This is a genomic window from Corynebacterium auris (assembly GCF_030408575.1).
In the GTDB taxonomy this organism is placed as follows: Bacteria; Actinomycetota; Actinomycetes; order Mycobacteriales; family Mycobacteriaceae; genus Corynebacterium; species Corynebacterium auris.
This window is the reverse complement of the sequence record NZ_CP047047.1, coordinates 1,359,769-1,416,078: the sequence shown is the minus strand read 5'-3', so window position 1 is coordinate 1,416,078 and position 56,310 is coordinate 1,359,769. Positions and strand designations below refer to the sequence as shown.

Genomic DNA, 56,310 nt, shown 5'->3' with positions numbered 1-56,310 from the left:
AGTAGCCGCCGAGGATGGTGGCGTCGGTGGTGACGGCGTCGACGTTGCCGTTACGCAGCGCCTCGACACAGGAAGAGTAGGTGTCGTACTCCTGCAGCTGGACGCCGGGCAGCGCGTCCTTGACCTTCTGGGCGGGGGTGGAGCCGGTCACCGAGCAGAGGATGCGTCCGTCCAGGTCGTCGAGGCCCGCGATGTCTGACTCGTCGGCGCGCACCAGCAGGGCCTGGTGGGTGAGCAGGTAGGGCCCGCCGAAGCCGACGGCTTCGGCGCGGGAGGCGTTGATGGAGTAGGTCGCGCCGATTGCGGCGACCTCCCCGTTCTGGATCAGGGTCTCGCGCTGTGCGGAGGGGGTCTCGCGCCACGTGATCGTGGGGTGCTCCCACCCCCGCTCGTCGGCGATGGAGTTGACCACGTAGGTCAGCACGTCGACGTCGAGGCCGGTCATAGAGCCGTCGTTTTCGCGCAGACCGAGGCCGGGCTGGTCGTACTTGGTGCCGAGCGTGACCTCGCCGGATTCGATCTGGGCGAGCAGGCCTTGCGCCGCGCCGTCTCCTTCTCCGCCGCAGGCGGTCAGGGTGGTGGCGGCGAGCACCGCGGCCGCGGCCGCGAGAGTGCGGAAGGTGTGGTTCATGTCGTCTCCTTAGGGTCTAGTGGGGGAGGATCTTGCCCAGAAAATCGCGGGCGCGGTCCGAGGCGGGGGAGGCGAAGAAGGTTTCCGGGTCGGAATCCTCCACGATCTCGCCGTCCGCCATGAAAAGGATCCGGTCTGCGACTTTGTGGGCAAAGCCCATCTCGTGGGTGACCACGAGCATGGTCATTCCGGAGCGGGCGAGTTCGGTCATGACGTCGAGGACCTCGCCGACCATTTCTGGGTCCAGGGCGGAGGTGGGTTCGTCGAAAAGCATGACCTTGGGGCTCATGGCGAGCGCCCGCGCGATGGCGACGCGCTGCTGCTGCCCGCCGGATAGTTGGGCGGGGTACTTGTCAGCCTGGTTGGCAATGCCGACGCGCTCGAGCAGCTCGCCGGCGCGCGACGTCGCCTCGCTCTTTTTCAGCTTGCGGACCTTGACGGGTCCGAGCGTGATGTTGTCGCGGATGGTCAGGTGCGGAAACAGGTTGAACTGCTGGAACACCATGCCCACGTCAGCGCGCAGCTTTGCCAGTTCCTTGCCCTCCTCGGGCAGGCGTTTGCCGTCTATCTCGATCGTTCCCGTGTCGATGGTTTCGAGCCGGTTGATCGTGCGACACAGGGTAGATTTGCCCGAACCGGAGGGGCCGAGGACGACGACAACCTGGCCGCGGGGGATATCGAGGGTGATGTTTTTCAGCGCGTGGAAGTCCCCGAAGTACTTGTCCACGTCTGTAATGCGAATCATTGGGTCGGACGCCTGTGTCATATCGGTAACTAGTACACGGTCATGTGACTCATGTCATGGGTTTGGATAAACTATTTATCCGGCCAGCCAATCAACCTGCTCACCGCGGATGAACGGTTAGGTCTGCGCCCCGGCCAGCGATAGACTGGCCCACCGTGACGGAGCAATTGACCCAGCAGGAACGCACCCCCCGCAGCACCCAGCCACGCACCTACGAGGTGCGCACCTTTGGCTGCCAGATGAACGTGCATGACTCCGAACGCCTCTCCGGCCTTCTCGAGGAGGCCGGCTACGTCGCGGCCGGGAACGGGGCGGAACCCGACCTGGTGGTCTTCAACACCTGCGCCGTGCGCGACAACGCCGACCAGCGCCTCTACGGCTCCCTCGGCCAGCTCAAGCACGCAAAGGACAACCACCCGGGCATGCAGATCGCCGTCGGCGGCTGCCTGGCGCAGAAAGACCGCAGCGCGGTGGTGGAGAAGGCCCCCTGGGTCGATGCGGTCTTTGGTACCCACAACATCTCCGCCCTGCCCGCCCTGCTGGAACGGGCCCGCGTCAACGACGAAGCCCAGGTGGAGATCGCCGAATCGCTCGAGGTCTTTCCCTCCGTGCTCCCGGCCAAGCGCGAGTCCTCCTACGCCGGCTGGGTGTCCATCTCGGTGGGCTGCAACAACACCTGCACCTTCTGCATTGTGCCCAGCCTGCGCGGCAAGGAACAGGACCGCCGCCCGGGTGACATCCTCGCCGAGGTGAAGGCGCTGGTGGAGCAGGGCGTCTCCGAGGTCACCCTGCTCGGGCAGAACGTCAACGCCTACGGAGTGAACTTCGTCGACGAGGACATGGAGCGCGACCGCTCCGCCTTTTCGAAGCTGCTGCGCGCTTGCGGCGACATTGAGGGCCTGGAGCGCGTCCGCTTTACCTCGCCGCACCCGGCCGAGTTCACCTCCGACGTCATCGACGCCATGGCGGACACGCCAAACGTGTGCCCGCAACTGCACATGCCGCTGCAATCCGGTTCCGACCGGGTGCTCAAGCAGATGCGCCGGTCCTACCGCTCCAAGAAGTTCCTCGCCATCCTGGACGAGGTACGCGAGAAGCTGCCGCACGCGGCGATTACTACCGACATCATCGTGGGCTTCCCCGGCGAAACCGAGGAGGACTTCCAGGCCACCCTTGATGTGGTGGAGAAGGCGCGCTTTAGCTCAGCGTTCACCTTCCAGTACTCGCCGCGCCCCGGAACGCCCGCCGCTGAGATGGCAGAGCAGCTGCCGAAGGCGGTCGTGCAGGAGCGCTTCGAGCGCCTCGTCGCCCTGCAGGAACGCATCAGCGCCGAGGAGAACGCGAAGCTGGTGGGCACGGAGCAGGAGCTGCTCGTCCAGGCGGGCGGGGGCCGCAAGAACGACAAGACCCACCGCATGTCGGGCCGCGCCCGCGACGGGCGACTGGTCCACTTCCGCGTCGACGGTGCGATCGACAGAAAGGTCCGCCCGGGCGATGTGGTTCGCGTGCGCGTCACGGACTCCAAGCCCCACTACCTCATCGCCGATTCCGGGGTGCTCGGCCACCGCCGCACCGTCGCGGGGGACAACTCGGAGGCTGGCACGGTGCCCACGACTGCGCCGATCGGCGTGGGGCTGGGCCTGCCCGGTATCGGCAAGCCGGCCGAGGCGGCTGCCGCGGGATCAGCCTGCTGCTCCACGCGGGGGTAAACCCAAAGTTGGGTCGAGTCCAGTTCGCGTCTGTGATTAAGTGTGTTGCGTGTATCCCCTAGAGAGTCTCTCTGCCGAGCCACTGGGCCCGTTTTTCGGTCGTCATCGTCGGTAACAATGTCGATGGAAAACCCCGCTTCTTCAGCGCATGTACGCCTGTGCGCGCTGTGAAGGACTCCGATTCCTGAACAAAAAGAAGCTAAACGACGACATCGGGGCGCAATTGCTTGGGGGTTTTCGCCCCCGGCTACCTGGCTCCCAAGCAACACGGCCCGCGTACTCCGGGGGCGTCCGCGATCCGCAGCAGCGCGAGAAGCACCTGCCCCGGTGAGTTCAGTCCCCCCGGCGCGCGGGGTATCGTTGGGCCAGAAATAACCGGCACGACCGCGACGAGAGGTACGAGATGAGCGAGGCTGCACACCAACGTTCGGATGCGGCAAGGCAGGAGAAGGAGGCGTCGAAAAGCCTCGAGCTCGGCCCCGCCGGCTGGGTGCTTGTCGGCAGCACTGTCGTGTTCCTGGTCGCCCTGTTTCTGCCCTTTGCGGGCGAGGCGAGCGGCTGGCAGCTCCTCGCTGTCACCGACGCCGCGCGCGATGCCCAGGTCACGCTGACTGAGCTGGTCTTTGCCTGGCTCGGTCTAATCGGCCTCGGTGTGCTGACCCCGCTGACCCTGCTGACGCGCCGTTTCGCCTTCGCCGCGCCGGGCTGGATGGTGACCACGGTGGCGCTGTTCATCTCCCTGCTGGCCATTTGGTTGCGCAGCTCGAGCGCGTCCATCCCCGCGGAGCTGGGCCACGGAACGGGGATTTACCTGGCCATCGCGGCCGTCGCGGTGGCGGTTTTCGCCTACATCCCCGTGGTCGTGGGCCGCAGCGCGCGGCAGGCGGAGGCGGCCGCCAGGCGCGCGGCCGCCGAAGAACTCGACGAGGTGGCCGCGGCCCAGCGCGACGCCGGGGTGTCCCGGGGCGGGGTCAATCCGCTGCTTGTCGACGACCGCCGGGCGCGCGCGGCCGAACGCCACCGCCGGTTGGACGAGTAGGGAAGTTCACTTCGGCGTCGCCTTCCGGCAACGCGCGGGCAGTAGCGTCCTTTCCCGTACACCCCCTTCTGCCGGAAAAGGACCCATGAACGCTGACCAGCCCCGCGACCGACGCCAACGCCCCCTATCCCGCCGCGCTCTCTTACGCGGAGGTGGCGCCGCGGCGGCCACCGCCGCCCTGTCTGGCTTCGGCAGCTCCGCCTCCGCCCAGTCGTCGCTGCCGGGGCTCAGCTCCCACCAGGGCGGGGGAGAGGCCGCGCCCGCCGGCCTGCCGCTGGCCTTCAACAGCGACGGGACCTTCAAAATCGTGCAATTCAACGACACCCAGGACGACCACCTGACGGACCGGCGCACCATCGAGTTTATGGGCGCGGTCCTGGACCAGGAAGAACCCGACTTCGCGCTGATTAACGGGGACGTCATCACCGGGGGGCCGGAAACGCCGGAGCAGGTCTACCAGGCGCTGAACAACGTCGTCATGCCGATGGAGAGCCGGGGCATCGCCTGGGCGATCACCTTCGGCAACCACGACGAGGACTCCGTCGAGGAGGCCGGGACCGGGGTGTACGAGCGCCACATGGCCGACTTCGTGCGCCAGTACAGGCACAACCTCAACCCGCCCGCCGGCGATCGCCACTACGGCCACTCGGACGCGCAGCTGCTGGTGGCGGGGGCGCGGGAGCCTGGCGTCGCCAAGTTCGCGATCTGGCTTCTTGATTCCGGGAATTACCTGCCCAGCTCCGACCCGGTGCGCGGCAACGATGACGTGCCGGATTACGACTACATCCGCCCGGCCCAGATCGAGTGGTACCTCGCGGCGTCGCGGGAGGCCGAGAGGCGCTTCGGGCGGAAGGTCCCCGGCCTGATGTATTTCCACATGCCCACGTACGAGCACCGCGACATGTGGTACGGCGGGCCCGCGAGGAGCGCGGAGATCCACCACCTCGCGGCGAAGCAGGCCTTCGGCATCGAGGGGGTGAAAAACGAGGACGTCTACTACGGCTCCTTCAACTCCGGGATCTACGCGGCCGTGCGCGACCGCGGCGACGTGATCGGAATCTACTGCGGCCACGACCACATCAACAGCTACACCGGCACGTACTTCGGCGTCGAGCTCGGCTACTGCCCGGGGACGGGTTTTGCGCCCTACGGCCTGGCGGACGGCACCTGGCTGCAGCACACCCTCCGCGGCGCGCGTGTCTTTGAACTCAACGAAAACTCCGGGCGCGTCTACGAATCCACCCGCCTGATTTTTGCCAAGGACCTCGGCCTGGACATGCGGCCCGCCAAGCTGCCTCTCGACGCCCCGCTGCCGCTGCCGGGATACGTCCAGCTTCCTCGCACATAGTCCCGCGCGGTGGGGGGCTCGTGGGCCGTTATACTCACCCGGTACATCCGCGCACCGGCGGATCGCAGAATCCGACGCGTGAAGGAAAAACCCGTGACCTACCCCGCCCAGACGCTCGAGGCCACCCCCGCTTTCAGCACCGAGGATCGCGCAAAGGCGTGGGCCGTGCACGCCTTCACCCTGACGGGGCTGGTGTGGGCGACGCTGGCGGCGGTGGCCCTGGCGGATGGTCAGCCGCACTGGATGTGGCTCTGGCTGGGGATTGCGCTCGTGGTCGACGGCGTGGACGGCAACCTAGCCCGGAAGTTCCGGGTCAAGGAGGTCGTGCCGTGGTTCAACGGTACGGTCGTGGACCACGTGGTGGATTACCTGACGTGGACGGCGATCCCGGCGGCCTTCATGGTCGCCTACTTGCCGCTCGGGCCGCGGCCGTTGGCGGTGTTCCTCGCGGTGGTGGTGCTGGTCTCCTCGATGTTCTGCTACGCCAACGAGGCGGCGAAGTCGCGCGATAACTACTTCGTCGGTTTCCCCGCGGCGTGGAACATCGTCGCGGTGCTGCTGTGGGTATGGAACGCCCCCATGGCTGTGTGCGTCACCGCGATCGTGCTGTTCAGCGCCATGACCCTGGTGCCCTTGTACTACACCCATCCGTTTCGCGTGGAGCGCGGCAAGGCGGGCAACATCGCGGCTACCTTCGTCTGGATTGCCACGACGGGCGTCCTGATCGCCATCGAGCCCTCCACACCCGTGGAGTTCCCGCCGGAGCTGCGCCTGCCGGTCGTTGTGGTCAATATCGCGGCCGGGGCGTGGCTGATTGTGGGCGGGGTGCGCCGCTCCTTCGCTCAACGCTAGGACGCGAGCACTGCCCGCACCGTCCGGTTGCGCAGCCAGCGCAGGTATTCCACGGCGAAGGAACCCGCGATCAGGGCGCCGACGAGGGCGACGACCCACCCCGGGTATCCGCTGCCGTTGAGCCAGAAGTAGACGTAGGGGGAGATGAAGGTCACCAGCGTCACGGCCAGCCCGAGCATCCGGCGCGCCAGCGAGCGCCCTGCGAACAGCTCGATGATCCCCCAGGTGTAGGGGATGGCGGTGAGGATGTCGATCGCCCACAGCACCCACACGTTACCGCTAAAACCAGGGACGAAGACGACCGGCAGCGCGCGCAGCGAGGAGTAGACCAGGATCACCAGGTAGGCGATCACCTTCGGGTTGGCCAAAAAGCGCACCAGGCGGCTGCGCTCGACGAGCCGTGCCCCCACCCGGCGCAGGTTATCCAGAATGCCCGGCTCCATGACGAGCGTGTCGGCCCCGTCCGCCATGTAGGCGAGGAGATCGCGCTGGGCGGCGCTGCCGTGCGCCCACGCGTCGACGAGGGCGGCCGGCGAGACAGCAACGGGCACCACGGCCTCCCCGCGCTCACGCAGGGAGTCGGGAGAATGCTTATCGACGTCCACCTCCCGCCCCACCCGGTGCACCAGCCCTTCGCCGAGGAGGCGGCGCACGGGGTCGACGTCGCTTACCGGCAGCACACTCAACCAGAGCAGGTGCCGGTTGGCCACCGCCATGGACAGCGCCGAGCCGAGGGCCTCGGCGCTGTCGTCGACGCCGTAGAACTCCTCCGGAGTCGTCGCGGCTAGGGCCCGCAGGCTGTCGAGAACGACGACGTTTTTGGTGGTGAGCTCGCTGATTCGGTTCACGCCGGCGACCTCGCGGAGAGCGTCGGGGTCGAGCGCGTAGGCGCGCGCGAAGGGGATGTCGGCGATCGAGCGGAAAGCCAGCAGCGGTGCGGACGGCTCAGGCTCAGCCACGGTCACTCTCCGTTCGCTGCCACGCCGTGGTCACCGACACCTCGCGCGCGCCGAGCGCCGCGGCGACGGCCTCGGCGGCGGGATCGCCGGCGGGGTAGGAGAGGTACGAGGTATCCACCTTCGGCCAGCGGCGGCACGCGGCGGCGAGGGCGCAGCGAAGCATCCGCGTCGCGTGCCCCGCGCGCCGGTGGCCCGGCAGCACGTAGACCAAGCCGAGCTCGCAGAGGTTCGCCGAGTCGGAGGAGTAGTGGACGACCTCGGCCATCCCGACGGCGCGGCCTTCCCCGTCGCGGGCGAGCGCGGTGATTTGGGCGCCGCCGCGGTCCGCAAGGCGCGCCGCCGCGTCCCGCAGGCGCGCGTTGTCCCAGATGACAGTGTCCATCACCAGGCCGCCGCGCGGGTAGTCGGCGGAGGACGAGGTCAAAAGATCCTGCAGGGCGCTGCGGTCGGCGGGGGAGAAGTCCATGTCGTCGACGACATCGCAGGACGTGGGCGGCGGGGAGTCCGGCACGGGAAAGACCGCCTGGACCTCGGTAAAGGCAGCCTCGTAACCCCGGGCGGGCAGAGCCGCGGGGGCGGTGCCGGTGACCCAGATCTGGCGGGTGGGCCTGACGAAGGCGGTGCTGAGGGCGTCGAGAAGCGAAAGCGCGGAGTGCCACTGCTGGGGTGGGAGGGGCTCGCCGGGTAGCGGTGCGACGGAGGCGTCGAGGGTGACCTGGGCCTCGATGACGCCGACGTCCTCGAGAAGGGGTAGGGAGACGAAGACCCACGCCTCGATGTCGAGGCCGTCCGCGGCGCCGAAGAGCGGGTAGCCGAGCTCCCCGAGCGGGCGCGGGGCGTGCCGTGCACTCAGCGCAAACAGCATGGAGCGTGACTCGGCGGAGCCCTTCAGCCGCGTGGCCACGTGCGGGGCGCTCACCCCCGAGGCGGCAAGCCCCGTGATGTCCTGGATCGCCAGCGTCGCGGAGAAAACGTAGGACGCGATGGCCGCCTCGGCATCGGGCGTGCCGGGGCGGCCGACAAGAAGCGGGTGGAGCACTCTAGCCGTTGACCGCCTTCGCAGCCACATCGGCGAACTCCTGCCACTGGGCGGCGTTGGCGCGCAGCTCCGCTGCCTTCGCCGTCGCGCCTGAAGCCTCCGCTGCCTCGGCCTGACGCGTGAGGTCGTCGGCCTTGACCTGGAACTGGTTGACCTTGTCCTGCGCAGCCGGGTCAGAGGCACGCCAGCGTGACTCCTCGGCGTCGGCGACGCGCTTTTCCAGAGCGCCGATCTTTTCCTCGTACTCGCGCACCCGATTGCGCGGGACAAAACCGATCTCGTCCCACTTGTCCTGCAGCTCACGCAGCTTGGCCTTCGCCGCGCTGAGGCCCTTGTCGGGGGTAATCAAAGCGTCGTATTCGGAGATGAGCGCGTCCTTCGCCTCCGCGTTCGCCTCGAACTCGCGGTCGCGTTCGGCGTTGACGGCGTCGCGCGCGGAGAAGAAGTGGTCCTGGGCGGCGCGGAACTGGGCCCACAGCTTGTCGTCGATCTCCCGGGGAGCGCGGCCGGCGGCCTTCCACTCCTTCATCAGGTCCCGGTAGGCGCGCGCGGTCTCGCTCCAGTTGGTGGAGTCCTTGAGGGCCTCCGCGCGCTGGACCAGCTCCTCCTTCGCCGCGCGGGCGGCGGCGCGGTTGCGGTCCAGCTCGGCGAAGTGCGAACCGCGGCGGCGGTTGAAGGCGTCGCGGGCGCGGGAGTAGCGCTTCCACAACGCGTCGTCGGTCGCGCGGTCGATGCCGCGGATGGTGCGCCATTCGTCGAGGATCGCGCGGATGCGGTCGCCCGCCTTCTTCCATTCCGTGGAGTTTTCCGCCAGATCCTCCGCCTCCGCGGCGAGCTCCTCCTTGCGGGCGATCGCCTGCGCCCGCCGCTCGGCCTTGGCTTCCTTCGCGCGTGCCGCGGCCGCCACGGAGTGCTCGATGATGTCGTCCAGGCGCCCCTCGAGCGCGTCGAGGTCGCCGATCACGGCCTGGGTGTCGAGCGACTCCTTCAGCTCCTGCGCCTGCGTGCGCAGCTGCGCTGCGTCGCCCGGATGCGCGGCCAGCCGCGACTCGAGAAGGCCCACTTCGGTGGCCAGATCATCGAAACGCTGGCCGTAGTGGGCCAGCCCCTCCTCGGCGGTCCCGGCCTGCCAGGACCCGATGGCGCGCTCGGCGCCGCCGCGGGTGACGTAGACGGTGCCGTCCTCGGCGACGCGGCCGAACCGCGCCGGGTCGGAGGTGACGGCTGGCGCCGCGGCAGGAACCGGGGAGGGGGTAGCGTGCTGCTCATCAACCGAGCCCGGCTTGGGGGCGCGTTTGGCCATCGCCGCCGGGGAGGGCTTCGGGGTGGCACCCGGTTTCGGGGTCTGAGTCATAGTCTGGTTCCTTTCGGGCCTAGCTGGTGCGGTGCCGCGCGACACGGCTGCCTGGTTACGGGCACGCTGCACGGTGCCTTCGTGTGTGCCAGATAATACCGACCGCCACCGCGCCGTGTCAGGTGTATTGGCCTGTTTCCGCCCGCCCGGCCCGGCGGCTAGGGTTAGGGCCGTGACTCACGCCCGCCTGCTCATCATGCCCGGTGCGCCCGCCCTCGTCAGCGAGCTCGCCCCCGCACACGAGCCCGGGCGGCGCCTACTGGCAGCGGTGCGCGAGACTGCCCGGGCCGCGGGCCTCGAGCGCGCCGAGATCGTGGGCAGCCGGGCCGCGAGATGGCGCACGGAGCGCACCGGCTCCTTCGCCGCCTGGGGCGCGCCGCAGGTGTCGGTGGGCGCCGGCAATTACCTGCCCGAGCTCGTGGCCCGCTACGCGCTGGGCGGCGAGGTGGCGGTGGCCGGCTCCCGGGCCCGCATCGCCCCGCTGGACCCGGCGGTGCTTACGGTGGTGGTCGTCGACGGCTCCGCCGGGCTCACGCCGCGCGCCCCGCTCTCGCTCGTTGAGGGCGCGCGCGAGTGGCACGCCGACACACTGAAGTTCCTCGCCGGGTCCGGCGGCCTTGACGCTGACAAGGCAGCGGCGGCGGGGGTCGTCGAGCCCGAGCTGTGGGCGGAGCTGGCCGGGCTCGACCCGGTCGCCGCGCAGCTGGTCGACGCGGACGACTCGCTCGGCGTCGGCGCCTACGTCGCGCTGTGGGAGGTGGGCGCGTGATCGCCCCCATCGCGGTCGTCGGGCCCACGGCCTCCGGCAAATCAGACCTCGGCATCGCGCTCGCGCGCGAGCTCGGAGGGGAGATCGTCAACGTCGATTCGATGCAGCTGTATCAGGGTATGGACATCGGCACGGCGAAGCTCGCCCCTGAGGAGCGCGGCGGTATCCCGCACCACCTCCTCGACATCTGGCCGGTCACGCACGCCGCCTCCGTCGCCGAGTACCAGGCCCGCGCCGTGGACGCGGTCGAAGAGATCGCCGCGCGCGGGAAGGTCCCCATCGTCGTCGGCGGGTCAATGCTCTACGTGCAATCGCTCATCGACGCCTGGAGCTTCCCGCCCACCGACCCCGCCGTGCGCGCCGCGTGGGAAAAGCGGCTGGCGCAGGTCGGCGTCGACGCGCTGCACGCCCACCTCGCCTCCATCGACCCACAGGCGGCGGCGATCATCGAGGACAAGGACCCGCGCCGCACCGTCCGGGCGCTGGAGGTCATCGAGCTGACCGGCAAGCCCTTTCAGGCCTCGCAGCCGCCGAAGAACCAGCCCCCGCGCTGGGGCACCCGCATCCTGGGGCTGCGCACGCAGCCGGAGTGGCTCAACCCCCGCATCGAGCGCCGCGCCGAGCTCATGTTCGAACGCGGACTGGTCGAGGAGGTCGAGGGGCTGCTCGGCGAGGGGCTGAGCGCCGACTCCACGGCGGGCCGGGCGATCGGCTACGCGCAGGTGCTGGCGCTGCTGCGCGGGGAGCTCACGCACGTGGAGGCGCTCGAGCAGACGGTGAGCGGCACCAGACGCTACGTGCGGCGCCAGCGCTCCTGGTTCAACCGGGATAAGCGCATCACCTGGCTGCCCGCGGGGGAGCCCGACGTGGTGGGGCGCGCGCTAGACTCGCTGGCGTGAGTACGACAGTTCCCTTCCTCAAAGGACACGGCACCGAGAACGACTTCGTGATTATCCCGGACGTCGAGGACACCCTCGACCTGGGCGCGGAGGTGGTCGCGGGCCTGTGCGACCGCCGCGCCGGGATCGGCGGCGACGGTCTGCTGCGCGTCGTGCGCCGCGCGGGCCGCTGGTTCATGGACTACCGCAACGCCGACGGCTCGGTCGCCGAGATGTGCGGCAACGGGGTGCGCGTCTTCGCCCACGTGCTGCGCGCCGAAGGCCTGGCTGAACGCGAGGAGTTCGAGGTGGACACGCGCGCCGGCGCCCGGAAGGTCGAGGTGCTCGACCACACGCGTTCCGCGGCTACCGTGCGCGTCGAAATGGGCCCGGTCGGCGTCACCGGGGTGTCCACCGCGCGGATGGGGGACTTCGACTTCGCCGGGCTGGGCGTGGATGTGGGCAATCCCCATCTCGCCGCGGTCATCCCGGGCTTAAACCCCGCGCGCTTGGACGAGCTCGAGCTGTCCAGCCCGGTCTTCGACCCGGAGTTTTTCCCCGCCGGTGTGAACGTGGAAATCCTCACCGAGCTGACCGAGGGAAACGTGCACATGCGCGTGTGGGAGCGGGGCGTGGGGGAGACGCGCTCCTGCGGCACGGGAACCGTCGCTGCCGCGCGCGCCGCGCTTGCCGACGCCGGAATCGAAAACGGCACCGTCAAAGTTCACGTGCCAGGAGGTGCGCTGCGCGTGGACATTAACAACGGCGCGGCGGTCATGACGGGGCCCTCGCGCATCGTCGCGCGCGGGGAGGTCGACCTCGGGGTCTTCTCCGCGCCCCGCTAGAACGTGCCCAGCTAGGAGGGCCCGATCTCGCGGGCTGCGCGCCGCGCGTCCCGCCACGCCGTGGCGAGCTCGAGGGCGCGCTCGTCGGCGACAGCGATGAGGCGGTGCAGCTGCGCGCGGTCGAGGTCGCCGGCGGTGAGGTGGGTGTCGACACGCGCGACGAAGCGGCGCGCGGCTGAGGCGCGCAGCTGGAAGTCCTGGATGGTGGGGTGCTCGCACCCCGGGTCCGCGAGCGCCGGGAAATAGAAGGTACGCTCGGCGATCGCCTCCGGGGCCGCGCCGTGCAAAAGGGTGTCGTACTGCGCCAGGATGTCCGCGATGTCGTCGCGGGCAATGGTCAGTGAGGCCTGCAGGGAGGCCGTCTCCGGGTCGTTGAGGCTGCGCCTCATGTAGACAAGGCCGCAGGCCACAACGACTACGGCGAGGATGATGCCGGCCCCGCGCAGCGTGGCAACGAGCACGAGGCAGACTGCGATGATGACCCCGATGCCGAGCGCGCGTAGCAGGTCCCGCTTCGAAGAATCCATCTCACGCCTCCCTGATGCGCACCAACCCGCCCCTATCTAGTGGCCCCCGCAGCCGCAGGAATCCCCGCAGCCGCCGCACCCGCCGCCCGCGGGGGCGGGGATGGAACCTGTGAGCTCGGCGGTGCCGGCGATGACGCTGTTGCGCTCGGGCAACTCGCCGTCGGGCAGGCACACCTCGAAGGGGAAAGCGCCGTCGACGGAGACGTGGATGAAGCGCTCGCCGGTCAGCTCGCTGGTGCGGTATTCCGCTTCGAGCACGCGCGCGGAAAAGTGCGCGGCGGCATCCGGGGAGACGGCTGCGCCGGAGGCGACGGCCTCGGCGCCGGGGGAGCGGACCACGCCGAGCGTCTCGCCCGTGCGGGCGAGGTAGTCGTCCACGCTGGCGTAGCGGGTGACGTCGAGGCCGAGGGCAGCGACGCCGAGCTCCTGCCAGGTCAGAGTGGGGCCGTCGACAAGCAGCGGGCCCTGGGCGAGGTTCACGGTGACGGAGGCGATCTCATTGCCGTGCGGGTCGATGATGTCGGCGAGCGCGACGACGTCGTTAAGCATGCTGATGTGCGCGTAAGTGCGCGTTTGGGCCGCGAAACCCGCGAAGGTGGCGAAGGGCTCGACCGCAAGGATGTTCAGCTGCGCGCCGGAGGGGTCGGCGTACTGGATCAGCTGTCCGCCACGGACCTCTCCGGTTACCTGCAGGCGGTCCGACGCGATGGCTGCCTCGACCGCGTCCTGCCACCTGCTGAAGCCCAGGCCGATGCTGGGCAGGTCGGTGATCACTGTGTCGCTCATGCTCACTCACCATAGTCGCGTGGGCGCGCGGGAAGAAGACGCGGGAAGAAGACGCGGGAAGAAAAACGGCCCGGGGTGCGTTGTAGGAACTGATTAAGCGGCCTAAAGCGGACCCGAATCGGCCTGCCAGGCCCGCTTTTCGCGCAAATGACCGTACACTAAGGATTCAATGACTCAATCTTCCTTCCCTGTCACGCCCGCCCACTCCTCCCCGGCCCCGGAGGAGGCGAGCCACGACGAACTGCTCAAGCAGGCCTTCCGCCACAACTCACCGCAACCCGCTTCCCGGTTGCGCGGGGGCGAGCCCACCGTCGGCGCCCTTGACCTGGAGGAGCGCAACTCGCTGCGCCGCGTCGCGCGCGAGACCGAAGTGCGCTCCGAGGACACCCAGGACGGTTACGAGGTTGAGTACCGCAAGCTGCGCCTCGAGCAGGTCATTCTCGTCGGGGTGTGGACTGAGGGCACCACCGCCGAGGTCGAGGCGACGATGAACGAGCTCGCCGCCCTGGCGGAAACGGCCGGCGCGCGCGTGATCGACCTGCTCTACCAGAAGCGCGACCGCCCCGACCCGGGAACCTACATCGGCTCCGGCAAGGTCAAGGAGCTCAAGGGGATCGTTGAGGCCTCCGGGGCGGACACCGTCGTCTTCGACGGCGAGCTCTCCCCGGGCCAGATGGTCGCGCTCGAGGAGGCGCTGAACACCAAGGTGATCGACCGCACCATGCTCATCCTCGACATCTTTGCCCAGCACGCGAAGAGCCGGGAGGGCAAGGCCCAGGTCAGCCTCGCGCAGATGGAGTACCTCTACACCCGCACCCGCGGCTGGGGCGGCCAGCTCTCCCGCCAGGCCGGCGGCCGCGCCGGATCCAACGGCGGCGTGGGCCTGCGCGGCCCCGGTGAGACCCGCATAGAGGCGGATCGCCGCAGGCTACGCACTGAGATGGCGAAGCTGCGCCACGAGCTGCGGGACATGAAGACCGCGCGCGAGGTCAAGCGCGCCCGCAGGCAGCGTTCTACCACGCCGAAGATCGCTATCGCCGGCTACACCAACGCCGGGAAGTCCTCGCTGATCAACGCGATGACGAACGCGGGCGTCCTCGTCGAGGACGCGTTGTTTGCCACCCTGGACCCCTCGACGCGCCGCGCCCAACTCGCGGACGGGCGCAGCGTGGTGCTCACCGACACGGTCGGTTTCGTGCGCCACCTGCCCACCCAGCTCGTCGAGGCCTTCAAGTCCACCCTGGAGGAGGTCACGAACGCGGACCTTTTGCTGCACGTCGTCGACGGCTCGGACCCCTTCCCGCTGAAACAGGTCGAGGCCGTGAACACGGTGCTCTCCGACGTCACGCGCGATACCGGTGAGACGATCCCGCCCGAAATCATCGTGGTGAACAAGGTCGACCAGGCCGACCCCGTGGTGCTCGCGGAGCTGCGTCACGTCTTCGACCACGCGGGCCGCGACGTCGTCTTCGTGTCCGCGCTGACGGGCGAGGGCATCGCCGAGCTCGAGGCCGCGATCGAGATGTTCCTCAACACCGTCGACGCGCACGTGCAGATGCTCGTGCCCTTCACCCGGGGCGACATCATCAGCCGCCTCCACGAGGAGGGCACGGTGCGCTCCGAGTCCTACGACTCGCGGGGCACGCTTATCGACGTCAGACTCCCGCAGATCATTGCGGAGCAGTACGCCGAGTTTGTGGTCCGCTAACCGCGAAGCGCGTTGTCGTCGATGAAGCGGTAGTACTCGGCGTTGCCCAGATCGTCCGCCGCCTCCTCGTCAACGACGACGGTCGCGTTCGGGTGGAGCTGGAGGATGCTCGCCGGGCATGACGCCGAGACGGGCCCCTCCACGAGGCGGCGCACCGCGTCCGCCTTGGCGTGACCGGTGGCCAAGAGCAGAAGGTGCCCCGCCTCCAAGATCGTGCCGAGGCCCTGCGTGAGCACGTGCCGCGGGACGTCGTCCGCAGAGCCGAAAAAGCGCGCGTTGTCCTTGACGGTCTGGGGGTGCAGTGTGGTGAGCCGGGTGCGCGAGGCGAGCGAGCTGCCGGGCTCGTTGAAGGCCACGTGGCCGTTCGTGCCCACCCCGAGTAGCTGCACGTCAACGCCGCCGGCTTGGGCGATGCGCTCCTCGTAGTCCGCCGCGGCCGCCGCGTAATCGGGGATCGTTCCGTCGGGGGACGCCACGAGCGCGTCGTCGATATCGACGTGCGCGGTCAGCTCGCGGCGGATCGTGGCGTAGTACGACTGCTCGTGGTCGCGGGGCAGGCCGTAGTACTCGTCGAGGAGAAACGCTCGGCAGGCGGCGAAGCTGAGGCCCTCTTCGGCGTGGCGGCGGATGAGCTCGCGGTACGTCGGGGTGGGCGTGGACCCGGTTGCCAGGCCCAGGGTGGCGCCGCGGCGGATGTAGCCCGCGAGGATGTCGGCCGCAGTGGTGGCGACCTCGGCGGTGGGGCGGATAAGCACGTCCATATGAGAGGGGTCCTTTCAGGGAGTCGGGTCTTAAATATCGAGTTCGACCCCGCCCCGGATCACCCGGACGGGTCGGTGCTGCGCGTCCAGGCCAACGAGGTCGGCGCGGGCGCCAGGGGCGATGTCGCCCCTGCCGTTCGCCTCCCCGTGCCCGAGAACGCGCGCGGCGTTGGTTGAGGTAAATCGTACGGCCCTGGGTCCGTCGTGGCGGCTGACGAAGCGGGCGAACTGCTCGGCGAGGGTGGAGGTTCCCCCGGCGATGGAGCCGTTGGCGATGCGCGCGATCCCGCCGTCGACCGCCACGTCGAGGTGGCCGAGGCGGTAGCGCCCGTCGGGCATGCCCGCGGCTTCCATGGCGTCCGAGACGGCGAAGGCGTTGTTGTTGAGCACGGTGTCCACCGTGGCGTCGTGCAGGTGGACGCCGTCGGCGATGAGTTCCACCGACACCTCGCCGCGGCGCGCGGCGGCCGCGAGCGCACCCACGGGGCCCGGGTCCCGGTGGGTGAAACCGGGCATGGCGTTGAACAGGTGCGTCGCGGTGACAGTCGCCCCGCGGCCGATTGCGTAGTCGACGGCGGCGCGTGCGACGTCGTAGTCCGCGTTGGTGTGGCCCAGGCTGACGATGATGCCCTCGGCGGCGCACATATCCACGAGCTCCGCGAAGTGAGCCGTCTCAGGGGCGAGGGTCAGTGAGGCGAGCGTGCCCTCGGCGGAGTCGATGACCGCTCGCAGGAAAGCGGGGTCGCCGGGGATCACGCAGGAGGGGTCCTGCGCGCCGCACTTGGCGGGGGAGACGAAGGGGCCCTCCATGTGTATCCCGGCGATGAGCCCGGCGCGCACCAGCCCGGCCAGCAGCGCCGACTGGCGGCAGGCCTCGTCGCGGGTGGCGGAGACCAGGCTGGCCAGCAGCGTGGTGGTGCCCCGGCTGTGGTGGAATGTGGCCGCGGCGACGCATTCTTTTTCGGTCCCGGTGGGGAAGGCCCCCCGGTTGCCCCCGTGGTTGTGCAGATCGACGAAACCCGGCACCCAGGTGAGTGCCTCCCGCCCGGCCTCTCCGGGATCGATGGGGGTCACGGCTGTGATGTGGGAGTCGAACTCGATGCGCGCAGCTGCGTAGTGCTCGGTGGGGGTGATGAGCGAGCCGACGACCGAGGTGGGGCGGTGAGCGGGCATGGGGCGCCGACCCTTTCTTTGCGTCCTAAGTGCGGTGTATGACGTCTGATTTCACCCCCAACCCTAACTCTTTCGTGCACGTCGGGGTGGCTTTAAGGGGAGGCGGGGGTAATCTTGGTGGTTGGTAAAGCCGTCCTTTGGGCGGGCAAGCAGAAAGCGAAGGGAACATGATGGCCGGAGCGAGCCTCGCGATCGATATCGGGGGCACCAAGATCGCCTACGGGGTGGTAGCGGACGAGGAGCCGACGACGGTGCTCGCGCAGGGGCAGGTGGCCTCCCAGCCGGCAGGGGGGCGTATCGTCGACCAGCTCGACCTGGCGGTCAAAAGCGCCGTCGCCTCGAGCCCACGGCAGATTACGCGGGTGGGTGTGGGCTCGCCCGGGGTCGTCCTGCCGCCCGAGGGCCTCATCGTTTCGGCCGGCCCCACGATTCCTGGCTGGGCGGGCACGGACATCGCCGCGATTGTCCACCAGCACCTCGAGGCCCCCGTTTTCGCACACAATGACGTGCGTATCTGGGCCTGGGGGGAGCACCACCTCGGAGCGGGGGCGCAGCTGAGCGGGCGCGTTCTGTACCTCGCGCTCGGCACGGGCGTCGGCGGCGCGATCGTCGACGCGGGTGAACTTCTGGGCGGGCCGACGGGCACCGCCGGGGAGTTTTCGGAGCTGGTCGCCGCAGACTTCCGCGGCCTGGCTGACCGGGTGGAAAACATCGCCGCGGGCCCCTCCCTCACGCGCTACTACGACGTGCTCAGCCGACCCGAAGAGACAGGTCAGACCCGGCATATCCCCTGGTCGCCCCCCACCGATTCACGTTTCACGCTCCGGGAGGTCATCGCCCGCGCCGAAGGCGGCGACAGCCTCGCCCGAGACATCATCGAAGGAAACCTCGCCGGGCTGGGCCGTAGCATCGGCGCGGTGGTGACCGCCTTCGACCTCTCGGCCGTCGTCCTGGGCGGCGGAGTGTGCGGAATCGGCGCGGTTACAACGGACCCCATCCGCCGCGGCATTCGTGAAGCAACCCTCGCCCCCAACCGGGACGTCCCGGTGGCCACCAGTACGTTCGGCGGGTTGGCCCCCCTCGTGTGCGCGGCGGCCTTCGCCCGGGCCCACCACGCCGCGGCTGCTGACTGAAAGGAGAGACCCCATGACATTTACCTATTCGTCGAGCACGGTCGAAGCGCGGCGCGAGGAGATCATTGCCGCCCTTGAACAGCGCGTGATCGTCTCGGTGCAGGCGCCGGACGGGCACCCGATGCGCGATACCCGCACCCTGACCCGCGTCGCCGCTGCGTGTGTCGCCGGGGGATCGCCAGCGATCCGGTGCGGCGGGTATGGCGGCCTGGAGGACGTCCGAGCCATTTCCGCGGAGGTGAACGTGCCGGTCCTTGGCCTGACCAAGGAGGGCTCGGAAGGGGTGTACATCACGCCGACCCGCCGCTCCGTCGCCGAGGTCATCCGCGCCGGGGCGGCGGTGGTGTGCGCGGACGCGACTGCGCGCCCCCGCCCGGACGGGTCCACGTTCCCCGAACTCGTTGAGGTAGCTCACGGGGAGGGGGCCCCGATCATGGCGGACTGTGCCACGCCAGAAGACGTGCTCCGCGCCCACGAGGCCGGCGCGGACATCATCTCGACGACGCTCGCCGGTTACACCGCCGAGCGGGCGGCGACTGCGGGGCCCGATTTCGACGTCATAAGACGGGGGCGCGCGCTCGTCGGCTCGGATGCCTTCCTCATCGGGGAGGGGCGCTTTGCCACCCCGGCGGATGTCGCCCACGGCATCCACGCGGGTGCCAGCGCCATCATCGTCGGCACCGCGATCACGGACCCGGCGTGGATCACGGCGCGCTTCGGCTCGCTGCTGTCCTAGACGCCTGTGCTTCCCGCCGCGGCCTGTCCGATGGCCCGCCGCAGCGGGGCGTAGTGCTCGTCCACCGCGGCGTGGTAGCCAGCGACGTCGCCCGCCCGGAGGACGTCGACAATGCGCGCGTGGGTGCGGATCGTGATGTCGATGTCCGCCGGCATGGGGATACCGAGCGTGGGTAGCACCGCCATGTGGACATCCCACAGCGCCCCCGCGAGCTCCACGATCAACGTGTTCGACACCGGGGCCAGAAGGGCGCGGTGGAAAGCGCGGTCCTGCTCCGCGAAAGGTCGGCCCGCCGCGTGCTCGGCGGTCATGTCGGAAACGATCGCATAGAGCTCGGCGGCATCGCGGCTGCTCCAGGCGGCGGCGAGCTCGCCGGCGAGGCTGTGGTCGAGGGCGCTGCGCAGGTCCACGACGTCGTTCAGCGTGGCTACGGAGCGGGCGCTGTCCAGGGAGATGCGCAGGACGAGGCCCTGGATGAGCGGGTCCAGCGACATCGCCGAGACGTAGGTGCCGTGCCCGTGGCGGACCTCAACGATGTCGAGGGAGGACAGGACCTGGATGGCCTCGCGCACGGAGGTGCGGGAAAACCCCAGGGCGTCGCATAGCGCGGCCTCGCTGGGGAGTGCGTCGCCGGGGGAGAGGCGGCGAGTGCGGATGTAGTCGGTGATACCGGCTTGGGCGCGAGACGACGCGCTGGAAGGGCGGGGCACGGAGTTCTCCTTCGGGGAAAAGCAGACACATGGTGCCTGCTCGGTGTGGGGAGCGGGGGTAGCGGGGGTATATTAAAATTGCTGAAAACCACGTACGTATGACGTCATACGTCTACGATCGGGTGTAGCCAGCCTACCGGCTCACGGCCTCATCGCAACTGAAAAGCGGAAGGAAGCGCCCCATGGTCGCCCAACATCGCGCACGCACGTGCCTCGCAGGCCTTATTGGGGCCGTCGCGATTGTGCTCGCAGCATGCTCGCCCGGCCCGGATACCCCCGCGGATACCCCCTCCACCGAGGTCCGCATGGGGGCCGCCTACGAGACAACAAACTACGACCCCTCGTCGACGTCCTCCGCGCTCGCGCTGGGCACGAACTGGCACGTCGTTGAGGGTCTGTACGAGCTGCGCATGGACACGTACGAGCCGTACCCGGCGTTGGCGGCGGGAAGCCCCGAGTGGAGCTCAGAGACAGCTTTCACCGTGACGCTTCGGCAGGGCGCGAGCTTCTCCGACGGCACCCCCGTGACGGCCGAGGACGTCGTCAGCTCCTTCGAGCGCGCCATGGCGGATGGCAACGTGTACCAGCCGATGCTGAGCTTCATTGAGACGGTGGAGGCAGCCGATGAAAATACCGTGTCCTTCACGCTCACGGGGCCTTTCACCATCGCGGAGCAGCGGCTCGCCGTGGCGAAGATCGTGCCGGAGAGCGCGACGCGGGAGGAAATGACGGCCATGCCGGTGGGCACGGGCCCCTACAAGTATGAGGAGATCGGCGACACCCGCGTGACCGCCGTGCCCAACGAGCACTACACCGGCGCCTACCCGGCCCAGGCCGAGCGCCTTGTCTGGGACGTCATTAAAGACGACACGGCGAGGACCACGGCGGCCAATTCCGGCACCATCGACGTGATGGAGGCCGTGCCCGCCGATTCCGTCGACATGGTCACGGAGGCGGGCATGGAGACCGCGGAGGTCAACGGGTTCAACCTCCCGTTCATGCTCTTCAACACGAAGAAGGCCCCCTTCGACGACCCGCGGGTGCGGCAAGCATTCCTCTACGCCGTGAACACCTCCATGCTGGTGGACAACAACATGGACGGGAAAGCGGAGCCGGCGACGTCCTTTTTGCCGGAGACTCACCCCAACTACAACCGCGCGGCCAACGTCTTCGACCACGACCCGGACCGGGCCCGCCAGCTGCTCGACGAGGCCGGCGTGGCCGACCTGAACGTCACGCTGTTGACCACAGACCACCCGTGGGTGAAGGATCTCGGGCCCCAGATCCAAAACGACCTGCAGGCCATTGGCGTGGACGTGTCGCTGCAGACGGAGGCCTCTGCCTCCGTGTACGCCAACCACCTCGACGTCCAGGACGCCACCTTCGACGTCGCCATCGCCCCCGGCGACCCCTCCGTCTTCGGCAACGACCCCGCCCTGCTCATGACCTGGTGGTACGGCGACAACGTGTGGACGCAAAAGCGGACGTTCTGGCAGGAGTCTGACCCAGCTTCCTTCCAACGCCTCCAGGACATCCTCACCACCGCGACCGAGCTCGAGGGAGCGGAGCAGCAGGAGAAGTGGAACGAAGCCCTCGATCTGCTGTCCGAGGAGGTGCCACTGTACCCCCTGTTCCACCGCACGATGATTACCGCGTACGACCCTTCGGCCGTCGAAGGTTTCAGGCCCATCGGGACGACCGGATTGTGGGCGCTGACGACCGCTCCCACCAGTAACTAGCCCAGCCTTTATCCACCCACGCCAGGAGAATCCCGCGATGAATAACATCATCAGACTCGTCGGCCGAAGGCTTATCGCCCTGCCGCTCATGATCATCGGTGTGACGTTCCTCGTGTTCGTCCTCATGTCACTGTCTCCCATCGACCCCGCCTATTCCGCCCTGGGCGACTCAGCCACGCCCGAGCAGGTGGCGGCCTACCGCGAGGAAAACGGCCTCAACGACCCGTGGCTCGTCCAGTTCGGCACCTACCTGTGGGGCGTCGTGCAGGGCGACCTGGGCACGTACGGCCAGAACGCCGCCTCCGTGTCAGAGAAGGTCTTTTCGGCTCTGCCGGTGACCCTCCAACTGACATTCCTCGGCCTACTTATCGCGGTGCTCATCGCCTTCCCTCTGGGCGTCGTCTCGGCGCTGTACCGCGGGAAGTGGGCGGACCAGCTCATCCGCGTCTTGTCAATCGTGTGCATTGCCATGCCCTCGTTCTGGCTGGCAATCCTCTTGGTGCTCGCCTTCATCGGCGTGCTCCCCGTCGCCGGCGCGCTGCCCTCGCTGACCGAAGACCCGGCCGGATGGGCGGCGCGACTGCTGCTCCCCGCGATCGCGCTGGCGACGCCCGTGATCGGCCAGCTCACCCGCGTCGTTCGCACGTCCATGGTCGAGGAGCTGGACAAGGGCTACGTGCGCACCGCGATCGGTTACGGCATCCCGCAGTCCACGGTGATCTCCCGCAACGTGCTGCGCAACGCGCTGATCACGCCGGTCACCGTGCTCGGCCTGCGCATCGGCTACCTGATGGGCGGTGCCGTGGTCATCGAGATCATCTTCGCCCTGCCGGGCATGGGGCGGGTGCTTATCGACGGCATCGCCAACAACTGGGTCCAGGTCGTGCAGGGGGCAACCCTGGCAGTGGCCATCTCCTTCATCATTGTCAACATCATCGTCGATCTGCTCTACATTGCGATCGACCCGCGCATTAGGACGGTGTAGCTAGCATGCGTGACACGAAAGCTCGGAAACTTTCCAACCCCAACGTCTCATTTCGTCTGGGTGGATGGGGCCGCATGAACCTGGGGTCAAAGATCTCCCTGATTGTCCTGGTCCTCATCGCGCTCGCCGCCCTTTTCGCCCCGCTGCTCGCGCCGCACGACCCGACGGCGATCGACTTCAAGGGCCAGGCACCCGACTCGACCTACTGGTTCGGTACCGATAACCTCGGCCGCGACGTGTTCTCCCGCGTTCTCTACGGCGCCCGCTACTCGCTGGCCGTGGGGCTTTTGGCGACGTTCGTCGCGCTGATCTTCGGCGTCATCCTCGGCTCGATCGCGGCGGTAGGGCCCAAGTGGCTCTCGGAAGTTGTGATGCGCATCCTGGACGTCATCATGTCCGTCCCGGGCATTGCGCTCGTCGCCATCACCGTCGTCGTCTTCCGCGACCCGCAACGCCCCTTCTACATGCTCGGCGTGATCATCATGTCCATCGCCTTCGTGTACATCCCCCAGCTCACCCGCATCGTGAGGGCGAACGTGCTCGCGGAGTACGGCGAGGACTACGTCCGCGCCGCCGTCGTCTCGGGGGCGCGCTCGTCCTGGATCCTGGCGCGCCACGTCGCCCGCAACTGCGCGGCGCCGGTCCTGGTGTTCGCCACCGTCCTGGTCGCCGACGCCATCATCCTGGAGGCCTCCCTCACCTTCATCGGCGCCGGCCTGCAGGAGCCCGTGCCCACGTGGGGCAACATTCTGTCGTCGGCGCAGCAGGGCGTGCTGCGCGGGGACTGGTGGCAGGCGCTGTTTCCCGGTCTGGCCATCATGATCACTGTGCTGTGCCTCAACATCCTGTCCGAGGGCATCACCGACGCAATGGTTGCGGCCCCGCGGGCCAGCGCGGTACCCGCCACGCAGGCGGACGCCAAGCGCGAGGAGGACCGACTGCTGGCTAACCCGGTGGAGGCCTACGCCCAGCAGCGTGACGCGCTGGCCAGCCGGCTTGAGGCCCTGCGCGGCGTGGAAAGCCAGCGCGGGGACCGCTTCCTCCCGGCGCCCGGCACCACCCCGCTGCTGGAGGTCCAGGATCTGTGCATCCGCTTCCCCCGCCACGGCAGCGTCAACGTCGTGGATAACGTCAACTACGCGGTTGCCCCCGGCGAGACAATGGGCATCGTCGGAGAGTCCGGATGCGGTAAGTCCATCACAAACCTCGCCGTGATGGGATTGCTGGACGACGAAGCTGAGGTGACGGGGCGCATTCTGTACAAGGGCACTGACCTGCTCGCGCTGAGTAAGGACAACCACCGCGCTCTGCTGGGCCACGACATCGCCATGATCTACCAGGACGCGCTGTCGGCGCTGAACCCCTCGATGCTCATCCGCACGCAGCTGAAGCAGCTGACGAAGCGCGGCGGCACCCGCAGCGCCCGGGAGCTTTTGGAGCTCGTCGGGCTCGACCCGGAACGAACGCTCGCGTCGTACCCGCACGAACTCTCGGGCGGGCAACGCCAGCGCGTCTTGATCGCGATGGCGCTGACCCGGGACCCGGCACTCGTTATCGCCGACGAGCCCACGACGGCGCTCGACGTGACGGTGCAGAAGCAGGTCATCGAGCTGCTCAAGGAGCTGCAGGACAAGCTCGGGTTCGCGCTCGTGTTCATCTCCCACGACCTGGCGTTGGTGGCCGAGGTGGCGCACTCTGTCACCGTGATGTACGCCGGCCAGGTGGTCGAGCAGGGCTCGACGGTGGAGATCCTGACGGATCCGCGCCACGAATACACGCGCGGTCTGCTGGGCTCCGTGCTCTCCATCGAGGCGGGCGGCGATCGCCTGCACCAGGTGCCCGGCACCGTGCCCTCGCCCGCCGAATACCCGAGCGGCGACAGGTTCGCCCCGCGCTCCTCCCACCCGTCGGTGGGGTTGCAGTCGCCCCCTGTCATGCGCAATGTGCCCGGCACCAACCACTACTACGTCGACCTTCTCGACGAGCTCAAACCCGCCGCGGAGCTGGAGCGGCAGGGCAGGCTCGACAAAACCGGGCTGACGGATCAGGACTACGCGGAGTATGCCGCCTCGCTCCAGGACGAGACTGGAAAGGACTAAACGATGAACGCCACCCCTCCACATGCCACAGCGTCCGAGCCGATCATCGCGCTGGAGAACATCTCGGTGCGGTTCAAATCCCGCACGGGGCCAATCTTCAGGCCGAACTGGGTCGACGCCGTCACGGACGTCAGCTTGAGCGTCATGCCGGGCGAGACGATCGGGATCGTGGGCGAATCGGGCTGCGGAAAGTCGACGACCGCTAACGTGATGTGCGGTCTGCAGGCCCCCACGAGCGGGACGGTCCGTTTCAACGGGCGCGACGTCACCAGCCGCAGCGCCGAGGAGCGCCGGGCGATGGGGCGCGTCGTGTCCGTCGTGTTCCAGGACCCGTCGACCGCTTTGAACGGGCGTATGACGGTGAAGGAGCAGTTGCTCGACCCGCTGCGGGTGCACGACGTTGGGACCAAACAGGAACGGGAAGAAAGGGTGCACGAGCTGCTCCGCCTCGTCGGCTTGCCCGAGGCGGCCCTCGGGGCGCTGCCCGGTCAGCTCTCCGGCGGGCAACGCCAGCGTGTCGCTATCGCCCGCGCGCTGGCGCTTAACCCCGAGGTCATCATCGCCGACGAGCCGACGTCCTCCTTGGACGTGTCGGTCCGCGCCCAGATCCTCAACCTTTTCAACGACCTGAAGGCCGACCTCGGCCTGTCCATGGTGTTCATCAGCCACGACATCCAAACCGTGCGCTACATTTCGGACCGGATCTGCGTCATGCGCGGCGGCCGCATCATCGAGGAAGGCGAGGCGGCGAGGGTTTTCGCCGAGCCGCGCGACCCCTACACTCGGAAGCTGCTTTCGGCGTCGCCGTCGCTGCTCCACCCGGCCTCATAACTCTCACGAAAGGCGTCATTGCACATGCACGAATCACCCCGCGAACTCTCCGGCGTCATCCCTCCCGTCGTCATCGCCAGGCACGAGGACGGCACGCTCGATAGCGCGTCCTATCGGCGCAATCTCGAGCGGCTTATCGACGCCAATGTCCACGGCCTGTTCATCCTCGGCTCGTCGGGCGAGGGAGCGTTTGTCACGGACTCGGAGCGGCTGCACATCCTGCGCGACACAGCCGCCGTGGTGGCCGGGCGGCTGCCCGTGTTGGTCGGGTGCATCGAAACACAGACCGCGAAGGTGATCGAGGCGGTCACCACCGCCGAGGAAAACGGGGCGGACGCCGTCGTCGTGACGGCGCCCTTCTACGCCCTCGGTGGGGAGGCACAGGTGGAGCAGCACTTCCGCCTCATCCACGCCGCGACGCGGCTTCCGGTCTACGCCTACGACATCCCGGTGTGCGTCCACGCCAAGCTCGGCACCGACATGCTGATCAGGCTGGGTAAGGAGGGCGTTCTGGCCGGTGTGAAAGACTCCTCGGGCGACGACGTCGGTTTCCGTTTCCTGGCCCAGAAGAACGAGGCCGCCGGCCACCCGCTGCGGCTGTTTACCGGCCACGAGGTGGTCGTCGACGGCGCGTACCTGTCGGGTGCGGACGGCTCCGTGCCGGGCCTCGCCAACGTCGACCCAGACGCCTACGTGCGCCAGTGGGACGCGTTCCAGGCCGGGGACTGGGAGGCAGTGCGCCGCGAGCAGAACCGGCTCGCGGATCTCATGCTCATCGCCTCCCAGGCAAGCTCGGTGACGGGCTTCGGCGCCGGCGTCGGCTCGTTCAAGGTCGCGCTCAAACTCCTCGGGGTTTTCACGTCCGACAAGATGCCCGACCCGGTCCCGCAGCTCACGGATGAGGAAGTCGCGCTGATCCGCGCCGTGCTCGTTGCGGCCGGGCTGCTGGAGGGCAACGAGGAAGGCTCCGATAGCCTACGCCAGTGAGTAATTTCATTGGATGGGCCGTCCACGGCGACGGCCGGAGCGTGAGCCCGGGGTCGGTGGTGGCCCCGGACGAGCGCCTCAATTGGCCGCGCACCATTGGCATCGGCATGCAGCACGTGGTGGCCATGTTCGGCGCCACCCTTCTCGTTCCCACTCTCACCGGGTTCCCGGTGAATACCACGCTTTTGTTCTCCGGGCTGGGCACGATCATCTTTTTGCTGCTGACGCGCAACAAGGTCCCCTCCTACCTCGGCTCCTCGTTCGCGTTCATTGCCCCTCTCACAGCCTCCCAGCAGTACGGTATTGGGGCGCAGCTGGGCGGGGTTCTCGTCACGGGGCTCGCCCTCATCCTGATCGGAGGAATTGTCGGCGCGGCGGGCAAACGGGTCATCGAGGCGGTCATGCCGCCGGTGGTCACCGGGGCGATCGTCGCCCTGATCGGCTTCAATCTTGCCCCGACGGCGGTGGCGAACGTCGAAAAGCAACCGCTCATCGCGTGTGTGACTCTCGGGACAATCCTGGTTTTTACCGTGGCGACGCGCGGCATGGCGGCGCGGCTGAGCATCCTCGCCGGGGTCGTGGCCGGCTGGGTCAGCGCGGCTGTCAGCGGAGGGCTCGCGGAGGACGCCCTGGAGCAGATCTCGCAGGCACCGTGGATCGGGTTGCCGCAGTTCCACACGCCGCAGTTTCATCTCTCGGCCGTGCTTGTCACGCTGCCCGCGGTCGTCGTGCTTGTTGCGGAAAATGTCGGGCACGTCAAGGCGGTGGGGGAGATGACCGGGAAAAACCTCGACGGCTACCAGGGCCGCGCCCTCATCGGCGACGGCGTGGCCACCACGCTCGCGGGTGGATTCGGCGGCTCGGCAACAACCACCTACGCCGAGAACATCGGGGTCATGGCGGCGACGCGCGTGTACTCAACGGCTGCCTACTGGGTCGCCGCGCTTTTCGCGATCGCCCTGGCGTTCATCCCGAAGTTCGGCGCGGTGATTTTCACCATTCCCGTGGGGGTTCTGGGCGGGGCCTGCCTGGTGCTCTACGGACTCATCGGTATGCTCGGCGTCCGCATCTGGCAGGACAACCGCGTGGACTTCACCAACCCCGCTAACCTCACGGCCGCGGCGGTGGCGCTGATTGTGGGCATCGGCAACCTGTCTCTGACGGTAGGCCCGGTCCAGCTCGAGGGCATCGCGCTGGGGTCGGTGGGCATCATCGCGGTGTACCCACTGATGCGGTGGGCGTTTCGCGCCATCGGGGAGGGAAGCTACGACGGGTTTGCGCAGGCTGAGGCTACGCGCCGCTCACAACGACGAGTTCGATCCCGTGATTTTCGAACTCGGTGAGCAATGAGGTGGGTGCGGCGTCGTCGATGATGAGCACGTCGATGTCCGCCAGGCCGGCGAAGCTCACCAGGTAGTCCGTCCCTAGCTTTGTCGCATCGCACAGCACCACTACCTTGCGGGCGTTGGTCATCATCGCCGCCTTGACCGCAGCTTCCTGCGGGTCCGCCGAGGACAGGCCGTGGTCGACGGTCAGGGCGTTGGTGCCGATGAAGGCGACGTCGGCGGTCATGAGCGCAAGGGTACGAAGCGGCGTGTCGCCGACAACGGCCTGGGAGAGGGCGCGCACGGTGCCGCCCAGCAGCTGCACGTTGGTCATCCCCTCGCCCGACAGCTCCAATGCGACGGGCAGCGAGCGGGTCACGATGGGCCACGACGTCGTCCGGGGGTCATCGACAAGCAGGGTGGCCAGGCTGCTGATTGTCGACCCGGAGTCGAGGAAGATTCCGTCTTCGGAAGAGTCCGGCAGGTAGTCGAGGGCGGCGCGGGCAATCGCGGTCTTCGCCGCGGAAGCGGAGCGGTAGCGGGCATCGAGCGGCATTTCGGCGGTGAGGAAGGACTGGCTGGCCACCGCGCCCCCGTGGACCCGGTGGACGCTGCCCTCCCTGCTTAGGGCGGCGAGGTCGCGCCGGATAGTTTCGGCGGTGACGTTAAAGCGCTCGGCGAGCTCGGTGACGCTGACCCGGCCTTCAATGGCCGTCAGCGACGCGATCTGCCGTTTGCGTTCTTCTGCGTGCATGCGTTGCCTCCGAGCGCATCAAAAGTTCGGGCGCGACCGGACCGGGCGCGCCCCTCGGGTGGGAGCGGGCGGCCTAGCCGTCGAGATTGGATGCAATAAGTTCGGCGATCTTCTCCACGGCCTCGGCGTTGGCGGAGGTGACGGTCACCTCGTCTCCGAACTCCGCCCCCATAGCCATGATCATCAGCGAGGAGGCGGCGTCCGCGCCGTCCTCGTCGTCTTCGCCGACCAGGGTCAGGGTGATGTCCTCGTCGTACTCTCCCGCCGCTTCGGCGATGACGGACGCGGGGCGTGCGTGGAGCCCAACGGTGGAACCGACTTTCACGGTTGTAGAGGCCATGGTGGGAAACCTTTCTGCTTGAAGTTTCACGTCTGCGACGTACCCCGCCCAGTGTAGAGGCCAGTGCACAGCGGGCGGGCTAGAGAGTCCGGAACACCGACACGACGCGGCCCATGATCTGGGCTTCGTCGCCCTTGATGGGGGAGAAGGCGTCGTTGTGGGGAATGAGCCACACGCCGGTGGAATCGCGGTGGAACTCCTTGACGGTTGCTTCGCCGTCGAGAAGCGCGGCGACGAACTCGCCCTCCTCGGCGACAGGCTGAGAGCGGACGACGACCCAGTCGCCGTCGAGGATGCCGGCGTCTCGCATCGACTCGCCGACGACGTGGAGCATGAACAGCTCACCGTCGCCGAGCAGTTCCCCGGGCAAGGGTAAGTAGCTGTCGACGTTTTGCTCGGCGAGGATCGGCGAGCCAGCCGCGATCTGCCCGACGACGGGAATGTAGCGGGCGGGGGCGGCGTCTTCGAAAGGTGCCTCCGGCGGCGCAGCCTTCGCGCCCCGCTTGGGCGCTTCGGGCAGGTGGCGCAGGTCGACAGCGCGGGGTTTGTTCGGGTCCCGGCGGAGGAACCCCTTCTTCTCCAGCTCCTTGAGCTGATAGGCAACCGACGAGGTGGACTGTAGGCCCGCCGCGTCGCCGATCTCGCGGATGCTCGGCGGGTAGCCGCGCAGGACAACCGCGTCGCGGATGACCTCGAGGATGCGCCTCTGGCGGTCCGAGAGGACGCTGGTGTCGAGGCTGCTGGGGTCGTACTTCTTGCGTGCCATGTCTTGGTGCCTTTGTTCCTTTGTTCCTTGCCTTGCTGCTAGTTGGGGGGGTTGCGCGGGATCAGTGGTGTTGAGTTGTGGCCTTGCGCCGGGAGCCTTGCGTTGGCACGAACGCCACAACGCCGGACCCTTCGTTACGGCCCAAAAATACCAGACCTGGCAAACATGTTCGACCTTTGCGCGCTCGATGTGGACACGTGTGTGTTCGAGCGCTATAAATCGAACATAAGGGCGAGAGTCGAACATTCTGGCGAGTGTCAAGTCGGCGCGTCCGCCCGGTTTATAGCCTGTAGGCACAATCCATCTTCACACGGAAGTGAGACAGCGATGACCATGACTTCTCCCCGCTACCACGGTACGTACGACGTTTCCTCCCGAGCCCTTCGCGGTAGCGCACCGGCCGCGGTCTGGGACGTCCCAGAGGTGCCTGTGCGCTGCTCCGCTGCAGCCGCGGTGCGCAGTCTCGGCAGTGATGTTCGAACGGGAGAGCGTTCGAACGCGGGGCCGGATGGCGGGGAGGTGAACGCGCGTCTATCCCCCCGCGAAACCCGCGCTAGCGCCCTGATGGGGGCCGTATTCGGCCTGGCTCTGCTGGTGGGGTCAGCGCTCGGGGGCGCCTTCGACTCAGACGGGCAGCCATCCGGCCCGGTGGCGGCCACTAGCGGGGTGCTCAGTGCAGTTGGGCGCTAAGGGGTTCTGTAGGGAGCGCGCACCCCGCGGATTCCCGCGGAGTAAGCTCGGAGCCTGTTCCGGTCCGATTTCGCAGCGGCACGGCCAGGAAGGCAGGCTCTGAGTGTATTGCCCGTTTTGCCACAACGAACAGTCACGCGTCATGGACTCCCGGGTGGTCGACGCGGGCTCGGCGATCCGGCGCCGCCGCGAATGCACGGAGTGTGGGGGGCGTTTCACCACCGTGGAGAAGGCCGTACTCACCGTTGTCAAGCGCAACGGTGTCAGCGAACCCTTTGACCGGGACAAGCTTATCGTCGGCGTACGCCGCGCCTGCCAAGGAAGGGACGTCTCGGACGATGCGCTGAAGCGGCTCGCCCAACAAGTGGAGGAGACAGTGCGCAGCCACGGTAGCTCCCAGGTCAACGCCAACGACATCGGCCTGGCGGTGCTTGAGCCGCTGCGCGTGCTGGATGAAGTGGCCTACCTGCGCTTTGCCTCCGTATACAAGTCATTCGAATCGGCCGACGACTTCGAATCCGAGATCCGCCTCATGCGGCGCAAGGACCGCGAGGACTTCTAGCCCTAGGTCAGTTTTTCGATCATCTTCTCCACGCGCCGCTGGCTGACGGGCTTCGCGGTACCGAGACGCTGGGCGAACAGGCTGACCCGCAGCTCCTCAATGCGCCACAGGATGTCCTTGTAAGCGGCGGTCTTCTCCCGTCCCTTCGGCAATCGAGACATCCGCGCCGCAAGGGTGGCCTTGACGGAATCGATCACCGCTTGGCGGTCGGCGTCCCTGTCGGGGTCGATGTTCATGTCCTCGAGCCGGATACGCATCGCCTCGACGTAGCGCGGCACGTGCTGCAGGCGGCCCACTCCGTGGACTGTGATCGCGTGGGCGGGCAGGTAGAAGTCGAGCTGGGAGCGCATGTCGTCGATCGCCGGGCCCTCCCACGAGCGCAGTTCCTCGCGCATGGCGGACCACTCCACAAGCGCCGGGGCAACGGCGACCACGGCGCGGCGGACGGCGCCGGCCACCTCGGGCTTCACGCTCGCAACGAGGGCCTCGAACTCCTCCGGGGTGCGCACCGGTCCGCCGTGCGCCATCATCAGGTCGCGCACGGCGGCGACGCGGGCGTCGTCGACAAGCCCGGCCGCCCCGCCGTGCGGGTAGTTGTCCACGGCGACCTTCTGCCGCAGCGGCAGGCCCTTGGTCATCTGGTGCGCGTTGACCGTGACCTCCCGCAGGAGCAGGGTGAGGGTGGCGGTGAGCATGGAGGCGTCTGCCGCCTCCTTCGTCGGGTGGACCGTGACCTTCACGCCATCGGCCGTGGCCTCAAGCGCCGGGTAGGCGTCGACCGTGTTGCCGTCTATTGTCGTGCGCACCGTCTCCGCGACCTCGCCCAGGCTCGCCCTGGTCCACTCCTGCACGACCTCCGACTCCGAGCGGCGGCCCGCCTGCGAGACAGAGGAGCGGATCTGCCCCGCCTGGCGCTCCTTCAGCGCAGCGAGGTCCTTGTCGTGGTCGATGGTCTCGCCGCGTCTGCCGATCGCCGCGTAGGTGATGCGCAGGTGCGGTGGCAGGGCGCCGGGACGGAAATCGCCCGCGTTGACCCCGGAGCCGCCCAGCTCGCGCAGGGCCGAGGCCAGCTGCTCCACCAGCTCCGATTCGCGCGGTTCGAGCTTCGGCAGCGCGCGCGCCGCGAAATCGGGCGCGGGAACCACGCTGCGGCGCAAAGCGCGCGGCAGTGTGCGGATGAGCTCCGTGACCAGCTCCTCGCGCAGCCCCGGGACCAGCCAGTCGAAGCCCTCGTCCGTCAGGCCGGCGAGCAGCGGAACCGGGACGTCGACGGTGACGCCGTCGAAGTCGTCTCCCGGCTCGAACTTGTAGCGCAGCTTGTAGTCGATGCTGCCCTGGCGCCAGGTGGGAGGGAAGGCCGTGTCGGAGGCGTCGGCGGAGTCGTCGACAAGCGATGCCGGGTCGAAGTCTAGGTAGGCCGGGTCTTCCTTGCGCTTCTTCTTCCACCAGGAGTCGAAGTGGCGCGCGGTGGTCACCTCGGCGGGCAGCTTCGAGTCGTAAAAGTCGAACAGGGCGTCCTCGTCGACGACGAGCCCGCGGCGGCGCAGTTTTTCCTCGACGGCGGAGGCTTCCTCCAGCAACGCCTCGTTGTGGTCGATGAAGGTGTGGTGGCGGTTCCAATCGCCGCCGATGAGGGCGTGCCGGATGAACATGATGCGCGCGCCTTCCGGGTCGACCCGGTGGTAGGGCACCAGGCGGTCGCGCACGATGGGTACGCCGTAGAGCATGGACTTCTGGTGCACCATCGCGGCTGAGCGCTTGCGCGACCAGACGGGCTCGGAATAGCTGTGCTTGAGCAGATCGCCCGCGGCGCGTTCGACCCACTCGGGCTCGATTTTGGCCACGTCGCGCGCCCACAGGCGCGAGGTTTCCACGAGCTCGGCGGCCATGATGAACTCCGGCGGCCGCTTGGCGAGGGAGGAGCCCGGGAAAACGCGGAAGCGCGTGCCGCGCGCGCCCTGAAACTCCTTCGACTCGCCGTCGCGCGCGCCGATGTTGGACAAAAGCCCCGTCAGCAGGGACTTGTGGATCGCCGCGGCGTCGCGCTCACCCGCGACGGATTCAACGGGGGACCAGCCAAGCTGCTTCTCGACGTCCCTGAGCTGCCGCACCAGGTCGTACCACTCCCGGATGCGCATGTAGTGGAGGAACTCCTTGACCATGCGCTTGCGGAAGGCGTTGCCGGACAGCTCGTCGCGCGAGCCCGCGATGTAGTCCCACAGCTTAAGCGAGGATAAAAAGTCCGACGTCTTGTCCTTGAAGCGCGCGTGTGCCTGGTCGGCCTGCGCCTGGTGCTCGAGGGGGCGCTCGCGCACGTCCTGGATGGTCATGGACGCGACGATGACGGTGACGTCGTCGAGCACGCCAAGGCGGTTGGCCTCGACCAGCATGCGCGCCATCTTCGGGTCCACCGGGATGCGGGCGATGTCGCGGCCGATTCCGGTCAGCGCCGGAGACCCCTCAGGCTTATCCGGCGCGACGGCGCCGAGCTCGCGCAAAAGGGCCAGCCCGTCGCGGATCGACTTTCCGTCGGGCGGCTGGATGAAGGGGAATTCGGAGACGTCGCCTAGGCGCAGCGAGATCATCTGCAGGATGACGCTGGCGAGGTTGGTGCGCAGGATCTCCGGGTCTGTGAACTCCGGGCGCTGGTCGAAGTTCTCCTCCGAGTAGAGACGGATGGCGATGCCGTCGGCGACGCGGCCCGAGCGCCCCGAGCGCTGGTTCGCGCTGGCCTGCGAGATTTCTTCGATGGGCAGGCGCTGCACCTTTGTGCGCGTGGAGTAGCGCGAAACGCGGGCGAGACCGGTGTCGACGACGTAGTGGATGCCCGGCACGGTCAGCGAGGTCTCCGCAATGTTGGTCGACAGCACGATGCGCCTGCCCGAGTGGGGGGAGAACACGCGGTGCTGCTCGGCGTTGGACAGCCTGCCGAACAAGGGGGTGACCTCGACGCCGCGCCACCTCTTCTTTTCGATGGCCTCCATGCAGTCGCGGATGTCGCGTTCGGAGGAGAAGAAGCAGAGGATGTCGCCGGGGCCTTCGGCCATGAGCTCCTCGACGGCGGCAACCACGCCGTCGATCATGTCCACGTCGACCTCCTTGCCGCCGATCTGCTCCACGAGGGGGCGGTAGCGGATCTCCACCGGGTAGGTGCGCCCGGAGACCTCGATGATCGGCGCCGGGGTGCCGTCTGGCGCGGCGAAGTGCGCGGCGAAACTCTCCGGGTCGATCGTTGCCGAGGTGATCACGACCTTCAGGTCGGGCCGGCGCGGCAGCAGCCGCTTGAGGTAACCGAGCAGGAAATCGATGTTCAGGCTGCGCTCGTGGGCCTCGTCGATGATGATGGTGTCGTAGGCGTTGAGGTAGCGGTCGCGCTGCATCTCCGCCAGGAGGATGCCGTCCGTCATGAGCTTGACGGCGGTGGTCGCGGAGACTTTGTCGTCGAAGCGGATGGCGTAGCCGACGGACTCGCCGATGTTCTGCCCGAGTTCATCGGCGATGCGCTCGGCGACGGTGCGCGCCGCCAGGCGACGCGGCTGGGTGTGGCCGATCAGGCCGCGGCGCCCGCGCCCCAGCTCGAGCAGCATCTTCGGGATCTGGGTGGTCTTACCTGAGCCGGTCTCACCGGCGATGATGACCACCTGGTGGTCGCGCAGCAGATCCATGATGTCGTCGCGGCGCGCGGAGACAGGAAGCTTTTCCGGGTACGTGATGGTGGGTAGAGCGTCCGCGCGGGCCGCCACCCGCGCCGCGGCGGCGTCGATATCCGCGGCGATTGCCGCGAAAGCCTCCGGTGCGCGCGCCTTCTTCAGGCGGCGCCGAAAGCGGCGCACCTCGGCAAGCGGGACATCTTCGAGGCGCGAGAGAAGGTCGGAGCGGGTAGGGGTGGCAGAAGAGTCGTTCATATCTGCCGAACGATTCTAGCCCGTCAGCAGTTCGGTGCCTCTTTCCACCGCGTGCCGGTGGGCCCGGGTGACAAGCTCCCCGAGCTTCTCGTACGCCGCGGTGCGCGAAGAACTCGAACGGCACACCATCCCGATGGTGCGTTGCGCGACGACGCCTTCGTCGAAGGTGGCCAGCCCCAGTCCTGGGCGGGCGCATTCGGTCGCGATGGCGGAGGCGGGTACAAGAGTGGAGCCCAGACCCGCCACCACCAGCTGCATGATGGTGGTCAGCGACGAGGCGCGCGTTGCGGAGTCGGCGTCCGCGTGCGGGGCGGCGTTGACGAGTCGGCAGAGGTCGACGATCTGCTCGCGCAGGCAGTGGCCGTCGTCAAGCAAGAGGAGGTTCAGCTCGTCGAGCACGTCCAGGGTCAAATCACTGCGGCCCGCTGCCTCGTGCTCGGAGTTGGTGACCACGATGAACTGCTCGTCGAAAAGGGGGTATTCGTTAATACCGGTCGCGCTCGTCGGTAGTGCGAGCAGGGCGAGGTCGATGTGGCCGTCGCGCAGCTGCTGGATGAGCTGCTCCGTCTGGTCCTCGACGATGCGCGGTTTGAGATCGGGGTAAAACTCGCGCGCAAGGTGCAAAAACTCCGGCAGGATGTACGGCGCGAGCGTCGGGATGATCCCGATACTCAGCGGCCCCGCCAAGACGCCGTTGACACCACGCGAATGTGCGACGAAGTTTTCTGCGGCCTCGAGCGTGGCCTTGGCCAGCGGCAGCAGCTTTTCGCCCGTCGGGGTCACGATCACCTTGCGCGTCGAGCGTTCGATGAGCTGCACGCCCAGTCCCGACTCGAGGGCGACCAGCGCCTGCGAGAGCGAAGGCTGAGAGATGTTCAGCTTGTTCGCTGCGGTCCCGAAATGGCGGTTTTCGGCGATGGTGACGAAGGTGCGCAGTTGCGCAAGGGTCGGCCGGTATTCCTTATTGCCCATGCCTATGACGTTACAAGACAGATATAGGCGGGATGTAAGAATTGTAGTTTTTGCTCCGAATGTTTGGTTACGTCGAGTATGACTCTGTGATGCGCGTAACCCGAACAGTCCGGGAGCGCGGGTCAGCGCAGCGGCTCGAACGGGGCGATCGCCGGGTCGGTCTCGCCCGTGGCGATGCGCCGCGCCAACAGCTTTCCGCTGAGCGGGCCGAGGACTACGCCCCACATCCCGTGTCCGCCGTTGACGTAGACGTTCGGGGCCTTCGTCGCCCCCACCAGCGGCAGCCCGTCGGGCGTGACGGGGCGCGAGCCCACCCACTCGTCCTCGCGTTCGGCCCAATTGACCCCGCGGAACAGCGGCGTGGTGTTGTGCACGATCGAGCGCACGCGCTGCGGCTGGAAAGCCTCGTCAGGGCCACGAAACTCCATTGTTCCGGCCACGCGCAGCCGACCCCGGTACGGCGTGCACGCCACCTTCGTGTGGGGCAAATAAATCGGGGCAGTGACCGGCTCTCGGGTGGGCACGCTGAAGGAATAGCCCCGCCCGGCTTGAACCCGCGTGCGCACGCCGAGGGTGCGCACCAGCGAGGGCAGCCACGCGCCGGTAGCCACCACGACGACGTCGGCGCTGCGCCATTCGCCCGTGGCCAGCTTGACTGCTGGGGTGCGTGTCGACGTCACCTCGACGATCTCGACCCCGCCGGTGATGTTTCCCCCGCGCCTGCGCACGTCGGCGGCAAGCGCCTCACAGAACGCGCCCGGGTCGATGTAGCGCTGGCCGCCCATCCGGTACAGGGTGCTCACCCGCTCCGAGAGCACCGGCGCGACGCGGCGCGCCTCTTCCAGATCAATCTGCTCGAAGGGGATGTCCTGGCCGTGGCGTGCGGCGCCCTCGACCTCCGCCAAAAAGCCCGAGGCCTGCGAGGCCTTTTCGAAACCGACGATGAAGGGCACGTCGTGCGTCTGCGCGTCGACGCCGCTGGCGGTCAACTCGTCGAAGGCCGCCAGCGCCCCAAGGTCGGCGGGCGTGAGCCGGGCCATTGTCGCATCCCACGCCCGGTCGGTGGCGTGCGCCATAAATCCGGCGACGAACCGCCACAAGCCGGGGTCGAGCCGTGCCGGGACCTGCAGCGCCGCGTGGGCGTCGAAAAGCGCGGTGGGGCCGTAGGCCCACAAGCTCTTGTTGGCCAGCGGAATGGTCTTGCCGGGGGCGAGCCAGCCGGCGTTGCCCCACGACGATCCCGCGGCGACGCCGAGGCGGTCCACGACGTCAACGTCGTAGCCGAAGCCCTGCAGGTGCCACGCGGTGGACAGGCCGACCATACCGGCACCGACGACAATCGCTCGCGCCATGTTATTTCCCCTTCCTAAAACTGTGGTAGACAAACTCAATCTAGCGCACCGCGGGTGCGAGGGAGTCGTTTCCGGGGAGGAGCTATCGCGCGGCTAGCTGGCGACGATGTGCAGGGAGCGCAGCCGTACCTCCCCGGCCTCATCGGAGGCATCGAGGTCCACCACGCCGTGCAGCTGGAAGGAATTGTCGCCGGCGGGGTCCTGGAAGATCTGGACCACCTCCCACAGGCGCCCAGACTCGTCGGTAAGCCGGAAAAAGCCCGCCCCGCGCGCCTCTGGACCCGTACCGAGGTCGTCGTACTCCGCGAAGTAGTCGTCCATCGCCGTTGGCCAGTCCGGGCGCTCCACCGGGTCGAGATAGTCCACCATATCCGCGAGCTGCTCCTCCTTTTCGAAGGCGAACAGCTCGACCATGCGGAAGAAGTAATTGCGCACCATGACGCGAAACGCTCGGCGGTTGGCCGTGAGCGCGGTCGGGTCCTCGACGCCGAACGCAAGCTCGCGTTGGAGGGTTTCTTCCGAGATGGGGGAGTCCTCGTCCGCCATGTGCGCCCACTCGTCGATGAGAGAGGAGTCCACCTGGCGGATCAGCTCGCCGAGCCACACGATGATGTCTTCGAGCTCGTCGTTGAGGTAGGACTCCGGGATTGAGTGGGATAGCGTGCGCCACGCGTCGGTGAGGTAGCGCAGGATGACGCCTTCGGAGCGCGCCAAACCGTAGGTGGCGATGACGTCCGAGAAGGTCATCGCGTGCTCGATCATGTCGCGCACGACGGACTTCGGCGAGAGCTCGAACTCGCGCGCCCACGGGTTGCTCGCGGCGAAGGTGTCAAAGGCCTCCTCGAGTTCCTCGGCGAGGGGCTTCGGGTAGGTGATCTCCTCGACGATGGCCATCCTGTCGGTGTAGTCGACCCCCTCGGCCTTGAGCGCGGCGATCTCTTCGCCGCGGGCGGCCGATTGCTGCGCCTGGAGCAGCTGGCGGGGGTCGTCGAGGATGGCCTCGAAGGCGGAGATGACGTCGAGGGTGTAGTTCTCCGACTCCGGGTCGAGCAGGGTAAGGAAGGCAAGAGCGAAGGGGGATAGGGGCTGGTTCAGTGCGAAATCCCGGTCGAGCTCGGTGGTCAGAGTGTACGGGCGCATCGCGGGGGAGTCCGGCGTTCGTTCGACGACTCCGGCGTTGATGAGGCCCCGGAAGAGTTCGACGGCGACGAGGATGTCGCGGTTTTGCTTCGCGCGCGTGTCGTGGTTCGTGCGCAGCAGGTGCTTCATGTGCTCGTAGCCGTCGCCCGGGCGCGCCACGATGTTGAGCAGCATCGACGTGGACACGCGAAACTGGCTGTGGAGTTCTTCTGGTTCGGCGGTGGTGAGGCGCTGGAAGGTCTTCTCCGACCACGTCACCTCGCCCTCGCGCGCCGATTTCAGGCGCTTTTTCTTCGCTTTCTTCGGGTCGTCGCCCACGCGTCGGCGCAGCTTGGCGTTTTCGATCTCGTGCTCGGGCGCCTCGACGACGACGGAGCCCTCGGTATCGAACCCGGCGCGCCCGGCGCGCCCGGCGATCTGATGGAACTCGCGCGACTTCAGCACGCGCTGGCGGGTGCCGTCGAACTTGGCGAGGCCAGTCATAAGTACCGTGCGGATCGGGACGTTGATGCCCACGCCGAGAGTATCGGTGCCGCAGATGACCTTGAGCAGGCCCCGTTGCGAAAGACGCTCCACCAGGCGGCGGTACTTCGGCAACATGCCAGCGTGGTGGATGCCGATCCCGCGGCGCACAAGCTTCGACAGGGTCTTGCCAAAGGTGGTGGTGAAGCGGAAATCGCCGATCTCGGCGGCGATGCGTTCCTTTTCCTCGGCGGTGATGATTTTCATGCTAGTCAGTGCCTGTGCGCGCTCAGTGGCCTCGCGCTGGGAAAAGTGCACCACGTAGATCGGCGCCTTGCCGGCGTCCAAGAGCTCCTCCAGGGTTTCGTGGACGGCGGTGAACACGTAGCTAAAATCGAGCGGAACCGGCCGCTGGGAGCCGCCGACGTAGGTGGTGCGCCGGCCGGTGCGCTCCGAAAGGTCTTTTTCCAACCAGGCGGTGTCACCGAGAGTCGCGGACATGAGCAGGAACTGCGCCTTGGGCAGCTCCAAGAGGGGCACCTGCCAGGCCCACCCGCGATCCGGTTCCGAGTAGTAATGGAACTCGTCCATGACAACTTGGTCGATGGAGGAGTTCTTCCCCTCTCGCAGGGCGATGTTGGCCACGATCTCCGCTGTCGCCGCGATGATGGGGGCGTTGCCGTTGACCGTGGCGTCGCCCGTCATCATCCCGACATTCTCGGCGCCGAAAATTTCGCACAGCGCGAAGAACTTCTCGCTGACCAGCGCCTTAATCGGGGCGGTGTAAAAGGAGCGCTGCCCCTTCGCCAGCGCGACGAAGTGCGCGGCGTTGGCCACCATGGACTTTCCCGAACCCGTCGGCGTGGCCAGAATGACGTTATCGCCGGTGAGTAGGGCGAGCGAGGCCTCCTCCTGCGCCGGGTAGAGGGAGATACCGCGCCCGGCGGTCCACGCGGTGAAGGTGTCCCAGACGGCTTCGTCGAAGAGCGGTTCTGGGACGTTGTCAAGATCGGGCAGCATGTCGGCGAGAGTCACGCAGACCACCGTAGCCGACCGCCCCGACACGGGGCTTAGTCCCGTTCGTCGCCGCCTTCGCCGCGCTCAGGCCCGTCTTCTTGGTCCTGGTCCTGCTCGGGGGAGATGTCGTAGTAGTCCGACAGGCGGGTATCCTCGGGTTCCCCGTGGGGCAGGCCGCGCTCCCGGTCGCGATCCTCGATGGCTGCCAGGAAGTTCTCGAAGGCCTCGCCGATCTCCTCGCCGCTGGGGGTCTGCGCCTCACCGGGCATCATCGCGTTCGGGTGAGTCTCCCGGTAGGCCTCCATCTCGCGGTCGTAGTGCTGCTCGAGGGCTGCGACCACCTGGGAGATCTCCTCAGACCCCTCCGTTTGCTCCGCGAGCTGGCGCGCCACGCGCTGCATGTCGGCCTCCAAGGCGCGCAGCGGGAACGACAGCCCCGAGGCGTCGGAAACGGACTGCAGCAGCTGGTACGCCGCGTGCGGATACGGCGAGGCCGAGATGTAGTGCGGCACGTGCGCCGTGAACCCAGCTACCGAGCGACCGCGGCCGTGGAGCACGCGCTCGATCATGGTGGCCGCCGAGCCCGGCACCGAGACCATGCCGTCGAAGGTGTACATCGTGCCGACGAGCTCCGGATCGTTGCCGTGCGCCGACACAACCAGCGGGCGCGTGTGCGGCGCCCCCATCGGGGCCGCGTACAGGCAGATCGTCTTGTCCACGTCGAAGTGATCCACCAGATCAGCCACGGCGTCGCTGAAAGCCTCCCACCGCAGGTCGGGCTCCGGGCCGGAGAGTAAGAGGAAGGAAGAACCTTCCTCGTCGCGCAACACGCGGATGTCCAGCTGGAGTTCGTCCATGCCCGTGATCTCGTGCTGCGCCATGGTCACGGTGGGCCTGCGCGAGCGGTAGTCAATGAGTTCGTCATTGCTGAACGTGGCCACGGTCCGCGAATCCAGCGCAGCCTTCAGGTGCTCGGCGGCGCCCTCAACGGCGTGGCCGGCGTCGGCGTAGCCCTGCATGGCGATAACGAGGGTGGGGCCGGAGGACGATTCCCCGCCCACGGCCGGGGCGGGATACTCCAGCTCGTACATGTGACGGTCTTTCTGCGCCATCTCTAACCTCCTGAACCAACCTGGGCCCGCAGCGTCTCTGCGGCCCTGCCCGGGACGTTGCCGGGCTGTCCCTTCCCACAACGGCACCGCACCGGCAAACATTCCCGTTAAAACACCCCATCATGCACGAATGCTCCCCGCGGCGCCACCGCTTTACCCCCGCCGGCGGGCGAGTTGTGGAAAGCTCCCTTTTGTCCACAGAAACCGGCTGGGTGGACCGCAAGGGGCGCGCCGCCCGGGAACCGCGGGGGCCGTGATACAGACGAACGTGAGCATGGAAACTTCGTCCTTTGCCTCAGAAAGTTTGACCGGCCCCGCCGACCTCATCGCCTCGCTTCCGGGGGTGCTCGGCTTCTACCCGCACGAATCAGTCATCGTCCTCGGCCTCATGGAAAGCGCCAAGCCGGGCTGCACCACGCTCGGCCCCGTCATGCGCGTCGACATCACCCACGCGCAACAACTGTGCGCGAACCTGCACGTCATGCCTGTCGAAGGCTGTGTGGCCCTGCTCGCCGTCCTCATTACCCGCATCCCGGAGTCCCCGCTCGCCGACGCCGCCACCAGCGCTCTTTTCCGCCTCACCGACGAAAGCGGAGCGGGGCTTATCGACGCCTGCTGGCACGTCTCCGAAATAGCCACCGGCACCCCGTACACCCTGCTCTTCGGCAGCGCGGAAGACCCGATAGGCGGCGGCGCCATCCCCGCCGACTGGTGCGACGGCACCGTCGCCTCCGTCATGGCCTCGCCTGCAATGAAAAACCTCCTCGACAATGGGGTCCTCCCGGAGCTCAACCGAGAGGACAGCTACCGCTACTTCCAGCTCCGCGCCCCCCGTGACGCCGCCGAGGCCGAGGAACGCGCTGCACTGGAGAAGCTGGCCACCCGGCGCGGCCGCGAACTGGCGGAGAAGATCAGGCGCGGCGACGCGAAGGCTCGCGCCGGGGCGGCCGAGGCCTGCCGCACGCTTATTGCCTTCCCCTCCTGCCCACTGCTCAGCGAGTGGGAGGACAGCTCCCTCGAGCCGGGCAGCGGTGAGGAAGATGATCTCCTCGGCTTGGCCACTCTGCTCTCGCGCAGCTACCTGCGTGACCGCCTCATTGTCGACGCGCTGGCCGCGCCCTACTCCGCAAGCACGGCGATGATACGGGTGGCGCAGAACTTCACCGGGGTCATCCGCGCGAACGCCCTGTGTGTCTGGGCGATTCTCGCCGTCGATAAGGGCTTGCACTCCTGGGCGATCGCGGCGCTGACGACGGCTCGGGAGGAGGTCCCCGGTCATTCCATGTCAGCCCTCCTCATCGACCTCATAAGAGTGGGACAGCACGACTCGCTCATCCGGGCAGTGCGGGAGGGCAGCATCGCCGCCTGGGACTTCTAGTTCGCCGCGCTACTTCTGCGCCGCGTGGGAGCGCGTGCCCAGCGCTGAGGTGAACGCCCAGGCATCCTCGACGATGGTGCGCAGGTCCGTGCGCGCCGGGTCCCACCCGAGCTCGGCGCGGATCTGGTCGGAGGAGGCGACGAGCGCCGCGGGATCCCCGGCACGGCGCGGGGCAACGCGCGCCGGGATGTCGTGGCCTGTGACCGCGCGGCACATCTCGATCACCTCGCGGACGGAGTAGCCCTCGCCCGAGCCCAGGTTGAAGATGTGGTGGGTACCAGCCGCATTGCTTTCCAGGGCGAGCAGGTGGGCGTCAGCCAGGTCCCGCACGTGGATGTAATCGCGCACGCAGGTGCCGTCGGGGGTGGGCCAGTCGTCTCCGAAAATCAAAATTTCGTCCCGGTAGCCCAGTGCCACCTGCAGCACGAGGGGGATAAGGTGCGTCTCCGTGCGGTGGTTTTCCCCGGCTGCTCCGTGCGCACCGGCCACGTTGAAGTAGCGCAGACTCGTCGCGCCCAGCCCGTACGCCACGCAGTAGGAGGCGATGGCGTAGTCGATCGCGAGCTTTGTCGCACCGTAGGTGTTGGTCGGGCGGGTGGGGCAGTCCTCGGTGATGGGAACCTGCCCGGGCTCACCGTAGGTCGCGGCGGTGGAGGAAAAGACCAGGTTGGTGACACCGTGCTCCCGCATGGCGTCGAGAAGTTCGAGCGAGACAACGAGGTTGTCGCGCCAATATTCGGCCGGAACCTCCATTGACTCGCCGACGAGGGAGCGTGCGGCGAAGTGCACGACGCCGTCGAAGCCCCCAGCGGCGAGGACGTCGTCGATGTTCTCGCTGATCGTGCCTTCGACGAGCGTGGCCCCCGGCGGTACTGCGTCGCGGTTGCCGGTGGAAAAGTCGTCGATGATGGTGACCTCGTGGCCCGCGTCAAGCAGCACCGCAGCGCAGACGCTGCCGACGTAGCCTGCGCCGCCGGTGACAAGAACTTTCACAGCCTTCGAACCTCTCCCGCTGCCTTAAGAAGTGGGGATCACTCGCAGGGCGTGCGCGAGTTCCTTGCGCAGCAGCACGCGCTCGCCGTTGCCACCGGTGACGGAGACACACCCTTTCTCCGGGCCGTTTTCCACCGTGACCACGGCGCCGACGCCGATGCCGGCATCGTGGAGGATGGCGAACTGCTTCTTATCCAACTGCAGGATCTCACTCATCTGCACGACTTCGACGCTCGTCGGGGTATCGGTGGCGACGTCGCTTGCGCGCTCTCCCAGCTCGAGGTCGGGGGTGGATTCCACGCCGAGCTCATCGAGGGCTGGGATGGGGTTGCCGAAGGGGGAGCGGTACGGCTCGTTGAGCACGGCGACGACGCGCTCTTCCACATCCTTGCTCATGACGTGCTCCCAGCGGCATGCCTCCTCGTGGACTTGCGTGAGATCGAGCTTCAAAACGTCCGTCAGTAGGCGCTCGGCGAGGCGGTGCTTGCGCATCACCTCGGTGGCGCGCTGTCGGCCAGTGGTGGTCAAAGACAGCGAGCGGTCCTCCTCCACGACCATGAGGCCGTCGCGCTCAAGGCGGGCAACGGTCTGGGAGACTGTCGGCCCGGACTGCTCCAGCCGCTCGGCGATACGCGCCCTGAGAGGGATGATGCCCTCCTCCTCGAGCTCGTATACGGTCCGGAGGTACATCTCGGTTGTGTCTACAAGGTCGCGCACGATTCGTCATCCTTATCTAAAACGCACTGCCCGGGAAGCCGAGCGGGGAAGGCCGGGCTGGATATACAGGGCGCCGTTGAGCGGCAACCCGACCTGCCTGAAAAGGGAAAAGCACCACCCATCCTATCCGAGGGACGCGGAATGGGCCGTGCTTGCGGGAAGGGCGGGGGTGGCGGCGCGACCCCCAACGCGTTCTGGCTACAGGGCGTAGTCGCGCAGGCGGGCGGCACGCTCGCCGACGCGCAGCTTCGACATCACCTCGCGCTCGATCTGGCGCACGCGTTCGCGCGACAGACCGAACTGGCGGCCGATCTGATCGAGGGTCCGGGGCACGCCGTCGTCGAGCCCGTAGCGCAGCCGGATCACGTCCTGCTCGCGCTCTTCCAGGCCCCCGATGATGTCCTGGATATCGTCGTGGCGCAGCGTGGACACAACCGCGTCCTCGGCGTCGGTCGCCTCGGCGTCCTCGATGAAATCACCCAGCGGGGCCTCCTCGTCGGCGCCGACGGGCATGTCCAGGCTCACCGGGTCGCGCGACTGGCGCAGCAGCATCTCGATCTTGGATTCCTCGATGCCGGACTCCTCCGAGAGCTCCTCGTTGGTGGGTTCGCGCCCGAGCGACTGGTACATCTCGCGGCGAATACGCGAGAGCTTGTTCACCTGCTCCACCAAGTGGACCGGCAGACGGATGGTACGCGACTGGTCAGCCATACCGCGCGTGATGGCCTGGCGGATCCACCACGTGGCGTAGGTGGAAAACTTAAAGCCCTTCGCGTAATCGAACTTTTCCATGGCGCGAATCAGGCCCAGGTTGCCCTCCTGGATGAGATCCAGCAGCGGCATCCCGCGGCCCGTGTAACGCTTGGCCAGGGAGACGACGAGGCGCAGGTTCGCCTCCAGCAGGTGAGCACGCGCCTTGCGGCCCTGCTTGGCTAGAATCTTGTAATCGCGCTTCTTTGCGCGGGTCAGCTGCACGTCTGGATCGTCTAAAAGGTGCTGGGCGTAGAGGCCAACCTCGATCTGCTGGGCGAGCTCTACTTCCTGCTCCGCGTCCAGCAATGCGGTTTTTCCGATACCGTTGAGGTAAACGCGAACCAGGTCGGCCGAGGGGTTGTCGTTCGTCTGGTTTCGGCGGCTGCCGCGGTCGACGGCCTCCTCACTGTCGACTGCCAAGTCATGATCGGGTTGGGTCATGGGTGCGTGCCTCCTAAAACAGCGGGTATCTATGGAGGCAACGCCCGAGGGACGGGTTTTGTTCCCGCCCTCGCATTTTAATTGTCTTATGTTTCCACCAGGAGAGTAAAGGGGCCTTCGTTGACGCTGGAGACCTGCATCATTGCGCCGAAGCGCCCCTCCTCTACGTGGACGCCGCGGTCGCGCAGCTCCGCGGCGATCTTGTTCAGCATCGGCTCCGCGGCATCACCGGGCGCTGCGTCCGACCACGACGGCCGACGCCCCTTCGCGGTGCGTCCCATGAGGGTGAACTGGCTCACCAGCAGAACGCTACCGCGGACATCCTGGACCGAACGCTCCCCCTCGAGCAGGCGCAACTCCGCGATCTTGCGCGCCATTGTCCGCCACTGCTCCTCTCCGTCGTCGCGGGCCACGCCGACCAGCGCGAGCACGCCCCCGGTGGAGGGGCACTCGATCGATCCGACGACCTCGCCATCGACGGTGACGCTGGCGCTGGAAACGCGGGTGAGTACGGCTTTCACGGGCACGGTCCTTTCAAAGGGGGCTAGGAGACAATCTCCGCGATATCGGAGGGAATGAGCAGGCCGTGGCGCACGAGGTCGGTAACTGCCGAGATCGCCGAGGCGGCGTAATCCTCGGCGTCCGCGCCGGTGGACACGGCCCACAGGGAGATGATGTCGCGCAGCGGCAGGCCGTGCGGGTGCAATCCGGCGACGATGGAACGAAGCCCCGCGTCGGCCTCGTGGCTAAAGCGCGGCCCGTCGGTGCGGGTCAGGCGGATCACCTCCGGGCGAAAGCCCATGCCGGTCTCGGAATCGGCCACGCTGACCTCTTCGACAGCGAGGCCCGGGCGGACGACGTAGCGTGCGTCCGCAATGTCTTGCGCACTGGCCTCGCGTAGCCACGCTGCGCGCTCGAAGTACTCCGCAGCCTCCGGTGCGAGAGGGTCCGTAAAAGGTTGCGGGATTTCTTCTGCCGTCACCTCGGTCGGTGCGTCCCCAATCGCGCGGATGAATACCCAGCCAAAGCCGATCGCGCGCACGTCGTTGTGGCGGAAGTGCGCGAGCCAGCGCGCTGTTTTCTCGATGCCCTCGCGCGAGCGCGGGTCGATCGAACCGTCCTTCAGCCACGTGGAGACGTACCTGCCGGGGTCGACCACGTCGCGCTGCACCACCCACGCCGACACGCCGCGCGGCGGCAGCCAGGACGCGACCCGGCTGCGCCAGCTGCCGTCGGCGGTGTGGACCCAGGCACCGAGGATGTGCGCCGTGCCGCCGGGGTTGAGGTGGTCCGGGGCCTCGCTGACGACGAGCTGTGTTGCGCCGTCAAGGTCCAGGCCGGAGTCGCGGTAGACGTGCCCGACCGTAGGCGGGCCCACGACGAAGGGCGGGTTGATGACGATTCTGTCGAAGCGCTCCCCGGAGACCGGCTCGAACCAGGGCCCTTCGCGAAGCTCCACGTTGTCGATACCGTTTGCCGCCAGGTTCGCCGCAGCGAGCTCGAGAGCGCGAGCGCTGAGATCTGTGGCCACGACTCGGGTGGCGCAGCCGGACTGCGCCACCGCCTGCACGCCGGATCCTGTGCCGAGGTCGAGGACGCTGTCAACGGGCTCGCAGGAGGAGGCTGACAGCAGCGACAGGGAGGCGGCGCCGACGCCGAGCACGTGGTCCGGGCCCGGGACGTGCTCGGTGGTGGAGGCATCGAGGTCGGAGACGATGAGACGGTTTTCCCCCGCGATGACGTGGGGGCGCACGTCGAGCGCCACCCGGATTTCGCCGGAGGGAAGCGTGGCGGCGAGTGAGGCGTCGAGAAGCGAAAGCGTCAACCGCGAGCCGATGAGATCGGCTAAGGCTTCTCCGGGTACCGCCTCGCGCAGGAGGAAGAAGCGGATGAGGCCCGATAGGCGTGACCCGTCCTCGCACGCGGCGAAGACGACGCCGGGCTCGCCGCGGAAGAGCGCTTCGGTCGCGTCCGGGCCGAGGTGAGCGGCGATTGACTCCGTGGTGAACCCGGCGGAGCGCAGTTCGTTGGCGAGAGTGGAAACCGCGCTGGTCAACGGCGTCGGTTCAGTCACTGGGGCTCCTTTTCTCGGGCGGGGGCTCGGGCGGGTTATTGTCGTCGTGCTCGATGATAGTGGGCGCCCGAGACTCCTCCGCCTCACCGGCATCGAGCTGGTGCTGCCTGCGCTCCTCAAGACGCTGGTACTCGCGGGCGACGGCAGGCTTATACACGTTCCGGCTTCTCGTGTCGCGCTTTTCGCCCTGGCCGTTGCCGATCATGACGGCGATCCAGGGCAGGGGAATGGAAACGACGAAGAGAATCCCCGCCAACCACCAGTTGTCCTGGTACCAGGCGAAAAAGATGGCCAGAAGGATAAACGGCAGGCGCAGGCCCTGCAGCACGAGGTACGTTCTTTCGCGGCTGCGCAGGTTTTGCTCGGGCGTGCGCGTGGCATCCGTGATCAGCTCCCGCGGGCGGCGGCGCAGCCGGCGGCGGTGCGGTGCTGCATCCGCCTCGACGTCAACCGTCTCTGGGCGAGGCCGTCCGGGGCCAGAGAAGTTCTCGTCAGCGGTGCTCATGCAATCCGAGGGTAGCCCTCGGCCACCTGCACGGCTTAAACTCCGGGCTCTCTTGGGGCATGATGGGGAGTGTGACTACGACGACGAAAACTCTGGAGCGCACTGGCACCGATGTGCGGGAGGACACCTCGTCAGGGATCGACGACGGCACCCCCAAGTTCTTCCACTACGTAAAGAAAGACCAGATCGTGGACTCGGCGATCTCGGGCAAGATGGTTGTCGCCCTGTGTGGGGAGACCTTCCCCGTGAAGAAGCAGGCCAAGCCGGGCTCACCCGTGTGCCCGAAGTGCGAGGCGATTTACAAGGGGCTGCGCCGGAAGTGACCCAGCCCGCCGCCGGGCCCTCGCTGCGCGCTTGGCAGCGGGAGGCCTTTGATTCATTTATGGCCACGAAACCCCGCGATTTCCTCGCGGTGGCGACCCCGGGCGCGGGCAAGACGACCTTCGCCCTCACCCTCGCGAGCTCGCTTCTCGACGACAAAACAGTGCAGCGGGTGATCGTCGTCGTGCCGACGGAGCACCTGAAGCACCAGTGGTCGGATGCCGCGAAGCGCTTCGGTCTCTCCCTCGACGCCAACTTCACTAACTCCTCGGCCGTCAACGCGGCCTACGACGGCATCGTGGTGACCTACGCGCAGGTGGGGATGCACCCCTTCAAGCACAGGGCGGTGGCCTCCGCGCGGCGCACCCTGGTCATCTTGGACGAGATCCACCACGCCGGCGACGCGAAGAGCTGGGGCGACGGGGTGAGCGAAGCCTACGACGACGTCGAACACCGTCTCGCCCTGACCGGCACGCCCTTCCGCTCCGACGATTCAGCCATTCCTTTCGTGCGCTACGAGGAGGACGGCGAGGGCCACCGGGTCAGCCAGGCGGACTACACCTACGGTTACGCGAACGCGCTTGCCGACGGCGTCGTGCGCCCCGTTGTCTTCCTCGCCTACTCCGGCGAGGCGCAGTGGAAGGACTCGGCGGGGGAGGAGTACTCCGCCCGCCTCGGCGAGCCGCTCAACGCCGAGCAAACGGCGCGGGCCTGGAAGACGGCGTTGGATCCGAAGGGCGACTGGATCGCCGCGGTGCTCCAGGCCGCCCACACCCGGCTGCAGCGCCTGCGCTCGCACATCCCGGACGCGGGCGGGCTGGTCATCGCCACCGACAAGACGACGGCCCGCGCCTACGCGAAGATCCTGGAGGCGCTCAGCTCCACCCCGGTGACCGTCGTGCTCTCGGATGAAGCGGGGGCGTCGGAGCGCATTGACGAGTTCTCCGCTTCAACCAACGAGTGGATGGTGGCGGTGCGCATGGTCTCCGAGGGCGTCGACGTCCCCCGCCTAGCGGTGGGCGTCTACGCCACTTCGGCGTCGACCCCGCTCTTTTTTGCTCAGGCCATCGGGCGTTTCGTGCGTTCGCGGCGCCCCGGCGAATCCGCGTCGGTGTTCTTGCCGTCCGTTCCTGTGCTCTTGCGTCTGGCGGAGGAGATGGAAGTCTCGCGCGACCACGTGCTGGGCAAACCGCACCGCGAATCGGGCTGGTCGGACGAGCTGCTCGAGCAGGCCAACCAGACGCGCAACGAGCCGGACGAGCCTTCCTCCTACCAGTCCATCGGCGCCTCCGCGGAGCTGGACTCGCTAATTTTCGACGGCTCCACCTACGGCACCGGAACCGCCGCCGGATCGGCGGAGGAGCAGGACTTTTTGGGTCTGCCGGGCCTGCTTGACGCGGAACAGGTGAAGTTGCTGCTGCGCAAAAGGCAGGCGGATCAGCTGGACGCGCGCGAGGCCGAGCAGCGGGCGCACAGGGCGGCGGAGAGAAAATCCCGCGAGCAGGCGGCAGTCCTGGGTGCGACCATCACCCCACAGCCGGCGCCGCGAGAAGGGGCGAGGGAAGAAAAAACCGCTGTGGACGAGATCGGCGACCTGCGCCGAGAGCTCAACACGCGGGTGTCCATCGTGGCGGGCAAGACGGGGCGGCCGCACGGGGCGATCCACACTGAGGTGCGCAAGGCGTGCGGCGGGCCACCCACGGCGCTGTGCAGCGCGCAGCAGCTGCGCGACCGCATCGCCTACCTGCGCGACTGGTAAGGGGGGACTGTAGCTGGAGCCTAGTCCAGGTAGTCGCGCAGCACCTGGCTGCGCGAGGGGTGGCGCAGCTTGGACATCGTCTTGGACTCGATCTGACGGATGCGCTCGCGGGTGACGCCGTAGACCTGCCCGATTTCGTCCAAGGTGCGGGGCATGCCGTCGGTCAGCCCGAAGCGCAGGCGCACGACACCGGCCTCGCGCTCAGAAAGCGTGTGGAGCACGTCCTGGAGCTGGTCCTGCAAGAGGGTGAAGGACACCGCGTCGACCGCGACGACGGCCTCCGAGTCCTCAATGAAGTCGCCCAGTTGGCTGTCGCCCTCGTCGCCGATGGTCTGGTCCAGGGAGATCGGCTCCCGCGCGTACTGCTGGATTTCCATCACCTTCTCCTCGGTGATGTCCATTTCCTTCGCCAGCTCCTGCGGGGTGGGCTCGCGCCCGAGGTCCTGCAGCAGCTCACGCTGGATCCGGCCGAGCTTGTTGATGACCTCCACCATGTGAACCGGGATACGGATGGTGCGCGCCTGGTCCGCCATCGCGCGGGTGATCGCCTGGCGGATCCACCACGTGGCGTAGGTAGAGAATTTGTAGCCCTTGGAGTAGTCGAACTTTTCCACGGCGCGGATGAGACCGAGGTTGCCCTCCTGGATCAGGTCCAGAAACGCCATGCCGCGGCCGGTGTAGCGCTTTGCCAGCGAAACCACGAGGCGCAGGTTGGCCTCGAGGAGGTGATTCTTCGCCTTGCGGCCGTCGCGGGCAACCGAGCGCAGGTCGCGCTTGACGGCTGGGGTCAGCTTGGCGTCCTTGTCACCTGCGGCGGCAGCGCGCTCCATCTCGTCGAGGCGGTGCTGGGCATAGAGCCCGGCCTCGATGCGCTTGGCCAGGGAGACCTCCTGCTCGGCGTCGAGAAGAGCGACCTTACCAATCTGCTTCAGGTAAGCGCGCACCGAATCCGCAGACGCGGTGAGCTGGGCGTCCTTGCGGGCTTGGCGCAGTGCGGCGGATTCTTCGATGTCCCACACCGACGCGCCTTGGTCTCCTGTCTCTTCCTCGTCCTCTGACTCCTCGGCGTCCTCGGCCCCCTCGTCGAGGCTTTCCTCGTCGTCGAGGTCTGAGTCGAGCTCGCCGTCCATGCCGAACTCCTCTTCGTCCTCGCCTTCTTCGTTGGCGAGCAGCGGGTCGAAGTCCTCGTCGTTTTCGTTTTCGTTTTCTCGGGCGTCGTCGCGAAGCGTCAGGTCCTCGTCCACCTCGGCCGCGGCGTCCTCGGTGGGGTGCTTGGCGGTGGTCTTTTTCGCCGCAGTCTTCTTCACCGTCTTCTTCGCCGACGCCTTGGCCGCGGTTTTCTTGACAGCTGTTTTCTTCGCAGCGGTTTTCTTCGCAGTGGTCTTTTTTGCGGCGGTTTTCTTCGTCGCGGTCTTGCGCGCAGACTTCTTCGCGGTCTTAGTGGCCGTTTGGGTAGCGCCGCCACCTGCGACACCGCCAAAGCTGCTGACGGTGGTGTTCTCGGAAGTTTCGCTGGTTGCCACGTACGCCCTTTCGCCTCGTCGGTTCTTGCGTTCCGCACTCTTAGACACCCCAGAGTACGCAAACGGGGTTGCTTCTTCAGGACCGACTCGTATAACGAACGCTGGGTTCCGTCTATTCCGCGCCCTTCGAGGCGGCTGAGGAACACCGGAACCCGCGTGAGTTGTCCATATTCGCCGCCCCACCGTACCCGATGCCGCGCGAAGGGGTAGCGTCGGGTCGCCTTCGCTTAGCGACGCCCGACCAGCCCCCCTACGGCGCGACGTGCTGCGCGGCGGCCATGGCAGCGCCGACGATTCCGGCGCGGTTGCGCAACCGGGCAGGCAGGACAGGGGTGCGAACCGTGAGGTGGGGGACCCATTTGTCCGCCTCGCGGGAGATCCCGCCGCCGACGATGAAGGCCGCCGGATTGAACAGACGCTCGAACTCGCTGAGCACCGCGTCTACCCGTCCCGCCCACGCGGCGAAGCCGAGGCCGTCGCGGTCCTTCGCCGCGGAGGACGCGAGGTGTTCGGCCTCGGTGCCGTCGATAAGCATGTGCCCGAGTTCGGTGTTCGGAAACAGAACCCCATCGGTGAAAAAGGCTGAGCCGATGCCGGTGCCGAAGGTGAGAAAGATCACGGAGCCGCTGCGCGCGGCGGGCTCGCCGTAGGCGACCTCGGCCAGACCTGCGGCGTCGGCGTCGTTGAGGATGGCGAGGCTGCGCGCGCCCAGGTGCCGCGCGAGAAGGTCGTGGCAGTTGGTGCCGATCCACGAGTCGTCAACGTTTGCGGCCGTTAGGGCGATTTGGTCGCGGATCACCGAGGGCAGGGTGATGCCGACGGGCCCGTGCCACCCGGCCTCGTCCACGATGCGCGCCACGGTGGTCGCGACTGCCTCCGGCGTTGCCGGCTTTGGCGTCGCGATCTTGCGCCGCTCGCCGATGAACTCGCCGGAGCGCGGGTCCACGAGTGCGCCCTTGATGCCCGAGCCGCCGACGTCGACGCCGAAGGCGTGATCATGCGGGGCGAGAAACTCGTGGGCAGCGGGGCTTGTCATGGGCGTAAGCATACAAAACTCCCGCGCGGCGGGCGGGCGCTGCGGCAGTGGGGCACGATGGGGGTATGGGTGACCGACACCACCCGCTTCCGACCGACCTTGTGGAGATCTGCGTGAGCGTGGCGGGCGAGGCCGCTGCGCTCGTCGCCAACCGGCGCGCCGACCTCGTCTCGGCAGGGCGCCGGATCTCCGCCGAGACGAAGTCGAGCGCCGTCGACCCCGTCACTGAGGTCGACCGGGCGGCCGAAGAGTTCGTTGTGTCCCGCCTCACCCAGCTACGCCCGAACGACGGGCTACTCGGCGAGGAGGGCGCCCGCCGAGAGGGGGCAACGGGCGTGGAGTGGGTCATTGACCCCATCGACGGCACCGTTAATTTCCTCTACGGGCTGCCAACGTATGCGGTATCGCTGGCCGCTGCGGTGGACGGCGACGTCGTGGCCGGCTGCGTGGTCAACGCGGCCACGGGGGAGAGCTACCGCGCCGCCGCTGGCAGTGGCGCCAGCGTCGTGCGCGAGGGGAGGGCCCACGGGCTGAGAGTATCCGCGGCCGAGGACGTGGCCCACGCTCTCGTTGCCACCGGCTTTTCCTACGACGCAACGTGGCGCGCGGCTCAAGCCGAGATCCTTGCGCACCTGCTGCCGCGGGTGCGCGACATCCGCCGGATGGGCTCGGCGGCGCTTGATCTGTGCGCCGTGGCCGAGGGGCGCGTCGATGCGTATTACGAGCACGGCACTCACCCCTGGGACTGGGCGGCCGGGGCGCTCATCGCCGCCGAGGCCGGGGCCGCGGTGCGGCACCCGAGCCTGCGCGGGAGCGGAGTTGGCGAGATTGTTGTCGCCGCCGCGCCCGGGATCAGCGCCGATTTTCATGCGCAGCTCGACGCGGCGAAAGCCCTCGATGCCCTGCCACAATGAGGCCCTGAACAATGTTGTTCACCAGCGAAGATGACAGGGCTTGGGGGATGCTTTAGTATTCCGCTGAAAAGCGCTGGACAGCGAGCCGGGATGAACGGTCGCGCGGCGAAACACGGCAACGAACACGCCACACGGAACACCGGGGGTACCCCGCGCTGCCTGTGGCAGGTGCGAAGGAGAATCAGATGGCTACCGACTACGACGCCCCCCGGCGTCGAGTGGAAGACGAGATTGAAACGGACTCGCTCGAAGGCCTGAAGGCCGCCGAGGCAGCGGGCTCGAGCATGGACGAAGACGGCGAGATCGTCGACTCCTTCGATATTCCCACCCAGGATCTGTCCGGCGAAGAGCTTAACGTCACCGTCGTGCCGCGCCAGGACAACGAGTTCACCTGCGCATCGTGCTTCTTGGTACAGAAGAAGTCGCGCCTGGCCTACACCGAGCCCGACGGCAGCAAGATCTGCCTTGACTGCGAGTAACGTGCCCTAGCTGCGCTGGCCCGGCACGAAGGCGTCGAGCAGGGCGGCGGGGTTTTTCGAGGCGATGAGCCAGTAGGGCGTCGGATCCTCCGGGTCGTCGAGGACGAGCAGGGCGTGCTCCTTGACCCAGCCGTGGGTGACCAGGAAGGCAGCGGGATCGAGCTGCCGTCCGAGCGCGTTGCGGCGCGCCGAGGCGGGAACCGCCATAGAACGCGAGACGACGGAGGCGGGGAGGTTCGCGCCGTCGACAAGCAGCCAGCGGGTGCCGTCCGCCTCCTGCTCCACGCGGACCTCCGTGCGAGACAGCCACATGAGGAACCAACCGACGAGGGCGCCCATGGCCACCAGCGGAATCACGAACCACCACACGTTGCGGTTCAGGGCGAACTGCCCCGACAAGATGAGCACGAGGGCCGCGCCCGCGAGCCACATGTACCACGGAACCCACTGACGCTCGCGGTAGAGGACGCGTGGCACGGTGCTTCCGGCGGAGGTGCCGTCTGCTTCGGTCGCAGTGTTATCCATCACGGGTCAAACTTTAGTTCAGGCTACCTGGTTCGTGCCGTAGGGTAGGCGGGGTGAACCACGATGACTATCCGCCCGTGCCCCCTGTGCGCCCCGTACCTCCCGTGCGCATTGTGCGCCTCGACAAAGACCTCCCGCTTCCGCAGCGCGCCCACACCGGCGACGCCGGGGCGGACCTGTACTCGGCGGAGAGCCTCACCCTGCAGCCAGGGCAGCGCGCCCTCGTACCCACCGGGATCGCGATAGCCCTGCCGATGGGCACAGTGGGGCTGATCCACCCGCGCTCGGGCCTCGCGGCCAAGCACGGGTTGAGCATTGTGAACACGCCCGGCACCGTCGATTCGCAGTACCGTGGCGAGATCAAGGTGTGCCTGCTCAACACCGACCGGGATACGCCGATCGAGATCACGCGCGGCATGCGTATCGCCCAGCTAGTCGTCCAACGTGTCGAGCTGGTGGACTTCGAGGAGGTCGACGCCCTCGATGCGACCGAGCGCGGGGCCGGGGGCTACGGCTCTACGGGCACGCACTGACCCTGGGCCCTTCCGGTCCGAAACGTTAGAGTCGGAGGGGACAGACTTGAGAAGAACACGATTGAATCTGCGCGGGCGCGGGCGCGTCCGGGAAGGGGACTGCGAAATGGCACTGTGGCCGTTTGGTAAGCACGCTGGGAAAGCTGACAAGGCGGGGCACGCCGAAAATGCTGGGGGCGCCGGGAACGCTGAGGCGAGCGGGGTGCCGGCGCCTGAGCAGGAGGCCGCTCAGCCTGTTGAAGAAAGCGCCGAGACCGCGCCCACCGAGGCGGAGGGCGGCCCCGTTGTCATCGCCCACGACGCGATCAACGGCTCTACCGGGCCTTTCGACGGCGACTCGGTCAAGATCGAAGACTTCGACTTCAGTGATTTTTCGCAGGCCACGCTGGACTTGTCGTCGGTGCGCATCCCCTTGCCCAAGGAGTCCCAGGTGCAGGTGGAAATGGGGGAGGCGGGCCCGAAGATGGTCCACATCGTCACCCGCTTCGGGCGCGCGACCCCGGTCGCCTTCGCTGCGCCGCGCACCGGCGGGCTGTGGGAATCCTCCTCCGCGGAAATTATCGAGGGGATGCGCGCCGAGGGCATGCCCGCCACCTTTGAACCTGGCCCCTGGGGCCGCGAAATCGTGGGCACGGGTGCGAACGGCGTGATCCGCATTATCGGGATCGAGGGGCCGCGTTGGCTCTACCGCCTCACTCTCGCTGCCCCCAAAGGCAAAGAGGACGAGCTGACCGCGCTCGGCCGGGACATGGCGGCGCGCAGCTTCATCTACCGGGGCAACAACCCGATCCTGGCTGGCAACTCTCTGCCGGTGGTGCTGCCCAAGCAGCTCGCGGCACAGGTGCAGCAGGCCGTCCGGCAGCGCGAGGCGCACCAGCGGGCCCAGCAGCAGGGCGGACAGCAGCCCGGCGTGGCGCCGAACCCGAACGCCTTGGCAGAGGCACTGCAAAGGCTCGCTGATAACCGCAACAACGGCGCCCAGTGATGCCCCTGGACGGTGACCTGACCCCCGGCGACGTCCTAGACGTCGAGCTCACCGGGATGGCCCACGGCGGGGAGGCCCTGGGCGCTGCGCCGGACGGGCGCGTCGTCTTCGTGGGGGGCGCGCTGCCCGGCGATCGCGTGCGGGCGCGGGTGGCGAAGGTAAAGAAGCGGTGGGCACGCGCTGAACTTGAGGCGGTGGAGCAGCCCTCGCCCATGCGCGCCGCCCCTGCCTGCCCCGCGGCTGCGCGCGGGGCCGGGTGCTGCGATTACAGCCACGTGGCACCGGGCTCCCAGGCAGAGCTCAAGCGCGAGGTGCTGCTCGGCCAGCTCGGAGCACTGTCGCGGCGCTCCGGTGTGCTCGACGGTTTCGACGCCGCCGCGCGGATGGAACAGCGCGCCCTCGAACCGGCGCTCGGGTGGCGCACCAGGGTCCGCCTAGGCGTGGACTCGAGCGGGCGAGCGGGTGTGCGCAAGACGCGGTCGAACGAGCTGGTGACCTCGGTGGCCTGCGCGCAGGTGGCCCCAGGGTTGCTGGAAGGCATAGTCGGCGAGGGCGCACGACGGTTCACCCCGGGCGCCGAGGTCGTCGCCGCCGTCGACGCGGATGGGCTGCGCCATGTTGTAGAGACGAAACG

The 56,310-nt window shown here is 67.8% G+C and carries 52 protein-coding genes (2 of these 52 cut by a window edge); 25 read left to right on the top strand and 27 right to left on the bottom strand.

From position 1 onward, the window contains the following. Positions 1-631, bottom strand: partial view of a glutamate ABC transporter substrate-binding protein gene (locus CAURIS_RS06810; RefSeq protein WP_290341193.1) — the 5' portion only. Its footprint begins 236 nt before the window's first position; 631 of the gene's 867 nt are visible here — the first part of the coding sequence; the start codon lies at positions 629-631; its stop codon lies beyond the left edge, outside the window. Between the two features lie 16 nt (positions 632-647). Continuing rightward, on the bottom strand, positions 648-1,376 hold the full coding sequence (gluA, locus tag CAURIS_RS06805) for a glutamate ABC transporter ATP-binding protein GluA (RefSeq protein ID WP_290341191.1): 729 nt from the start codon (positions 1,374-1,376) through the stop codon (positions 648-650). Positions 1,377-1,615: 239 nt separating this feature from the next. Between gluA and miaB the strand changes: the two genes are divergently transcribed. The 4 genes from miaB to CAURIS_RS06785 all read left to right on the top strand — a co-directional run bounded on the left by miaB (position 1,616) and on the right by CAURIS_RS06785 (position 6,324). Continuing rightward, the gene (miaB, locus tag CAURIS_RS06800; protein WP_290343345.1) at positions 1,616-3,085 is read left to right on the top strand and encodes a tRNA (N6-isopentenyl adenosine(37)-C2)-methylthiotransferase MiaB; all 1,470 of its coding nucleotides are present in this window, start codon (positions 1,616-1,618) and stop codon (positions 3,083-3,085) included. 403 nt (positions 3,086-3,488) lie between these two features. Then, positions 3,489-4,124: an Rv2732c family membrane protein gene (locus CAURIS_RS06795; protein ID WP_290341188.1), complete on the top strand. Its 636-nt coding sequence runs from the start codon at positions 3,489-3,491 to the stop codon at positions 4,122-4,124. Between the two features lie 85 nt (positions 4,125-4,209). Next, positions 4,210-5,472, top strand: coding sequence for a metallophosphoesterase family protein (locus tag CAURIS_RS06790; RefSeq protein WP_290341186.1), 1,263 nt, complete (start codon positions 4,210-4,212; stop codon positions 5,470-5,472). 78 nt (positions 5,473-5,550) lie between these two features. Beyond that, a complete protein-coding gene (locus CAURIS_RS06785) occupies positions 5,551-6,324 on the top strand; it encodes a CDP-alcohol phosphatidyltransferase family protein (RefSeq protein WP_290341183.1) in 774 nt (257 codons plus the stop codon). Here the strand turns inward: CAURIS_RS06785 and CAURIS_RS06780 are convergent. The 3 genes from CAURIS_RS06780 to CAURIS_RS06770 are packed head-to-tail and all read right to left on the bottom strand — an operon-like array spanning position 6,321 to position 9,676. After that, positions 6,321-7,283 (bottom strand): hypothetical protein, encoded by a 963-nt coding sequence (locus CAURIS_RS06780; RefSeq protein WP_290341181.1) that lies wholly within the window; start codon positions 7,281-7,283, stop codon positions 6,321-6,323. The genes CAURIS_RS06785 and CAURIS_RS06780 overlap by 4 nt on opposite strands. After that, on the bottom strand, positions 7,276-8,322 hold the full coding sequence (locus CAURIS_RS06775; protein ID WP_290341179.1) for a GNAT family N-acetyltransferase: 1,047 nt from the start codon (positions 8,320-8,322) through the stop codon (positions 7,276-7,278). Before CAURIS_RS06775 ends, CAURIS_RS06780 begins: the two co-directional genes overlap by 8 nt. A 1-nt stretch (position 8,323) precedes the next feature. Next, entirely contained in the window at positions 8,324-9,676 is a 1,353-nt protein-coding gene (locus CAURIS_RS06770) for a DUF349 domain-containing protein (protein WP_290341177.1), read from the bottom strand. Positions 9,677-9,848: 172 nt separating this feature from the next. Here CAURIS_RS06770 and CAURIS_RS06765 point away from each other — a divergent pair, with 172 nt between their 5' ends. Genes CAURIS_RS06765 through dapF form a run of 3 tightly spaced genes read left to right on the top strand, consistent with a single transcriptional unit; the run spans position 9,849 to position 12,168 of the window. Next, positions 9,849-10,445 carry a hypothetical protein gene (locus CAURIS_RS06765; RefSeq protein ID WP_353959225.1) on the top strand — a complete coding sequence of 199 codons (597 nt, stop codon included), beginning with the start codon at positions 9,849-9,851 and terminating at the stop codon, positions 10,443-10,445. Further along, a complete protein-coding gene (gene miaA / locus CAURIS_RS06760; RefSeq protein ID WP_290341175.1) occupies positions 10,442-11,344 on the top strand; it encodes a tRNA (adenosine(37)-N6)-dimethylallyltransferase MiaA in 903 nt (300 codons plus the stop codon). The genes CAURIS_RS06765 and miaA overlap by 4 nt, the downstream gene beginning before the upstream one ends. After that, positions 11,341-12,168 carry a diaminopimelate epimerase gene (gene dapF / locus CAURIS_RS06755; RefSeq protein ID WP_290341173.1) on the top strand — a complete coding sequence of 276 codons (828 nt, stop codon included), beginning with the start codon at positions 11,341-11,343 and terminating at the stop codon, positions 12,166-12,168. The genes miaA and dapF overlap by 4 nt, the downstream gene beginning before the upstream one ends. 11 nt (positions 12,169-12,179) lie before the next feature. On the opposite strand, the gene CAURIS_RS06750 is transcribed toward dapF, so the two are convergent. Next, positions 12,180-12,695, bottom strand: coding sequence for a hypothetical protein (locus tag CAURIS_RS06750; RefSeq protein WP_290341171.1), 516 nt, complete (start codon positions 12,693-12,695; stop codon positions 12,180-12,182). A 36-nt stretch (positions 12,696-12,731) separates the two neighbouring features. Next, on the bottom strand, positions 12,732-13,481 hold the full coding sequence (locus tag CAURIS_RS06745) for a hypothetical protein (RefSeq protein WP_290341169.1): 750 nt from the start codon (positions 13,479-13,481) through the stop codon (positions 12,732-12,734). A gap of 169 nt (positions 13,482-13,650) precedes the next feature. On the opposite strand from CAURIS_RS06745, the gene hflX reads away from it, so the two are divergent. Then, positions 13,651-15,189: a GTPase HflX gene (gene hflX / locus CAURIS_RS06740; protein WP_290341167.1), complete on the top strand. Its 1,539-nt coding sequence runs from the start codon at positions 13,651-13,653 to the stop codon at positions 15,187-15,189. Here hflX and nagB read toward each other — a convergent pair. Further along, positions 15,186-15,950, bottom strand: coding sequence for a glucosamine-6-phosphate deaminase (gene nagB / locus CAURIS_RS06735; protein ID WP_290341165.1), 765 nt, complete (start codon positions 15,948-15,950; stop codon positions 15,186-15,188). The two genes, hflX and nagB, sit on opposite strands and share 4 nt — an antisense overlap. A gap of 30 nt (positions 15,951-15,980) precedes the next feature. Next, on the bottom strand, positions 15,981-17,123 hold the full coding sequence (locus CAURIS_RS06730; RefSeq protein ID WP_290341164.1) for an N-acetylglucosamine-6-phosphate deacetylase: 1,143 nt from the start codon (positions 17,121-17,123) through the stop codon (positions 15,981-15,983). 170 nt (positions 17,124-17,293) lie between these two features. On the opposite strand from CAURIS_RS06730, the gene CAURIS_RS06725 reads away from it, so the two are divergent. Together CAURIS_RS06725 and CAURIS_RS06720 are read left to right on the top strand one after the other, a co-directional pair. Further along, on the top strand, positions 17,294-18,256 hold the full coding sequence (locus CAURIS_RS06725; RefSeq protein ID WP_290341162.1) for an ROK family protein: 963 nt from the start codon (positions 17,294-17,296) through the stop codon (positions 18,254-18,256). A gap of 13 nt (positions 18,257-18,269) precedes the next feature. After that, positions 18,270-18,992 carry an N-acetylmannosamine-6-phosphate 2-epimerase gene (locus CAURIS_RS06720; RefSeq protein WP_290341160.1) on the top strand — a complete coding sequence of 241 codons (723 nt, stop codon included), beginning with the start codon at positions 18,270-18,272 and terminating at the stop codon, positions 18,990-18,992. Here CAURIS_RS06720 and CAURIS_RS06715 read toward each other — a convergent pair. After that, on the bottom strand, positions 18,989-19,702 hold the full coding sequence (locus tag CAURIS_RS06715) for a FadR/GntR family transcriptional regulator (RefSeq protein ID WP_290341159.1): 714 nt from the start codon (positions 19,700-19,702) through the stop codon (positions 18,989-18,991). The two genes, CAURIS_RS06720 and CAURIS_RS06715, sit on opposite strands and share 4 nt — an antisense overlap. A gap of 182 nt (positions 19,703-19,884) precedes the next feature. On the opposite strand from CAURIS_RS06715, the gene CAURIS_RS06710 reads away from it, so the two are divergent. Genes CAURIS_RS06710 through CAURIS_RS06685 form a run of 6 tightly spaced genes read left to right on the top strand, consistent with a single transcriptional unit; the run spans position 19,885 to position 27,686 of the window. Continuing rightward, the gene (locus CAURIS_RS06710) at positions 19,885-21,441 is read left to right on the top strand and encodes an ABC transporter substrate-binding protein (RefSeq protein ID WP_290341157.1); all 1,557 of its coding nucleotides are present in this window, start codon (positions 19,885-19,887) and stop codon (positions 21,439-21,441) included. A 37-nt stretch (positions 21,442-21,478) separates the two neighbouring features. After that, positions 21,479-22,426: an ABC transporter permease gene (locus CAURIS_RS06705; protein WP_290341155.1), complete on the top strand. Its 948-nt coding sequence runs from the start codon at positions 21,479-21,481 to the stop codon at positions 22,424-22,426. 5 nt (positions 22,427-22,431) lie between these two features. Further along, positions 22,432-24,525 carry a dipeptide/oligopeptide/nickel ABC transporter permease/ATP-binding protein gene (locus tag CAURIS_RS06700; RefSeq protein WP_435383991.1) on the top strand — a complete coding sequence of 698 codons (2,094 nt, stop codon included), beginning with the start codon at positions 22,432-22,434 and terminating at the stop codon, positions 24,523-24,525. Between the two features lie 3 nt (positions 24,526-24,528). Continuing rightward, on the top strand, positions 24,529-25,356 hold the full coding sequence (locus tag CAURIS_RS06695; protein WP_290341151.1) for an ABC transporter ATP-binding protein: 828 nt from the start codon (positions 24,529-24,531) through the stop codon (positions 25,354-25,356). A gap of 24 nt (positions 25,357-25,380) precedes the next feature. Beyond that, complete coding sequence (locus CAURIS_RS06690) at positions 25,381-26,343, top strand: dihydrodipicolinate synthase family protein (RefSeq protein ID WP_290341149.1); 963 nt, start codon at positions 25,381-25,383, stop codon at positions 26,341-26,343. Continuing rightward, entirely contained in the window at positions 26,340-27,686 is a 1,347-nt protein-coding gene (locus CAURIS_RS06685; RefSeq protein ID WP_290341147.1) for a uracil-xanthine permease family protein, read from the top strand. Before CAURIS_RS06690 ends, CAURIS_RS06685 begins: the two co-directional genes overlap by 4 nt. Here the strand turns inward: CAURIS_RS06685 and CAURIS_RS06680 are convergent. The 3 genes from CAURIS_RS06680 to lexA form a co-directional block, all read right to left on the bottom strand. Beyond that, the gene (locus CAURIS_RS06680; protein WP_290341144.1) at positions 27,634-28,422 is read right to left on the bottom strand and encodes a DeoR/GlpR family DNA-binding transcription regulator; all 789 of its coding nucleotides are present in this window, start codon (positions 28,420-28,422) and stop codon (positions 27,634-27,636) included. The genes CAURIS_RS06685 and CAURIS_RS06680 overlap by 53 nt on opposite strands. Positions 28,423-28,495: 73 nt before the next feature. Next, positions 28,496-28,762 carry an HPr family phosphocarrier protein gene (locus CAURIS_RS06675; RefSeq protein WP_290341141.1) on the bottom strand — a complete coding sequence of 89 codons (267 nt, stop codon included), beginning with the start codon at positions 28,760-28,762 and terminating at the stop codon, positions 28,496-28,498. A gap of 79 nt (positions 28,763-28,841) precedes the next feature. Then, on the bottom strand, positions 28,842-29,528 hold the full coding sequence (gene lexA, locus CAURIS_RS06670; protein WP_290341139.1) for a transcriptional repressor LexA: 687 nt from the start codon (positions 29,526-29,528) through the stop codon (positions 28,842-28,844). A gap of 793 nt (positions 29,529-30,321) precedes the next feature. Here lexA and nrdR point away from each other — a divergent pair. After that, entirely contained in the window at positions 30,322-30,780 is a 459-nt protein-coding gene (nrdR, locus tag CAURIS_RS06665; protein ID WP_290341137.1) for a transcriptional regulator NrdR, read from the top strand. 2 nt (positions 30,781-30,782) lie between these two features. Here nrdR and hrpA read toward each other — a convergent pair whose 3' ends face one another. The 5 genes from hrpA to CAURIS_RS06640 form a co-directional block, all read right to left on the bottom strand. Next, positions 30,783-34,685: an ATP-dependent RNA helicase HrpA gene (gene hrpA / locus CAURIS_RS06660; RefSeq protein WP_290341135.1), complete on the bottom strand. Its 3,903-nt coding sequence runs from the start codon at positions 34,683-34,685 to the stop codon at positions 30,783-30,785. A gap of 15 nt (positions 34,686-34,700) precedes the next feature. Continuing rightward, a complete protein-coding gene (locus CAURIS_RS06655) occupies positions 34,701-35,657 on the bottom strand; it encodes a hydrogen peroxide-inducible genes activator (RefSeq protein WP_290341133.1) in 957 nt (318 codons plus the stop codon). A 122-nt stretch (positions 35,658-35,779) separates the two neighbouring features. Continuing rightward, positions 35,780-37,009 carry an NAD(P)/FAD-dependent oxidoreductase gene (locus CAURIS_RS06650; RefSeq protein WP_290341131.1) on the bottom strand — a complete coding sequence of 410 codons (1,230 nt, stop codon included), beginning with the start codon at positions 37,007-37,009 and terminating at the stop codon, positions 35,780-35,782. A 93-nt stretch (positions 37,010-37,102) separates the two neighbouring features. Beyond that, entirely contained in the window at positions 37,103-39,631 is a 2,529-nt protein-coding gene (locus CAURIS_RS06645; RefSeq protein ID WP_290343343.1) for a DEAD/DEAH box helicase, read from the bottom strand. A 50-nt stretch (positions 39,632-39,681) separates the two neighbouring features. Then, the gene (locus CAURIS_RS06640; protein WP_290341128.1) at positions 39,682-40,740 is read right to left on the bottom strand and encodes a PAC2 family protein; all 1,059 of its coding nucleotides are present in this window, start codon (positions 40,738-40,740) and stop codon (positions 39,682-39,684) included. Positions 40,741-41,014: 274 nt separating this feature from the next. Here CAURIS_RS06640 and CAURIS_RS06635 point away from each other — a divergent pair, with 274 nt between their 5' ends. Continuing rightward, the gene (locus CAURIS_RS06635) at positions 41,015-42,118 is read left to right on the top strand and encodes a DUF4192 domain-containing protein (RefSeq protein ID WP_290341126.1); all 1,104 of its coding nucleotides are present in this window, start codon (positions 41,015-41,017) and stop codon (positions 42,116-42,118) included. Positions 42,119-42,127: 9 nt separating this feature from the next. On the opposite strand, the gene galE is transcribed toward CAURIS_RS06635, so the two are convergent. The 6 genes from galE to CAURIS_RS06605 form a co-directional block, all read right to left on the bottom strand. Continuing rightward, entirely contained in the window at positions 42,128-43,111 is a 984-nt protein-coding gene (gene galE / locus CAURIS_RS06630; RefSeq protein WP_290341124.1) for a UDP-glucose 4-epimerase GalE, read from the bottom strand. A 24-nt stretch (positions 43,112-43,135) separates the two neighbouring features. Then, positions 43,136-43,828 (bottom strand): metal-dependent transcriptional regulator, encoded by a 693-nt coding sequence (locus CAURIS_RS06625; protein ID WP_290341122.1) that lies wholly within the window; start codon positions 43,826-43,828, stop codon positions 43,136-43,138. Positions 43,829-44,026: 198 nt separating this feature from the next. After that, positions 44,027-45,022 (bottom strand): sigma-70 family RNA polymerase sigma factor, encoded by a 996-nt coding sequence (locus CAURIS_RS06620; RefSeq protein ID WP_290341120.1) that lies wholly within the window; start codon positions 45,020-45,022, stop codon positions 44,027-44,029. Between the two features lie 86 nt (positions 45,023-45,108). Then, the gene (dtd, locus tag CAURIS_RS06615; protein ID WP_290341118.1) at positions 45,109-45,543 is read right to left on the bottom strand and encodes a D-aminoacyl-tRNA deacylase; all 435 of its coding nucleotides are present in this window, start codon (positions 45,541-45,543) and stop codon (positions 45,109-45,111) included. A gap of 23 nt (positions 45,544-45,566) precedes the next feature. Beyond that, positions 45,567-47,096 (bottom strand): DUF7782 domain-containing protein, encoded by a 1,530-nt coding sequence (locus CAURIS_RS06610; protein ID WP_290341116.1) that lies wholly within the window; start codon positions 47,094-47,096, stop codon positions 45,567-45,569. Continuing rightward, on the bottom strand, positions 47,089-47,601 hold the full coding sequence (locus CAURIS_RS06605; protein ID WP_290341114.1) for a DUF3099 domain-containing protein: 513 nt from the start codon (positions 47,599-47,601) through the stop codon (positions 47,089-47,091). The genes CAURIS_RS06610 and CAURIS_RS06605 overlap by 8 nt, the downstream gene beginning before the upstream one ends. Positions 47,602-47,660: 59 nt before the next feature. Here CAURIS_RS06605 and CAURIS_RS06600 point away from each other — a divergent pair, with 59 nt between their 5' ends. Together CAURIS_RS06600 and CAURIS_RS06595 are read left to right on the top strand one after the other, a co-directional pair. Next, positions 47,661-47,924, top strand: coding sequence for a DUF3039 domain-containing protein (locus CAURIS_RS06600; RefSeq protein ID WP_290341112.1), 264 nt, complete (start codon positions 47,661-47,663; stop codon positions 47,922-47,924). 59 nt (positions 47,925-47,983) lie between these two features. Further along, entirely contained in the window at positions 47,984-49,681 is a 1,698-nt protein-coding gene (locus CAURIS_RS06595) for a DEAD/DEAH box helicase (RefSeq protein WP_290343342.1), read from the top strand. A gap of 20 nt (positions 49,682-49,701) precedes the next feature. Here the strand turns inward: CAURIS_RS06595 and CAURIS_RS06590 are convergent, their stop codons facing one another. Together CAURIS_RS06590 and ppgK are read right to left on the bottom strand one after the other, a co-directional pair. After that, positions 49,702-51,204 carry an RNA polymerase sigma factor gene (locus CAURIS_RS06590; protein ID WP_290341110.1) on the bottom strand — a complete coding sequence of 501 codons (1,503 nt, stop codon included), beginning with the start codon at positions 51,202-51,204 and terminating at the stop codon, positions 49,702-49,704. 250 nt (positions 51,205-51,454) lie between these two features. Next, the gene (ppgK, locus tag CAURIS_RS06585; RefSeq protein ID WP_290341108.1) at positions 51,455-52,240 is read right to left on the bottom strand and encodes a polyphosphate--glucose phosphotransferase; all 786 of its coding nucleotides are present in this window, start codon (positions 52,238-52,240) and stop codon (positions 51,455-51,457) included. 65 nt (positions 52,241-52,305) lie between these two features. Between ppgK and CAURIS_RS06580 the strand changes: the two genes are divergently transcribed. Both CAURIS_RS06580 and CAURIS_RS06575 read left to right on the top strand, forming a co-directional pair. Beyond that, positions 52,306-53,154: an inositol monophosphatase family protein gene (locus CAURIS_RS06580; RefSeq protein WP_290341106.1), complete on the top strand. Its 849-nt coding sequence runs from the start codon at positions 52,306-52,308 to the stop codon at positions 53,152-53,154. 185 nt (positions 53,155-53,339) lie between these two features. Further along, on the top strand, positions 53,340-53,633 hold the full coding sequence (locus CAURIS_RS06575; protein ID WP_290341103.1) for a DUF4193 domain-containing protein: 294 nt from the start codon (positions 53,340-53,342) through the stop codon (positions 53,631-53,633). Between the two features lie 6 nt (positions 53,634-53,639). Here CAURIS_RS06575 and CAURIS_RS06570 read toward each other — a convergent pair whose 3' ends face one another. Next, positions 53,640-54,158: a DUF3093 domain-containing protein gene (locus tag CAURIS_RS06570; protein ID WP_290343341.1), complete on the bottom strand. Its 519-nt coding sequence runs from the start codon at positions 54,156-54,158 to the stop codon at positions 53,640-53,642. Between the two features lie 53 nt (positions 54,159-54,211). On the opposite strand from CAURIS_RS06570, the gene dut reads away from it, so the two are divergent. The 3 genes from dut to CAURIS_RS06555 all read left to right on the top strand — a co-directional run. Beyond that, positions 54,212-54,691 (top strand): dUTP diphosphatase, encoded by a 480-nt coding sequence (gene dut / locus CAURIS_RS06565; RefSeq protein WP_290341101.1) that lies wholly within the window; start codon positions 54,212-54,214, stop codon positions 54,689-54,691. A 106-nt stretch (positions 54,692-54,797) separates the two neighbouring features. Next, complete coding sequence (locus CAURIS_RS06560; RefSeq protein WP_290341099.1) at positions 54,798-55,676, top strand: DUF3710 domain-containing protein; 879 nt, start codon at positions 54,798-54,800, stop codon at positions 55,674-55,676. Beyond that, positions 55,676-56,310: the 5' portion of a class I SAM-dependent RNA methyltransferase gene (locus CAURIS_RS06555; RefSeq protein WP_290341098.1), read on the top strand. It continues 637 nt past the right edge of the window; 635 of the gene's 1,272 nt are visible here — the first part of the coding sequence; the start codon lies at positions 55,676-55,678; its stop codon lies off the right edge, out of view. The genes CAURIS_RS06560 and CAURIS_RS06555 overlap by 1 nt, the downstream gene beginning before the upstream one ends.

Bases quoted from the DNA above. Each gene is read 5' to 3' on its own strand.
- gluA (WP_290341191.1), bottom strand. From the start codon at position 1,376: ATGATTCGCATTACAGACGTGGACAAGTACTTCGGGGACTTCCACGCG.
- miaB (WP_290343345.1), top strand. From the start codon at position 1,616: ATGAACGTGCATGACTCCGAACGCCTCTCCGGCCTTCTCGAGGAGGCC.
- CAURIS_RS06795 (WP_290341188.1), top strand. From the start codon at position 3,489: ATGAGCGAGGCTGCACACCAACGTTCGGATGCGGCAAGGCAGGAGAAG.
- CAURIS_RS06790 (WP_290341186.1), top strand. From the start codon at position 4,210: ATGAACGCTGACCAGCCCCGCGACCGACGCCAACGCCCCCTATCCCGC.
- CAURIS_RS06770 (WP_290341177.1), bottom strand. From the start codon at position 9,676: ATGACTCAGACCCCGAAACCGGGTGCCACCCCGAAGCCCTCCCCGGCG.
- CAURIS_RS06750 (WP_290341171.1), bottom strand. From the start codon at position 12,695: ATGGATTCTTCGAAGCGGGACCTGCTACGCGCGCTCGGCATCGGGGTC.
- CAURIS_RS06745 (WP_290341169.1), bottom strand. From the start codon at position 13,481: ATGAGCGACACAGTGATCACCGACCTGCCCAGCATCGGCCTGGGCTTC.
- hflX (WP_290341167.1), top strand. From the start codon at position 13,651: ATGACTCAATCTTCCTTCCCTGTCACGCCCGCCCACTCCTCCCCGGCC.
- nagB (WP_290341165.1), bottom strand. From the start codon at position 15,950: ATGGACGTGCTTATCCGCCCCACCGCCGAGGTCGCCACCACTGCGGCC.
- CAURIS_RS06730 (WP_290341164.1), bottom strand. From the start codon at position 17,123: ATGCCCGCTCACCGCCCCACCTCGGTCGTCGGCTCGCTCATCACCCCC.
- CAURIS_RS06725 (WP_290341162.1), top strand. From the start codon at position 17,294: ATGGCCGGAGCGAGCCTCGCGATCGATATCGGGGGCACCAAGATCGCC.
- CAURIS_RS06720 (WP_290341160.1), top strand. From the start codon at position 18,270: ATGACATTTACCTATTCGTCGAGCACGGTCGAAGCGCGGCGCGAGGAG.
- CAURIS_RS06710 (WP_290341157.1), top strand. From the start codon at position 19,885: ATGGTCGCCCAACATCGCGCACGCACGTGCCTCGCAGGCCTTATTGGG.
- CAURIS_RS06705 (WP_290341155.1), top strand. From the start codon at position 21,479: ATGAATAACATCATCAGACTCGTCGGCCGAAGGCTTATCGCCCTGCCG.
- CAURIS_RS06700 (WP_435383991.1), top strand. From the start codon at position 22,432: ATGCGTGACACGAAAGCTCGGAAACTTTCCAACCCCAACGTCTCATTT.
- CAURIS_RS06695 (WP_290341151.1), top strand. From the start codon at position 24,529: ATGAACGCCACCCCTCCACATGCCACAGCGTCCGAGCCGATCATCGCG.
- CAURIS_RS06690 (WP_290341149.1), top strand. From the start codon at position 25,381: ATGCACGAATCACCCCGCGAACTCTCCGGCGTCATCCCTCCCGTCGTC.
- CAURIS_RS06680 (WP_290341144.1), bottom strand. From the start codon at position 28,422: ATGCACGCAGAAGAACGCAAACGGCAGATCGCGTCGCTGACGGCCATT.
- CAURIS_RS06675 (WP_290341141.1), bottom strand. From the start codon at position 28,762: ATGGCCTCTACAACCGTGAAAGTCGGTTCCACCGTTGGGCTCCACGCA.
- lexA (WP_290341139.1), bottom strand. From the start codon at position 29,528: ATGGCACGCAAGAAGTACGACCCCAGCAGCCTCGACACCAGCGTCCTC.
- hrpA (WP_290341135.1), bottom strand. From the start codon at position 34,685: ATGAACGACTCTTCTGCCACCCCTACCCGCTCCGACCTTCTCTCGCGC.
- CAURIS_RS06655 (WP_290341133.1), bottom strand. From the start codon at position 35,657: ATGGGCAATAAGGAATACCGGCCGACCCTTGCGCAACTGCGCACCTTC.
- CAURIS_RS06650 (WP_290341131.1), bottom strand. From the start codon at position 37,009: ATGGCGCGAGCGATTGTCGTCGGTGCCGGTATGGTCGGCCTGTCCACC.
- CAURIS_RS06645 (WP_290343343.1), bottom strand. From the start codon at position 39,631: ATGCTGCCCGATCTTGACAACGTCCCAGAACCGCTCTTCGACGAAGCC.
- CAURIS_RS06640 (WP_290341128.1), bottom strand. From the start codon at position 40,740: ATGGCGCAGAAAGACCGTCACATGTACGAGCTGGAGTATCCCGCCCCG.
- CAURIS_RS06635 (WP_290341126.1), top strand. From the start codon at position 41,015: ATGGAAACTTCGTCCTTTGCCTCAGAAAGTTTGACCGGCCCCGCCGAC.
- CAURIS_RS06620 (WP_290341120.1), bottom strand. From the start codon at position 45,022: ATGACCCAACCCGATCATGACTTGGCAGTCGACAGTGAGGAGGCCGTC.
- CAURIS_RS06605 (WP_290341114.1), bottom strand. From the start codon at position 47,601: ATGAGCACCGCTGACGAGAACTTCTCTGGCCCCGGACGGCCTCGCCCA.
- CAURIS_RS06600 (WP_290341112.1), top strand. From the start codon at position 47,661: ATGATGGGGAGTGTGACTACGACGACGAAAACTCTGGAGCGCACTGGC.
- CAURIS_RS06595 (WP_290343342.1), top strand. From the start codon at position 47,984: ATGGCCACGAAACCCCGCGATTTCCTCGCGGTGGCGACCCCGGGCGCG.
- ppgK (WP_290341108.1), bottom strand. From the start codon at position 52,240: ATGACAAGCCCCGCTGCCCACGAGTTTCTCGCCCCGCATGATCACGCC.
- CAURIS_RS06580 (WP_290341106.1), top strand. From the start codon at position 52,306: ATGGGTGACCGACACCACCCGCTTCCGACCGACCTTGTGGAGATCTGC.
- CAURIS_RS06575 (WP_290341103.1), top strand. From the start codon at position 53,340: ATGGCTACCGACTACGACGCCCCCCGGCGTCGAGTGGAAGACGAGATT.
- CAURIS_RS06570 (WP_290343341.1), bottom strand. From the start codon at position 54,158: ATGGATAACACTGCGACCGAAGCAGACGGCACCTCCGCCGGAAGCACC.
- CAURIS_RS06560 (WP_290341099.1), top strand. From the start codon at position 54,798: ATGGCACTGTGGCCGTTTGGTAAGCACGCTGGGAAAGCTGACAAGGCG.